The organism is Pseudaeromonas sharmana, assembly GCF_042649925.1.
Lineage (GTDB): Bacteria > Pseudomonadota > Gammaproteobacteria > Enterobacterales > Aeromonadaceae > Pseudaeromonas > Pseudaeromonas sharmana.
Genome location: NZ_JBHSAF010000012.1, coordinates 1 through 52,665 on the forward strand (window position 1 = coordinate 1; position 52,665 = coordinate 52,665).

The following is a 52,665-nucleotide window of genomic DNA, read 5'->3' on the forward strand; positions in this document are numbered from 1 at the left end:
GTGGTCAACGTGGCCGATGGTACCTACGTTAACGTGGGGTTTTGTACGTTCAAATTTTTCTTTAGACATGCTCGTCCCTCTAACTATCACTAAGGTAAGTGGTGGCTAGTCAACCACAGCACAAAATGCAAGTGCAGTATACAATAAAACAGGCGAGAAGAAGATTGGATCCATGCCGCGAGGGACGGAGCGGGACAGATCTGTCTGATCTGTTCGGGTTACACCCTGCGTGCTGGAGCGGGCAGCGGGAATCGAACCCGCATCATCAGCTTGGAAGGCTGAGGTAATAGCCATTATACGATGCCCGCTTTGTACTCTTAAGAACCAACGACCTCAAACCCATAAATGGTGGAGGGAGAAGGATTCGAACCTTCGAAGGCAGAGCCGTCAGATTTACAGTCTGATCCCTTTGGCCGCTCGGGAATCCCTCCGGATTGCTGGTACCGCGGTCGTATTGCGACCTGGCACGTGAGCGGTGCGCATTTTATGGGATCAATTCCTCGCCATGCAACACTCGAAGTGCTGTTTTTTTGACTCGTCGCGTTGAAAATACAAAAAACTCTGCGCAGCGCGTCTGTCAGCCGCTTGTGACCCACCCCCCCTTGGTGTAATGTCGCCGTGCTTGAATACGGAGTATTTCATGACATTAGAGACGGGCCACTTATCTCCTTATATTTCTTTCACGCGCCACCAGTGGTCTGAACTCCGCGCCGCCGTCCCTATGACGTTGACGGAGCATGATCTGGTGCAATTGCGCGGTATCCATGATGAATTGTCTCTGGATGAGGTGCGAGATATTTACCTGCCGTTATCCCGTCTGCTGAATTTGTATGTCAAAGCACGTCAACGCCGTAGCAAGGTGATTGAACAGTTCCTGGGGACAGAACCTGCTCACGTACCCTACGTCATCAGCATTGCCGGCAGTGTCGCCGTAGGCAAAAGCACCACAGCGCGGATCCTGCAGGCGTTACTGGATCGCTGGCCAGAGCATCCCAAAGTCGAGCTCGTCACGACCGATGGTTTTCTTTATCCCAACGCAGAATTGGATGCTCGTGGAATGATGAAGAAAAAGGGATTTCCACAGTCTTATGACATGCGACGACTAGTTAACTTCGTCGCAGACATCAAGGCTGGAGCTAAATCAGTCAGTGCTCCCGTATACTCCCATCACATCTATGACATTGTTCCTGATGCCGAAAAACGGGTCGAACAACCGGATATCCTGATTCTGGAAGGCTTGAATGTTCTGCAAAGCGGGATGGACTACCCTCACGACCCTCATCACGTGTTTGTATCCGACTTTGTCGATTTCGCTATCTATGTCGATGCCGACGAGCACCTGCTTAAGCAGTGGTATGTCGAGCGCTTTCTGCGGTTTCGCAAAGGGGCTTTTGCCGACCCCACTTGTTACTTTCATCACTACGCGGCATTGAGTGAAGAGGAATCCGTGAACATTGCCGGTCAAATCTGGGATGAGATCAACTATCCGAATTTGAAGACAAATATCCTCCCCACGCGCGAACGAGCCAGTTTGATACTGACCAAAGGCGGCGCTCATGCTGTCGAGCAGGTTAAATTACGCAAATAGAGCCGGTTATCCGTAAACAGGCCGGCATAGTGTCAGCCTGTTTTATACGGTTCACACCAGTGGTCGCAGCGAGATCTCTCCACCAATGAATGGCATTACCTCGCCGTCACACTCCAACAACAAAGCACCTTGCAGATCGATACCCCGGGCTACACCCGTCACCTCTCGATCCCCCAGCAACAACCGAACTGGTTGATCACGATAGATATCAAACTGATTCCAGCGCGCAACAAATGAAGTCAGTCCAGTCCGTTCAAACTGCTGTAATGCGGCGCGCAATTGCAAAATAATGTCCGCCGTTAGCTGGTTGCGAGCAACCGGTGTCGCTCGTAACGTTTGCAAGGCCGTCCAGGGCTGGCTGATTTGTTCGGCTAATTGAATTGGCATCGCCAAGTTCAGCCCAGCACCGATAACCAGTTGGCATGCCCCACCCGCCGTGGCTGCCATTTCAACCAGAATACCAGCCAGTTTCTGCCCTTGACCGTATACATCATTCGGCCACTTCAAGCCGATCCCGTCGTAGCCATGCTCACGCAGCACCTCAGCAATCACGATTCCGACGACCAGGCTCAGTCCCATGGCTGCAGCCATTCCCTGATCCAACTGCCAGTAAAGACTCATGATCAGCTGCCCGGCAAAAGGCGAGACCCATTCGCGACCACGCCGACCACGCCCCGCAGTCTGGCACTCGGCGAGCAGACACTCACCCTGCTGCCACTCGTTCAAGCGACTCATCATGTACTGGTTAGTGGAATCGATAACGGCAATACAATGAAACAGATCGACACCAGATGCCGTTAAGCGTTTCGGATCCAGAAGCTCCAGCGGATGGGCGAGCCTATAGCCTCTGCCGGTCACGCTGTAAACATCCAGTCCCAATGGCTTGAGCTGTTTAATCTGCTGACTGATGGCCGCACGGCTGATCGCCAATTGCTGCCCAATCTGTTCTCCCGAATGAAATTCACCATCCGACAACAGCTGCAATAGTTGCTGTTGCCGTGCGGTAAGGTGTCTCATCGGCTTATCTCCCGTAGACTGGTATCCCCTGTCCGGCCAATGAAACGCACTTCCGGCTCAAGCTCGATAGCAAATTGAGTCAACACCCGTTCACGAACAGTTGTCGCCAGTTGAATGACATCCTGTGCGCTCGCCCCGCCCAGATTAATTAAGACTAGAGCTTGTTGCTGATGCACCGAGGCCCTTCCGACCGTGTAGCCCTTGAGGCCTGCCTGATCGATTAGCCAACCGGCCGCAAGCTTAACCCGACCATCCGACTGAGGAAATTGTGGCATCGAAGGATAATGCCGAGCTAATCTTGCGGCGATATCCGGAGTGACAGTCGGGTTTTTGAAGAAACTGCCAGCGTTCCCAAACTCCTCAGGTTGTGGCAGTTTTTCTCGACGAACGCGACAAACTGTTTGATAAATCTGCACAGCACTGGGGTTGTCCCCCAGTTCGCGAAGCGGGCCATAACCAATCTGGGGTTGCCATGCTTTGGGAAGAAACAGTCCTACACCAATAATGATGTGGCTATGCCGCCACTGATGCTTGAAATGACTTTCGCGGTATCCAAAACCACATTCTGCAGCAGGGATACGCACTACGGTCCCCGAAGCCAGCTCCAGTGCATCGACATGACAGCAGTATTGACATAACTCCACACCATAAGCGCCGATATTTTGTACCGGAGCTGCACCTACTGTGCCTGGAATCAACGCCAAATTTTCCAAGCCAGGGATCTGACGTCGAAGCGTTTCTTCGACCAGTCCAGGCCAGCTTTCACCCGCAGCCACTTGCAAACACCAGCCGGTGTCGCACTCTTCAATTGCAATGCCCTGCAGCCGATTGAGCAGCACCAGTCCGGCATAATCTGCTGTGAAAAGCACATTGCTGCCTCCACCCAGGACCAGTCGAGGCATATTGGCCCAGCGTTGATCTTGGATAATGGCTTGCAACTGCTCCAACGAGTTAAACGCCATTCCCCAATCGGCTGTCGCCATCAGCCCAAAAGTATTGTACGAATGCAGATCAAAACGGGCTTGCGGTGTCATGGCCACTCCTGAATAAACGCGAGCTGCCAGTTTAACCGATCACGCTCTGTTCCTGAACCGGGCGCCGCATTCGCTGACGGGAGCGTGTATTACCCGCAGAGGCTGCACGCTTTCGACCTGCGACATGCCCCTTCCTGGTCGTGCGCCGACGCGAGTTATGTACGGGTTCGCGCTCGACATTAGCCAACAGACCCGCGAGCTGCTCACGGCCAAGACGAGCTTCCCGAATCAATTCTGTAAGTTGTTGCTCTAATGGCACCATAAAATCACTATATACACGCTCACGATGTTCAATTAAGGCCAGCGAACGCTCCCAATATGCCGTCATGTCCGGAAGCGTCACCTCTTGCGGCAACGCCGCAATCAACGCTCGCCCAGTCTCACTACTGCGCAGCACTTTGCCCTCGCGCTGCAAAAATCGTCGAGCGATCAATAGCTCCAGAATGCCTGCTCGTGTTGCCTCGGTCCCCAAACCATCCGTGTCACGCAAGATGGTTTTTAGATCCGGGTCCGTCACATAGCGTGCGATCCCCGTCATGGCCGCCAATAAACTGGCTTCAGTAAATGGCTTGGGAGGTTCCGTCTGTTTATCCAGGCGATGGCCTTGCTGACAGAATAACCGAGTGCCTTTGGCCAATAGCGGCAGCGAGGCGATCGCATCCGTCGATATCGGTGTCCGTGCCGGGTATAGCACGCGCCAACCACTATCGAGTATCTCTCGCCCGCGTGCGATAAACAGCCCGCCGGCGATCTGCAGTTTCAACTCCGTATCGCGATAACGTTGGGGCGGATAAAACTGCATCAAGTATTGCCGGGCAATCATGCGATAGAGTGCGATCGCCTCTGCAGACAACGACAGCACTCGCTTGGCATTCACGGTGGGGATGATGGCATGGTGTGCAGTCACTTTATGATCATTCCATGCAGCCGACTTTAGTTCGTGATTTGCCATCGCCACCGCAGGCGCCAGATCCGGAAGCAGACGGGATAGCGTTGCCAAGAGCTCATGTCGATCGTCAAATTGCCCCTGAGGTAGATGACGGCAATCCGAACGCGGATATGTAATCAACTTATGTCGTTCATAAAGCTGCTGGCAAATATCCAGCGTTTGCTGTGCCGAGAGGTTCAATTGTTTTGAGGCATCAATCTGCAGTGACGATAGATTGTAAGGAAGAGGTGGTAACTGATTACCTAACTTTTGTTGAGCTGCCACCACCTCCGCCGGTTGACCCGTTATGCGCGAGACCACATTGTCAGCCAGTGCTCTTGATAAGATCCGCCCCTCCTCATCTTGCCACGGTGAACAAGCATCAGAGGGAGACCACTTGGCCTTAAAGGCAATCGCATCAACGGTGATCTCGGCTTCGACTTCGTAATAGTCACGGCTAATAAAATTCGCAATGGCATGATCGCGACGGACGACCAGTCCAAGCACAGGCGTTTGAACACGGCCAACCGAGAGCAATCGCTCCGACCCCGTCTGCCGTGCCAACAGGGTATAAGCGCGAGTCATGTTGATGCCGTAAAGCCAGTCTGCACGTGAACGCGCTAATGCCGACTGGCTAAGCGCCGAAAACTCTTGATTCGCTCGCAACTGAGTAAGGGCACGACGAACAGCGGGCGGATTAAGATCGCTAATCAGACAACGCCAGACAGGAGGAGGACGTCGACCAGCGGGCCACAGCGCTTCGATCACTTCATCCACGAGCAACTGCCCTTCGCGGTCTGGATCTCCTGCATGCACCAATTCATCAGCCTCACGCATCAATTTGCGTAATACAGCCAATTGCCGTTGACTCGAAGGGCGAGGCTTAAGTTGCCAGCGCTGGGGAATAATCGGCAAAGTTTGCCATTGCCAGCGTTTAAACTGCGGATCGTAACACTCTGGGGAGGCCTGCTCGAATAGATGGCCAATACACCAACTGACCACATCACCGTTACCCAGGTGAATAAAGCCCTCACCCGATTGCTGCGGACCAGGCAGGGCGTCGGCAATGGCTCGACCAAGACTTGGTTTTTCTGCGATATAGAGGCGCATGGCAGGCCCAGAAGTGTGTATATAAATACAGTATTGCTTGTTTCGTCACAGCTGCCAAGAGTGAGATGGTTCAGTATTCGCCATCAATCAAAAATTCATCCAGCACATCGACCAGTTCCGCCCAACGGTCCGCAGGGATAATCGCCTCGAGATCATCGTCCTCCCCGGTCTGTTGCCAGAAATAACGCCGCAGCGCCAAGGCAAAATCGGAGTAATCGGTGGCGAGGGAAGAGAGCGGCCCCATCCAGACAATCCGACGTAGCTCGATACTCAGTTCATTGAGCTCGCGTACCAATTCATCATCACTGGCACAATCGTCAATCAGCCCCGCGAAGCGTTCTCGTGCCGAGTCAAGCTGCTCTTCATCCAGTTCGCCAGTATCTGCCAGCAGCTCGGCATAATCGCCCAGCAAGTAATCGAGTACCTCATCTCGATCATGAAACCAGAGCCATTGCGTTCCCTTGCTAGCCAATACCGAACCGCCAAATGAATCATCACAGTGACCCAGGGCCCATACGTCTTCCACTCTACCCTCCTTATAAAAAAATATGGCCACAGCAATGCCGTAGCCATCTTTAGATTAGTGATAGCAACACGCCTATCTGGCCGTCTGAACCTAGACACTATGCAACAGATTACTGACCAAAAACAGGAATACCAATGCCAGTAGCGGCGGAAGCAACAAGTCTCGATACATAACAGCCCCCAAGCATGCGAACGCCTTTTGACTATTGTCGACCGCGTTGCCGGTTGCCAGCCATGGCTGATGAAATTGTCACTCTGTGAGGCAAACGACACTCCTAACAGCAAACTGTCTCATCTACCAACAGTTTGCATTAAGTTATCTTCGATAACCTACTTAACGGAGGCGTTATGTCTGATGATCTGCGCTATGCCGCCACAGCCGTGATACTTATCGTGCTGATGCTGGTTGTATTCTGCGGCATGTTATTGCTGTAACTGTATCAGGGCACCACTTGCCGCTGAATGGGGTTGTGCAGTGAGATCAGCGTTTCTGTCGACTGGATCTCGTCGATGGTCTGTATCTTGCTGGTCAATAAAGTGTGGAGTTCATCGATCGAGCGCGTCATCACCTTGATGAAAATATTGTAATGGCCAGTGGTATAGAATGCTTCAACCACTTCATCCAGCTCATTGAGATGCTCTAGTGCCGCGTTGTAATCACGCGCACTTTTCAAATTGATACCGATAAAACAGCAGACATCGTAACCAAGCGCCCTCGGATTCACTATGGCTCGCGTGGCTGAAATGATGCCCGCCTGACGCAATTTTTCGACCCGGACATGAACCGTCGCCGCACTCACGCCGACGCGTTTGGCCAACTCTGCATAGGGTGTCCGGGCATCTTGCTGTAATGTCGCAATGATTTGCCGATCCAAATTATCAATTCTGTGATTATCGTTCACACCCAATCCTGATAAATAAATAAACCACAACGAATATAACAAAAAAATGAATGCAGTTCAGCATCAATGCGATTTGTTTGGTTAAACATTGAAAGAAAACCGTAAAAACATGAACATGGCGCATCTGGTTGATTTGGCCGTTTAGCCAATAACATCGGGCTGGTTATTTGGTTTCAGGAGCATACGGATAACCTGCGTCAATCAACCGCGAACACCCGCTCCTACCACGTTGGGTGTTGATCATTCCTCATCTGAGTCAGGACCGCTCGCGGTCCTTCTTTTTTTTCTGACATAACAGTTCCGAAAAAAAGATCGCGCACCACAGTCAGGCTGCCGCCCCCTCATCAGAGATGCTACGGCCGAGCGCTCATGGATGGGGAAGGATGTCGGCGTGTGCGACCTTGTCGATATCGCGTCATTCGGGATGGGTTACTTTGGAGCATGGCCCAGAGGCTCTCTCTGCCATAAAAAAACCCCGCCGAAGCGGGGCTGGGCAATCCGGTACTGTTATTCACCGCGAATACGTTCGATTTTCCCACCCAAGGCCAACAGCTTGCCTTCGATGTCCTCATAGCCACGATCGATGTGATAAATACGATCGACTATCGTCACCCCATGCGCGACGAAGCCAGCCAGAACCAGGCTAGCTGACGCACGCAGATCCGTCGCCATCACCTGAGCTCCGCACAGATGCTCGGTATCGCGACAAACGGCAGTATTGCCCTGCAATTCAATATCCGCGCCCATACGCACCAACTCTGGAACGTGCATGAAACGGTTCTCGAAGATGGTCTCGGTGACGACACCGGTCCCCTTGGCGACGGCATTCAGTACAGTGAATTGCGCTTGCATGTCCGTTGGGAAAGCCGGATAGGGTGCAGTGGTAATGTTCACCGGTTTCAATACGCGGTTGCGCATGTCTAGGCGAATCCAGTCCGCGCCTTTTTCGATCAGGGCGCCCGCCTCTTCCAACTTGACCAGAACGGCTTCAAGTAACGTCGGATCCGTGTTACGACAGAGAATTTCGCCACCTGAAATGGCCGCACCCACCAGGAAGGTTCCTGTCTCGATACGGTCAGGTTGCACGCGATATGCGCCACCGTGCAAGCGTTCAACACCATCAATTGTCAGTGTGTTAGTGCCAATCCCCTGAATCTTCGCTCCCAGCGCATTCAGGAAGTTCGCCAAGTCAACGACCTCCGGCTCCCGGGCTGCGTTCTCGATAACAGTCCGTCCGTCAGCCAGCACCGCAGCCATCATCAGGTTCTCTGTTCCCGTCACGGAAACCATATCCATCAGGATATGTGCTCCTTTCAAGCGGCCATCGACCCGCGCCTTGATGTAGCCCTCTTCAACAACGATCTTGGCTCCCATCAGTTCGAGGCCATGAATATGCAAGTTGACCGGGCGCGCACCAATGGCACACCCACCAGGCAACGACACATCAGCCATACCAAACCTGGCCGTCAAAGGACCGAGGGCCAGGATGGACGCGCGCATGGTCTTCACCAGTTCATACGGCGCGACATGGTGATTCACCGCCCCCGCCAGCACGGTCAGATCACCGTTGCGTTTCACGCTGGCACCGAGGATTTCCAGCAATTTTAGTGTCGTGGCAACGTCCTTCAGATCTGGAACATTGCTCAGATGAATTTCGTCGTCACACAGCAAGGTGGCAAACAATATTGGCAGCGCCGCATTCTTGGCACCAGAAATGGTGACCTCACCCTGCAGGGTGCAGCCACCTTGAATTTTGAATTTGTCCATCGAATCCGTTCCCTCAGGAGGGCATGATAAATTTCTTTTCGCGCTTCCACTCGTCAGGAGTGAAAGCCTTGATGCTCAAGGCATGGATGGCATTGGAGGCAATATGCTCCGCCAGTGGGCCATACACCGCCTGTTGCTTCTTGACTCGGCTCATGCCGGCAAACAGGTCAGACACCACTATTACCTGGTAATGGCCACCGTCACCACTGGCGTGAATTTCATCCAGCGATAATGCGGCCCGCAGGATACTCTCAATCTCGCTCGGTTGCATTAGTTGTTGCTCTCGTTCAAGGGGGGGATGGGAGCCAGCTCAAACAGCGGCTCGACAGCATAAAGCATCAGCATGCCAATCAATTGTTGAGACGCACCTTGTAACTGCAAGGTGCGTCCATTGGCTCGGCAATGCTTGGCCCAATGCACCAAAAACGCCACACCAGAGGAATCCACCGTCGTCACTGACTGTAAGTCCAGTTTATGCTGTGCAAACAGTGAGTCACGGCTGTACCACCAGACGGCGACACGATGGGCATCAATACTCCCTTCCAGTTTCATGATGTCTTGGCCGGCAGTGTCATGGGCTTGCGATTGTGCTCTTCCAGCATCTGGCTGACGGCATCAATCCCCTTGTCGCGGATCATGCCCCCCAATTCGGACTGTTTGGAGGAGAGCAAGCTGATACCTTCGGCAACCATGTCGAACGCCTTCCACTCGCCGGTCTTGGTATTCTGACGCAACTTGAAGATGACACTGATATTCGGCTTGCCCGGATCAAGTATCGAGACATTGATCGAAACCAGCTTGTCGTCGCCCAGATTGCGCGGCTTTTCTACCTGAATCTTCTGTTGATCATATTTGGCCAATGCATCGGCGTAGGTCGCCACTATGTAATCGGTGAACGCCAACGTAAAACGGTCTCGTTGGGCTGGCGTTGTGTTCTTTAACTCATTTCCAATCACTTTATATGCGGCAAACTTGTTATCAACATATGGCATCAGTTCATCGCGAATGATTTGACGCAGCAGCTCTGGATTCTTTTGAATGCCGCTCTGTTCCTGGTTGAGTCTGGCAAACGTCTTGCTGGCCGCTTCATTAATAAGCGCATAGGGATCCGCCGGGTAGGCGACGGCTTGGCTGAACACGCTCCAAAACAGAACGATGCCGGATAACAGATACTTCAGCATGTGAACCTCACTTATTACTCTGGCTATAGAGGAACTTACCAATCAGATCCTCCAGCACGATAGCGGATTTAGTGTCCTCAATCCGATCCCCGGACTTGAGTACCGTGGTTCCCATCTCTTCATCCATGAAACCCGGGGTCAAACCGATGTACTGCTCACCAAGCAAACCAGAAGTCAAAATGGACGCCGTCGTCGTGCTGGCCAGTTGGTTATAACTATCCTGAATCTGCAAGCTGACAACCGGTGCCAGTGTCTTGGTATCAATACTGATATCTGACACACGCCCGACCACGACGCCACCGATCTTGACCGGAGAGCGCACCTTCAAACCGCCAATATTGTCAAAACGGGCATACAGGGTGTAACTAGAACCCGCCTCGCCAAACGTCATGCCTGCGACCTGCAGAGCCAGCAAAACAGCGGTTACCAACCCGGCCAGCATGAAGCAGCCGACCGTGAACTCTATCTTGTTTATCTTCATCACATTCACCCAAACATGACCGCAGTCAGAATAAAATCCAGCCCGAGAACGGCCAGTGAGGAGTGGACCACTGTCCGCGTTGTCGCCTGGCTAATGCCGGCCGCTGTCGGCTTGGCATCATAACCATTGAATAACGCAATCCAGGTGACCACCAGCGCAAAAAACAGACTCTTAACGAATCCTTGCCCCACATCTTCGCCAAGATCGACGGCGGCCTGCATCCCGGACCAGAAGGTGCCTTCATCCACCCCCATCCAATCGACACCAACCAATTTACCGCCATACACCCCAACTAGGCTGAACATCAACGCCAGCAGAGGCAAGCTGATCACCCCCGCCCAAAAACGGGGGGAGACGATACGACGAAGCGGATCTACCGCCATCATCTCGAGACTGGAGAGTTGCTCGGTTGCCTTCATCAGACCAATCTCCGCTGTCAAGGCGGAGCCGGCGCGGCCGGCGAACAGCAGAGCGGCGACAACCGGCCCTAACTCCCGCAGCAAAGACAACGAGACCAGCGGCCCCAGGCTGCCCTCCGCCTTGAATTCCACCAGCACGTTATAACCTTGTAAACCGAGCACCATCCCGATAAACAATCCGGAGACCATGACAATCAACACGGACTGCACACCGACGACATACAACTGGCGAATCAGCAGTGGGAAATGACGTCGAATGGCCGGCTTGCCGATCAAGGCGTGAAACAACATGATGCCGGCGCGGCCTACTGCCTGGATACTGCGGACACCGTGCCGTCCCAAGCGACTAATTGCTTCAAATACCATTACAGCTCCTGCAGATAGTCTGCGGCGGGATAGTGAAATGGCACGGGACCATCCGGCAAGCCATGAACAAATTGCACCACTTCGGGATTTGCCTCGTCACGCAACTGCGCCGGGGTGCCATGAGCCACCACTTTGCGATTGGCGATCAGATAGACGTAATCAGCAATGCTCATCACCTCTGGCACATCGTGGGAAACAATGACCGAAGTAATATTCAACGTCTTGTTCAACTGACTGATCAGCTTCACCAGTACCGCCATGGTAATCGGATCTTGTCCGACAAACGGCTCATCATACATGATGAGCTCTGGATCAAGCGCAATGGCTCTTGCTAACGCAGCCCGGCGTGCCATGCCTCCGGATAACTCGGAAGGCATGAGGTTTGCGGCCCCTCGCAGCCCGACAGTCTCCAGCTTCATCAGTACCAGAGTACGCAGCAGCTCATCAGGGAGCTGGGTATGCTCACGTAGTGGATAAGCCACATTGTCAAACACATTCATGCCGGTAAACAGTGCTCCGCTCTGGAACAACATGCTCATGCGTTTGCGCAAGGCATACAACTGATGTCGAGACAGCGCCGGAACGTTATGCCCATCGAAAAGAATCTGCCCTTGGTCCGGCTTGATCTGTCCACCGATCAGACGCAACAAGGTCGTCTTACCAATGCCGCTCGGCCCCATAAACGCGGTTATTTTGCCTCTGGGAATCGTCAGACTGATATCATCGTAAATCAGCCGCTCACCATGGCTGAAGCTCAAGCCTTCGATGCGTACAAGTTCGTCACTCAAATGAGGCTCTCCGGCTATGTAATAGAATGCCGCATTGTATGGGGACGTGATCTAACTCGCAACCTGAAGCCTGAGCGAATTTCATGCTAATTGACGCTAACTACCTGCTTCTGCGGTGCAATTCGCTTCTGGAGGCCGACTTTCATATAATCAGCCAGTCAATAATCAGGAGTCTGTAACAATGACCAAGCTGTTCGATTATCGCCGCGCCGGCCAACGTGTTCTGGCTATCGAGATCGCCGCCCTGCAAGGACTGCAAGCATTCATCGATGAATCCTTTGTCAGAGCCTGTGAGATGATGCTGCATTGTCAGGGCAAGATCGTGGTCATGGGCATGGGCAAATCTGGGCACATAGCGCGCAAGATGGCCGCGACGTTCGCCAGCACAGGCACACCGTCGTTTTTTGTGCATCCCGGTGAAGCCAGCCACGGTGACTTAGGAATGGTCTCTTCGCAGGATGTGGTGATCGCTATCTCCAACTCAGGCGAAAGCGACGAGATCATTGCCCTGTTACCCGTGCTCAAGCGTTGGGGCAATGCCTTGATTTGTATCACTGGCAACCCAGACTCCACCATGGGGCGTGAAGCATCCGTCCACCTGTGTATCCGCGTCCCCAGCGAAGCCTGCCCGCTCGGTCTGGCCCCGACCTCCAGTACGACCGCGACACTGGTGATGGGCGATGCGTTAGCTGTCGCCTTGCTCGAGGCTCGCGGTTTTACCGCTGATGACTTTGCGCTGTCCCATCCGGGCGGGGCATTGGGACGTAAATTATTATTGCGCACCAGTGATCTGATGCACAGCGGCGACGAACTCCCTGTCGTGCCATGCCATGCCACAGTGCGCGATGCACTGCTTGAAGTCAGCCAGAAGGGGTTGGGCATGACAACCATCGTCAATCAAGATGGCACGCTGGCCGGTCTCTTTACGGATGGTGACCTTCGCCGCATCCTGGATCAACGGATTGATATCCATCAAACACGCATCGATGCCGTTATGAAGCGTGGCTGTGTTACCGTTTATGCAGAGATGCTGGCAGCCGAAGCCGTACAATTGATGCAACAACGCAAGATCAATGGCTTGGTGGTGATCGATAAGCAACAAAAGCCTGTCGGCGCCTTCAATATGCATGACGTTCTCAAGGCCGGGGTCGTCTAATGTCCATGGTTGAAACCCTGTACGGAGATGTGGAACACGCGCTAGTAGCCTGTGCCAGACGCATCAGGCTACTGGTCTGTGACGTAGATGGCGTGCTTTCCGATGGCCGTATCTACATGGGCAATCAAGGCGAAGAGCTCAAGGCGTTTCATACCAAAGATGGTTTTGGTTTGAAGGCGGTACGAGAGCTCGGCATCGAGGTTGCCATCATCACCGGGCGCAACTCACGTATCGTCAGTGATCGCATGGCCGCCCTAGGTATCGAACACTTATACCAGGGGCAAGGTGACAAACTTCCCGCTTTTGAAGACTTGCTAGACAAACTGGGGCTGGACGCGACGCAAGCGGCATATATCGGTGATGATGTGATCGATATCCCTGTCATGCAGTCATGCGCACTCGGGATTGCCGTAGCAGATGCCCATCCGCTGGTCCTCCGTGCTGCCGATTACATTACCCGCATGCGCGGTGGTGAAGGCGCCGTTCGCGAAGTCTGCGACCTGTTGCTGCAGGCCCATGACAAGCTTGAACACATCAAGGGCGCCTCGATATGAGCCGTTATAACGTTGCAATTTTTTTGTTGTTCTTGACTGCCATCGGTCTGTGGCGCTGGTTTGACAATAGTGATGCCCAAACGGCGGACGTCAACAGCCTCTATCAGCCGGCCTTCATTGCCACCGATCTGATCACGCGCCACTATGCGGCCAATGGCGCCCTGATGCAGACACTGCTCACCGATAAGGCCGAACATTATAATCAGTTGAACAGCACAGAACTTACCCGCCCCAGAATCATCACCAAAAATAGGCAGGGGGGTGATCAATGGCAACTCACGGGTGATAAAGGGGTGTTGAATGACAATGACAGCGCCCTGTTGCGCAATCATGTTGAGCTCAGGTACCTCGGCGAAAATCCGATAGTGCAACAGATGACAACCGATTATCTGGAGATGGACTTTGCCAAACAGCAAGTCCGAACCAACCTCAGCGTCGAGATTACCGGCCCCGGATTCACAAACAGGGGCACAGGACTGCTTGCTGAGCTACAAGCCGAAAAATATCAATTACTGAGTAACAGCCATGCGCGCTATTTCAATCCATCACGTTAATCTGCTGTTAGCCCTGAGCCTGCTCACCACGTCCATCGAGGCCAAGCAATCGGACTATCAACAACCCATTCAGGTTGACTCACAACGTCAGCTGGCAGAGCTGGGGAGTGACAAGGTTTCCTTCCTCGACGATGTCGTCATCACTCAAGGCAGCATCCGCATCACCGCCAGTAAAGTCGAAGTCATTCGTCACGGTCAAAAAGGTGCCGAAGAGATGATCGCCTATGGCTCACCCGCCACCTTCTACCAGATCCTCGACAATGGCAAACCTGTCGAAGCTCAGGCCAAGCAACTTAGCTACAAACTGAAAGAAAAACTGGTCATTCTCAGTGGTAAGGCGCACCTGAAGCAGGAAGATAGCCAAGTCTCTGGTGACACCATCCGTTATGACATCCAGAAGCAGCAGATGGCAGCGGAGAGTAGTGGCAAGGGGTCGCGCGTCAAGACCATCTTCCTGCCTGACCAGATTCAGGAACAGGTCAACGATCAAAAGAAGGGGCAACAGTAATGTCATGCCTGAAGGCCGTCAGCCTGAAAAAAAGCTATAAGAGCAGAACCGTTGTCACCAATGTCAGCCTGCAGGTTGAAACGGGCCAAATTGTCGGCCTGCTCGGACCAAATGGTGCGGGTAAAACAACCTCGTTTTATATGATCGTCGGCCTGGTTCCGCAGGACGGTGGCGTGGTGACAATAGATGACCTGGATCTGACGCCGCTGCCGATGCATGAGCGCGCGCGCAGCGGTATCGGTTACCTTCCGCAAGAAGCCTCCATATTCCGGCGCCTCAGCGTCGAGCAGAATCTGATGGGCGTGCTCGAACTGCGACCCGATCTGTCCAAGGAAGAGCGCCGAGACAAAATGGAGTCCTTGCTCGAAGAATTTCATATTACCCATATCCGACAGAGCCTTGGCATGAGTCTCTCCGGTGGGGAGCGGCGCCGAGTGGAAATCGCTAGAGCTTTAGCTGCAGACCCTAGATTTATCCTGCTAGATGAACCTTTTGCTGGTGTTGATCCCATCTCGGTTATTGATATCAAACGTATCATCGAACATTTACGTGATCGTGGCCTTGGGGTATTAATTACCGATCATAACGTCCGAGAAACCTTGGATGTCTGCGAAAAAGCCTATATCGTCAGCCATGGTCAACTGATTGCCGAGGGCTCTCCGAAGGAGATACTGCGTAACGAACAGGTCAAGCAGGTTTATCTGGGTGAAGGCTTCACCCTGTGACAATAACGGACGCCAAACGATTAGCCGCAAGGAATAAACAACTCAGATGAAACCGACTCTTCAATTACGCTTGGGACAATCACTGGCCATGACGCCCCAGTTGCAGCAAGCCATTCGCTTGTTGCAACTTTCGACCCTGGAGCTCCAGCAGGAGATCCAGCAGGCGTTGGATGCCAATCCCCTGCTGGAAATGGAAGAGGGTGATGGTCTCGATGCGCTGCCATCAGAGCGCGAGAGTGACGCGTCAGAACAGCACGATGAATCTATTGATCACGATGAAAGTCAGCTCAGTACCAGCGAGGCGCTGAATCAGGAAAACATGCCTGAAGAGCTACCGATGGATACGACCTGGGATGAGGTCTATACCGCCGGGACACATCAATCCAGCGGCCTACCCGTTAACGACGATGAACCCGTTTATCAGGGCGAAACGACAGAGAGCCTACAAGATTATTTGCTGTGGCAAATGCATTTGACCCCATTCAGTGAACTGGATGCGGCTATCGCGCTGGCGATCATTGATGCAATCGATGAGTCTGGCTACCTGACAGTCAGCCTCGATGACATCCGCGAATCCGTGCATAACGATGACGTTGAAGTCGAGCTGGATGAGGTCGAAGCTGTCCTTAAACGCGTCCAGCATTTTGACCCTATCGGCGTCGCGGCGCGTTCGGTCCAGGAGTGCCTGCTCATCCAGTTAGGACAGTACCCGCATAGCACCCCATGGCTGAAGGAAGCCAAGCAGATACTACAGGAACACATGGACCTGCTGGGCAACCGAGATTACCGCAATTTGGCGCGCAAAATGCAGCTCAAAGAAGCCGATCTGAAAGAGGCACTGGATCTGATTCAGCAACTGGATCCCCGCCCCGGAAATAGCGTGCTGCAGGCAGAATCATCCTATGTGATCCCCGATGTCGCCGTTAGCAAAAAGCAGGGCCGCTGGATAGTGGAGCTTAATCCAGATGCCATGCCGAAAATTCGCATCAACGAAACCTATGCCGCCATGGCCCGCCATGCCCGGAACAGCAGCGATAGCCAATTTATTCGTTCTCACCTCCAAGAAGCAAAGTGGTTCATCAAGAGCCTGGAGAGTCGGAACGAGACCTTATTGAAAGTCGCCAACTGCATCGTCCAGCACCAGCAAGATTTTTTCGAATATGGTGAAGAAGCCATGAAACCCATGGTTCTTAACGATGTAGCCGAAGCAGTAGAGATGCATGAATCGACGATTTCACGGGTGACCACACAAAAATTCATGCATACCCCTCGCGGAATCTTCGAATTGAAGTACTTTTTCTCCAGTCACGTCAATACTGATAATGGAGGGGAGTGTTCTTCGACGGCGATTCGAGCGCTCATCAAGAAGCTAGTCGCAGCGGAGAACCCGGCAAAGCCGTTAAGCGATAGCAAGATCGCGGATTTGCTGACCGAGCAAGGTATCATGGTTGCCAGAAGAACCATTGCCAAATACCGTGAGTCTTTATCCATTCCCCCGTCAAGCCAACGTAAACGCCTGCTGTAGGGCAAACAATAAGGAAGACGTTATGCAAATCAATCTGTCCGGTCATCACATCGAAATTACTGAGCCGCTGCGTGATTTCGTGAACAGCAAGTTTTCAAAACTGGAGCGCCATTTCGAACAGATTAACAATGTCCAGGTCATCCTCACGGTTGAAAAGCTCAACCAGATTGCCGAAGCCAAATTGAATGTCAACGGCGGTGAAATTTTTGCCAACTCTCAGCACGAAGACATGTATGCCGCGATTGATACGCTGATTGACAAGCTGGATCGGCAGATCATTAAGCACAAAGAAAAACTAAACAGTAAGTAACCCTAATAATGTTAATTCAGGATTTCCTCAGCAGGGACTGCACCAAAAGTGCAGTCCCTTGTTCCAGCAAAAAACGCGCCATCGAGATGATCAGCGAACTGGCAGCTCAAAGGCTTGGCCTTGACGCGCAAGACCTCTTCGAGCGACTGCTTGCCCGCGAAAGAATGGGTAGTACCGGCATTGGCGGCGCAATCGCAATTCCCCATGGCCGCATTCCGGATGGCCACCCACTGACAGGGGTTTTTTTGACATTGGAAGAACCGATTGCGTTTGATGCCATAGACAACCAGCCAATCGACATCCTGTTTGCCCTCTTGGTGCCAGAGAGCGAATGCAAAACTCATCTCAAGACCCTGTCACTGATCGCAACCCGTTTGCATGATCGCGCTTTTTGTCGTCAGCTCCGTCAGGCTGAAAACGACGAGGCGCTCTATCAACTGATAACAGCTCCATGAGGCGAGCATGAAACTGATAGTGGTCAGTGGCCGTTCTGGCTCGGGAAAAACGGTCGCGCTGCGCGTGCTTGAGGATCTTGGCTATTACTGTGTCGATAACCTTCCGGTTTCTCTATTGCCTCAGTTGGTCGATGTTGCACGTCATCAGCACAGTGAACTCGCAGTCAGCATCGATGTGCGTAATCTGCCTGCTGAGAGTTCGGAGCTGGAAGAGTTGCTCACCCGTATCCGCGAGAGCAGCGACCTCGAATTTTCCAGTATTTTCACCGATGCAGATAACGCCACGCTGATCCGTCGCTATGGTGAAAGCCGGCGACTGCACCCGCTGTCACGCCAACACCTTTCACTCGATCAAGCCATACAGCAAGAAACGCACATGCTGGCGCCGTTGTCATCAACAGCGGATTTACGCATCGATACCACGTCATTGAGCATTCATGAGCTCAGTGAACAAATTTGTGAACGGGTATTGGGCCGCAAAGAGAAAGAGCTGGTGCTGGTTTTCGAGTCATTTGGGTACAAGCACGGGACCCCTAAGGATGCAGACTTCGTTTTTGACGCCCGCTTTCTGCCAAATCCGCACTGGATCGCGGCACTTCGCCCACTGACAGGCCTGGACAGTCCAGTCCAGCACTACCTGCGCAATCAGCCAGATGTCATGCTCTATTGCCAGCATATTGAAACCCTGCTCAACCACTGGCTTCCCAATCTGGAGCGCAATAACCGTAGCTATTTGACGGTGGCCATTGGCTGTACCGGGGGCCAACACAGATCCGTTTTTATCACCGAACAGCTAGCTGCCAGTTTTCGCAATCGCAACAAGACAGTACAAGTCCGCCATAAAACGCTGGAGAAACAACATGCCGCGCATTGAAAAGCAGTTGTTGATCGTAAATAAGCTGGGCCTGCATGCTCGCGCGGCTATCAAGCTAGTGCAACTGACGGCTAGCTATCAGGCCACCGTCATGGTTAGTAACGGCGAGAAAGAGGCCAGTGCTGATAGTGTCATGGGACTATTGATGCTTGAGGCGGCACAAGGACAAGCGATTACAGTCATTTGCGAAGGCAGTGACGCCAATGCGTTAATGAGCGCAGTTGAACAACTGGTAGCAGACCGTTTTGATGAGTCTGAATAGTCGTTATCCAGTAATAAAAAAACCGCCGTTGGCGGTTTTTTTATCAGGCTTCGAGCGCATCTTTCAGTCGTTTCAGTGCATTCTTTTCCAGCTGCCGAATCCGTTCCGCTGACACGGCATAGTGATCGGCAAGCTCTTGCAGCGTCGCCTTCTCATCATCCAACCAACGCCGACGCACTATATGCTGGCTACGCTCATCCAGCGTCTTTAACGCATGGGCGAGCTTATGCTCGGCATAGTGTTCCCAATCATCACTCTCCAGCGCAGCGGCGACATCAGATGACTTATCCTCAAGATAATGCACGGGAGCAAAAGCGGTCTCCTGATCATCGTCGTCATAGCCATCAAACGCGACATCCTGACCACTCATGCGGGCTTCCATCTCCAGTACTTCTTGTGGAGAGACACCTAAATCAGCAGCGACAGTCTGCACTTCATCATGGCTAAACCAGCCAAGACGACTCTTCGCCTTACGCAGGTTGAAAAACAATTTACGTTGGGCTTTGGTGGTGGCCACTTTGACCATACGCCAGTTACGCAACACATACTCATGGATTTCGGATTTGATCCAGTGCACCGCAAACGAGACCAGTCGAACCCCAACACTCGGGTCGAAACGTTTCACGGCTTTCATCAAACCGATCGTGCCTTCCTGAATAAGATCGGCTTGCGGCAAGCCATACCCGGCATAGCTGCGTGCGATATGCACCACAAACCGCAAATGAGACATGACTAGCATGCGCGCAGCTTCAAGATCTCCCTCTTGCTGCAGTCGCTCCGCTAGCGCGCGCTCTTCCTCGGCAGTCAGCATCGGGATGCTGTTTACGGCCTGGATATAACCCTCCAGGCTGCCTTGGGGAACGAGAACCATGGATTGCTGAATAGCCGTTGTCATCATAACCCTCTTCGTCTGTTTCAGCGGCACACGTCATAGCTAAAACCAGGATCCGCCGTCTGGATCCACTTATATACATAAAAAAGGGGGAACCTTGCAAGTACCCCCGTCAAAAGACATGTCACTGTTGTTCAGTCAGTCCGACATGCGACCGGAGGCAAGCAATCTGCTCCTAGTCTAACCCTCACCCATGAGACTGACACAACTCGAAAAAAGTTCCGCATTCATCTGAAAAAAGTGTGCGGCGCATCATTTATGTCGATTATGCCGACCACATTATCCGGGCTCGATCTCGCTGATATGACGGTATACCGAAAACCACGCGGCCAGTATCCCTAACCCCATGCTGGCGAGCAGCAGAGCTCCACCCTCGACGGCAGACAGACCCATCAGCCGGAAATGGCTATCATAGAGTGCGGCCAGGATGGTTACCTGGTGCTCGCTCCACAGAATCAGCACTTCACAGAGCCACCAGGCCAGCATGCCGCCCATCAACCCGTACCAAAGCCCGAGGTACAGATAGGGTCTATAAATAAAACGATTGGTCGCCCCGACCAGCTTCATGACCTCAATTTCTGCCCGTCGGCTGAAAATATTCAAACGCAATGTGTTCGCAATCGTGAGCACCAGCCCAAAGATCAACAACACCGCCATCCCCTGAACTGAATGACGAATCAGATTGATAATACCCTGCAACCGTTCCAGCCATTGCAAATCCAGCTTGGCCTGTTCGATGACAGCATCAGTCGCGTACCTTGTTGACAGGGCTCGCGTCGCCTGTGGCGTCCGAAAATGGCTATCTGGCGTGATTTCAATTACCGCCGGTAACGGATTTTCACTCAGAGAGCGCATAGCGTCCGAAAAACCTGACAGCGAAGCAAATTCCTGCAACGCCTCGTCTGGTGAAATATAACGAACCCGCTCCACCTCTGGATCCTGCTTGATGTTGTCCACCAAGGCTAGCGCTTGAGCCTCCGCCGTCCCTTTTTTCAAATACAGGGTAATTTGAGTTCCAGACTGCCACTGCTGGCTGACCGACTCTGCGTTTTTAAGAATGACATAGAATACGGATGGCACAGCCAGGCTGATGGCGATTACGGCAATCGTCATCAATGAAGTCAGCGGTGCAAACCAAATTCCGGCAATAGCCGTTTTGGCCTCTTGTAGATGATGATACAAAAACAACGACAGTTGACGGGACATCCCGCCGGAATGACGTTTACGCCTCATGCTCCCCTCCGGCAGGCATATCAGCCAACAAGCGCCCACCCTTGAGCGTCAGAACACGGCAGCCACTGTCACGAATTAACGATTGATCGTGGGAAGCGATCAACACAGTGACACCGACATCATTGAACTCAGCGAAAAGACGCATAATGTCAGCGGCCAGCTCGGCATCCAGATTGCCCGTCGGTTCATCCGCCAGTAACAATGGCGGCGTGTTTACGATGGCCCGCGCGATCCCTACCCGCTGCTGCTCACCACCGGACAGCATCATAGGCAGATACCCCACCTTGTCATGCAAACCGACTTTATCCAGCGCGGCTGACACTCGCTTTTGTATTTCAGCAGGTGTAAAACCGTCAATGATCAATGGCAAGGCCACGTTGTCATACACCGTCTTATCCATCAACAAGCGATGATCCTGGAAAATCATGCCAATCTGACGCCTGATATAAGGGATATCTCGGCGAGCAATCCTGGTCACATCGTGGCCGTGGAAGGCAATCCGACCATCGCTTGGACGCTCCATGACACCAATCAGTTTGAGCAGTGTACTCTTGCCGGCCCCCGAGTGCCCGCTGAGGAAGGCCATTTCGCCCTTAGCCAAATGGAAACTGACCTTCTGCAAGGCTTGATGGCCGCCCGGATAGTGCTTGCTGACCTGCTCAAATCGAATCATGGTTTATGCGAGATCCTTACTGAACAACGCTTCGACAAAATCGTCGGAATCAAATGGGCGCAGATCGTCAATCCCTTCACCCACCCCTATGTAGCGAATTGGAATACCAAACCGGTCGGCAATTGCAAAAATCACTCCGCCCTTGGCTGTCCCATCCAATTTCGTCAACGCCAAACCAGAGACGCCAACCGCATCACCAAACAACTTGGCCTGACTCAGCGCATTCTGCCCGGTACCGGCATCCAGAGTCAGCATCACCTCATGCGGAGCAGAAGGATCCAGCTTTTGCATGACACGCACTATTTTCTTCAACTCTTCCATCAGGTGATTCTTGTTCTGCAAGCGGCCCGCGGTATCGGCGATCAAAACATCGATCTGGCGAGCCTTGGCAGCCTGCAAGGCATCAAAGATAACAGAGGCAGAATCGGCGCCAGTATGCTGGGCAATCACTGGAATTTGATTGCGTTGTCCCCATACTTGCAACTGCTCTACCGCCGCCGCCCGGAAAGTATCACCCGCCGCCAGCATGACGCTTTTGCCTTCAGCCTGGAAACGTTTAGCCAACTTGCCAATGGTCGTCGTCTTGCCTACGCCATTGACCCCCACCATCAGGATCACAAAAGGTGTAGGGGAGGTGATTTCCAGCGGTTTGCTTACTGGTTTCAGAATGGTCGCCATTTCCTGACGCAGTAACTCGTACAAAGCCTCTGCATCTTTGAGTTGGCGTAACGACGCTTGCTTGGTCAGGTTATTGATGATGCGTGTTGTCGTTTCAACACCCAAGTCCGCCGTAAGCAACTGGGTCTCTAACTCATCGAACAGCTCATCATCCAGCTTTTTTCCACGAAACAGGGCGACAAAGCCGGCACCTAACGACTCTCTCGTCCGCATCAGTCCCTGAACCAAGCGCCCAAAGAGACTGGCTTTCGGCGTCTTAGTGACAACGTGTGGATTTGCTTCTGCTTCTGCTTCTGCTTCTGCTTCTGCTTCTGCTTCTGCTTCTGCTTCTGCTTCTGCTTCTGCTTCTGCTTCTGCTTCTGCTTCTGCTTCTGCTTCTGCTTCTGCTTCTGCTTCTGCTTCTGCTTCTGCTTCCAGGACAGCATCACCGTCTAGCGGCATCGCAGGCAAGTCTAACTTTGCCTCGGCTGTCTCTTCTGGCGCATGAGTGAGAGCCCCCGTTGCGGGCGACGTCTCTTCGATGACGTCCGCCTCGGGTTCGGCACGCTTACCTAAACCAAGCCACGATAAAAAACCTTTCTTTGCCATTAGAACTTACTCACTTCCTGCACCGCTGATAAAATGCCGACCTGTCGATAAAGGTCGAAAATTGGGCCTTATACTACCACTATCTTGCAGTGAATAAACGCCATGCCCAGACGCGCCCCCGCTCGAACCTCAATGTCAGTCCCATCCAGTCGCAAAAGCGGTAACATTCGCTTGATCAGTGGTCAATGGAAAGGCCGCAAGCTGCCCGTATTAGAGGTGGAAGGGCTGCGTCCGACGACAGATCGAGTCAAGGAGACCCTGTTCAACTGGTTAGCCGCCGAGGTTCGTGACGCAGTTTGTCTGGATTTGTTCGCAGGCAGCGGCAGTCTGGGATTTGAAGCACTGTCGCGCTATGCCGGCCATGTCACCATGGTGGAGATGAATCGTGCTGTCAGTCAGCAACTGACGCGAAACCTGACGTCACTTGGCAGTGATAAGGCCCGTGTTGTCAATCAGGATGCGCGGTCATTCCTGGCACAACCAGCCTCTGGATATGATGTGGTGTTCCTTGATCCCCCGTTTCATCAGGGATTGCTGGAAGAGGTTTGCTCCAGGCTTGAAACGGGCGGCTGGCTCCAGGAGTCGGCGTGGATCTATCTGGAGCGCGAATTAAATGGTCCTGCTCCCGCGTTGCCAGCCAATTGGACGCTTATCAAGGATAAAAAAGCAGGGCAGGTGTGTTATCAGCTGTATCAACGAGAGGGGGCAAGTACATGACCAGGGTTTTCTTGTGGCTAGCCAAGGCCATCGTACTCGGCTTTTGGATCGGTGCCATCTATTTCACGTTCTTGCATCCACTGCCAGGTAAAATCAGTACGCTAATACCCGCATTTGCGGTACTGATGCTGCTCGTTCACGGCATACAAGCCGCAATGCTGACTCTGATCGCCAATGGCATCATGCCGCTAAAGTGGCAGCATTATGTCTCCGTATTGCTGTTTGGTTTCTTCACGATGCTGGATTTGCGCAAAGCATTGTTTCAGGCGGCCGAGCGCAAGGTTGCTGAAAAGCGAAACCCGCCCTCCACCCCAGAGTAACCGCTAGAAATGATACAGCCGGCTGCAGCCGGCTGTATCATTGCAACACCATCAACTCAACCGGCTTGGCCCTGCCATTGTTCAAAGAACAGTGTGGCTTCGCGCTGCGCCTCCATTAACTGTGCCGCATTCAATTGTTTGGCCATGTTGTCTCGCAACGCTTGAGCCTCGGGCAAACGACAGCCACTGGCTACGGCTAACGAACTCCACACATACGCCTGCTGGTTGTCTTGCGGGACGCCAACCCCTTGCTGATAAAGACTGGCCAGACAATATTGCGCCTGAGTATGGCCTTGTTCGGCAGCACGCGAGAAAAGTGCTGCGGCCTGGTGATAGTTCTGCGGAGCCCCGCGCCCTTCCTGGAACATCAAGCCCAGTTGATATTGGGCCTTGGCATGCCCCTGATCAACCGCCAGACGGTACCAGGTCGCCGCTTGCTGATAATCCAGATCGACAACCTTGCCGGTTTCATAAAGCTGCGCCAGATGGAATTGCGCATCCGCGTAGCCCTGTTCTGCGGACTGCCGAAACAACTCCAGCGCGCGCGCTTCATTGACCTCGCATCCCTGACCGGAAAGCGACATCTCGGCTAATTGGCAACAGCCTTGAGCATCGGACTGGGCCGCAGACTTACTAAACCAGCCGAAGGCTTCCTTATGATCCTGCTGAACGCCGAGTCCCTCCCGATAGAGAGTCCCAAGACGGTTCTGCGCTTCGGCATAGCCTTCTGCCGCCACACGACGGTAGAAGGAAAGCGCCTGCATATAATCCTGCTGGACACCTTGCCCCAGCTCATACAGGCGGCCTAATGCCAAGTAGGCCGGTTGATGTCCTTGTTCCGATGATTTACGCAACCACTGAACAGCTTGACGATAATCCTGCTGTACCCCACGCCCCATACGATAAAAGGAACCGAGCTGGTACTGCCCCTCGGCCGACTCTTGCTCCGCGGCCTTTTGATACCATGCCGCGGCCTCACGGAAGCTGCGTGTGACCCCTCGCCCGCGCTCATACAAGCGCCCAAGCGCCAATTGGGCCTTGATGTCATTTTGGTCCGCGGACTTGCGATACAACTCCGCGGCCTTCAACAGATCCTGTTCCACACCAGATCCCTGCTCGTACAGCTCTGCCAGTTCACACTGGGCTCGTGCGTCACCCGACTCAACAACTTTGCCCAACCAAAATGCAGCCTTGGTGCCATCGATGGCGCCACCCTTACCTTGGATATAGAGACTTGCCAGCTGGAACTGCGACTCAACATGCCCAGACTGGGCAGCTCGTTCGAGGTACTCAACGGCCTTCGCGACGTCAGCGGTAACACCGCGCCCTTCAGCATACGCAGAACCCAACTTGAACAGCGATTTTATGTGGCCTTGAGCCGCCGCCTGGGTGTAACAGGTCAACGCTTGTTGCTCATCCTGCTTGACGCCTCGGCCCCGCTCGTATTGCAGGCCCAGCGCATAGAGTGCAGCTGGATCGCCCTGCTCGGCCGCCTTGCGATACCAATGGAAAGCCAGTCCCTCGTCCTGCTCGACACCTGCACCGGCTTCGTAACGGCATGCCAATCGCAGTTGCGCTCCCGGGTGACCCTGCTCTGCGGCCTTGCGAACCCAGAACAGTGCATGGCCTGGATTGGAGTCGATACCTTTGCCCTGCTCATACATTACAGACATCGCATACTGAGCATCCAAATGCCCCTGCTCTGCGGCTCGACGATACCACTCGAACGCTTCACGGCTGGCCTGAGGTGAAGGAGCGCCACTGCGACCAGTCTGTGTCCAGGATACACTGCGCGTCATGCGGCGATCTTCGTTGCTATCTTCACCTTCATAGTCCACCAGATTCATATCCAGCAGACGACCCATCTGATATTGCGCATCGGCATAACCCGCATCAGCGGATTTACGGAACCATAACAGCGCCTGTTGAGTGTCTTCATTCACCCCTGTGCCATTCATGCACATGCAGGCTAGGCGATATTGTGCCTCAACCAAACCCTGTTCTGCGGCTTTAAGGTAGAGCGCTGTGGCTTGCTGATGAAACTGCGGAACGCCCAAACCATGCTCGTACATCTTTGCCAATTCGACCTGCGCCAGGGCATGGCCATGGTCAGCGCTCCGACGCAACCAGTAAAGCGCCTGTGGGTAATCAGGCTTCTCGTTATCCAACCACAACATGCCTAGACGATATTGCGCTTCGGCACTCTCTTTTTCTGCCGCATGCTGGAAGTGGCTACGCGCCTTATCAAGATCTTTGGTAACGCCGTCGCCGTCTTGATAAAGCCTTCCCAGCAGACAAAGCGCTTCGGCATGATCCTGCTGGGCGGCCCGTTCCAGCCACTGCATGGCCTGTTTGTGATCGTAAAACGGTGACTGAGTATCACGGCTGATCACCGCCATGCGAAATTGCGCCTCGATAGAGCCCGCTTCTGCTGCTCGCCGGAACCAGACAATCCCTTGCAACTCATCATGGGGCACCCCCTTGCCCTGCATATAAAGCTGGGCAAGGTTAATTTGGGCCAGGATATGGCCCTGCTCGGCCGCGCGATTTAACCAGAAAGCGCCTTGTGTCGGATCTTCCGGCACGCCACGCCCATACGCGTATGTCATGCCATAGGTATATTGGGAGTCAGCCTCACCTCGCTCGGCCGCCTGCCGTAACTGAACCAGGCCAGACTGAGTACCGCTGCCAGTACTCATGCGCCACGTGACTTCACGCTCTGCTGGTGCTCGAGCTTCTGCAGCCGCAACCGGCCGGATTTCCTGTTCCTGCGGCAACTCGGTCGAACCTCCCACATTCCAGCGTATACGGCGCGCCTTCGCTTCACCGTCAGTTTCAAGACTGCGATCTAGTTTTGTGATGCCAACAGCAGCAGAAACCTGGCGTCCGCTCTCGGTTGCACCACTCATCTGCCAAGCTACTCGAGCAGGCGGATTCTGCAGCTGATCCAAGCGACGCCTGGCTGGCGCAAAACCCTGATCGGCTGCACGGCGGAGCCAGTCCTTAGCCATGCCAAGATCTTTGTTCTGCCCCAAACCATCCGCAGCCATCACCCCCATCTGGTATTGGGCCTGTTTATCTCCTGACTGGGCCATTGGGCGCAGCAATGCCGCCGCCTCCTGATAATCGCCACGCTGAATTGCACTCAGGCCTGCTTCCAGACTGGTCTCGACAGATGTAGACGCACTCTTAGTCATAGTAATAGCCACCAAACAGGGAATGTATTCATTCCATTTTCAGGAGACGCGCCATCGGCTTGTAACAGTCATCCTGCTTCCACGTGTTCTGCCTTTGTGCCAGCGCAAAACACACAATAGTGTTACCCGGAATGCAACCAGCATGGCATTCCGGAAAACCTGCCAATGCAGACCAACATGATGAGAGGCAAATCAAGTGCATCCATGCACCATGTCTAGGCATCAGACCGGTTTAAGACCCCAAAGCACGGTCGAAAAATGGTCTATTTGAAACCTATAGTCAGATTAACGTCATATTACTATGCGTAGTTGCCTATTCCTGCAGCAATGCATCCTTTTTTTGATCTTCTCCACACTAGAACCCCCCATGCTGCGGGCAGCGTCAAAGAAAACCACCAGCATCTCCCTTCGAGACCACAAAAAAGAACCGCCGGTATTAACCGACGGTCGCTAGAACTCGATAGTTGAACAGGATTATGCCCGAGTCTGAAATAGATCAGTCAATTGCAGTGCCAGGGAAGCCAGTTGATTCTGTTGCTGCTGTAAAAGCACCCAGCGCGCCGCACATCCCTGATCAGGCTTGATCAGCTGGGTCAACGCTTCGGCACCTGCCTTGACCTGAGCATGCTCGCGTAGCGTCGCCACTTCTAGTGCTAACACACGAGCGTTGTCCTGCACAGTGGCCGCCATACCCTGCATCCGCACCAGCGCGTGTTGCATCTCTGCGACATTCTGGGCGGCAAATAGCCCTTTGCTGACCAAGCCCAGCGTTTCGCTATAGCGTTTGTATTGATCATATACCCCACTCAAATAGGGATCCGTGCCGGCCATCGGCGCAACCAGCATCTCCATCGCCATATCGCCCTGATGCATCGCCGCGATCAATTTGTCTCGCTCCTGAACCAGAGACTGGTGCTGACTCACCCAGGTCAAACGACCCAGTTCCAGCTGGGAGAGCAAGGCCTGTCGCTGGGCCGCATCCGCCTTATTGAGAACCGGAGCCTTGAGCAGCGACTTCAGCAAGGCTGCTGCCTTGCGGATCTGGTCAGGCTGTTCGCTGTTCATCATCTCATCCAGCGCACTGCGCGCTTGCCGATTCACCTCTACGGCGGTAAGGCGTCCAACATCCAGCGACACGCCGTCAGCGTGCGGAGTGGGAGAGCGAGTCTCACGCAAGCTCCAGAAAATCACGCCGACGACGAAAATAAGCAGTAACGGAATCAGTTTTGAACGCACGAAGAACCTCCACCAAAGGCAGGAAATAACGGAGAAGGGACTTACTATAGTGAGCAAAACTGTGATTGCAACGCCAAACGGCAACTAGTCGAGTCGCGCTTGATTGTAAACGCTATCGGCCGCCATGCTAGAGACGACCAACCAGCAAACGCGAAAGCTGACCGCTTATACCAATGGCGGCACCCGGCGGCTATGCCCCCAGAACAGATGTGCAAGCATGGCCAGCACGATACCCGCCAGCATCATCGCCGCCATCGGCAACGGGGATGTCGCCGGCATCAGATTGACCCCCACGCCGGCCAGGGCTCCGGCACCAAAGCGCAGCGTACCGGCAAGCGCCGAGGCGGTCCCGGCATTGGCCGGGAAGAAACTCAGTGCATGGCTAGTCGCATTGGCACCTATCAGCCCCATTTGACCGACGTAGACCACCACCGGAATGACAATCCCCCACAAACCACCCCAACCGGTCAGGGCATTGCTGACCATGAACAGGGCGGCTAACGTGGCCAGCATCAGACCAAGGCGCAACATGCGTAACAAACCCACACGCTTTACCAGGCGGCCATTGATCCAGGTCATCAGCATCAACAGCAGAACATTGAGACCAAATAGCCAGCCATAGTGATGAGCCGGCACCCCGAAATAATCAATGTAAACATAGGGAGAACCGCTAATGAAAGCGAACATGCCGGCAGAAGCAAACGTACCGGCCATCAGGCTGCCCATGGCGCGCGGATGCGCCAGCACCCGGCCATAGTTACGGAAGATACTGTGTAGATCTAGCGGTTGCCGCAGTGCCGGTTGCAAGGTTTCAGGTATCCGCAGTGCCAGTGTGATCCACAGTACCGTGCCCAACACCAGCAACACCCAGAAGATCACTCGCCAGCCCGACTGCAGCAACAGCCCGCCAATCAGGGGCGCCACCAGCGGCGCCAGCGTCATCGTCAGAATAACCAGCGTCAGTGCCCGGACAAACTCATCATCCTTGAATAGATCGCGCAACAGCGCGTTGACAACCACGGCTCCCGCCGCCCCTCCAGCCGCCTGTAGCAGGCGGAATGTCAGCAATGCGGGCAGTGTCGAGGCGAATGCACAGCCTAGCGATGCAAAGACAAACACACCGATCCCAAACAAGATAACCGGTTTGCGTCCCAGGCTGTCCGCCAACGGCCCGTAAAACAGCTGACCCAGGGCAAAACCGGCCAGGAAGGTGCTCACCGTTAATTGCACCGCCTCGGTGGTGGAACCTAAATCTTGCGCAATGGATGGAATGGCCGGCAGATACATATCGACGGCCAATGGGGTTAACCCAGAGATGGCACCGAGCAGGACAAACAATAACCATGAAGCTTGGCGCATACGACGGGCGCTCCAGATGCAAAAACCTGAGTGTAGCCAGAGTTGACCCTGATCACAAAACCTGATGACTTATGGCATGGAATAATCGGAGAATTCCATCGCGTTTATTCATCCTGCCTTCCTGATTGAAGAATATGCGGCATGGCAACCATGTGTCGGGAAATAGATGGCATTGGCACGATTTAATTAATTTGACTTTATTATTCAAACAACTATTTGAAGTCAAACCATGAAATACGCCTTATATTCCGCGACCCGATGCGAAGAGAAAATAAAGGCGTCCCGCATCATTAAGTCCATTTTCTGCCCCCTGTCATCGATGACAGGTAATTACTGAGATAGCGCCAGGCGCCAATACCGCAAGGTATGCAGATCTTTTGCACACACTCTCTTGCCGTGGGACAATAACGCGCCTTTTATATCAAGCCCCAGAGGAATTCCATGCGCGCCCCGATGATCCTGCTCCTTGGCCTGCTGACCGGCTGCACCACCCTTGTCAGCAAGGAGCAATGCCAACATCTCAACTGGTATGGCCGTGGCTATGTCGACGCCGAACGGCAACGGCCGTTGAGTTTTGGTCAGGAGTATGTGGCCGCATGCCGCAATCACGGCGTCTATCTGGATATCGCCCCCTGGCAACGCGGCTATCAGAAGAGTCTGCGTCAGAGTTGCCCGGCCTATAAGGCTCAGTCACTGGCCAAGCAGGAGCAACCCTATCAGGGGAACTGTCTGCTGAATCCGGAATTTGCCAACCACTATCGCACGGCATACCGACTGGCGCGCGAACAGGCGGCACAGCAAAAGGAACAGCAACAGCTAGAACAGTTGCGCCGCCAGATACAACAGCTGGAAGGGGCGCGTGATAGTGCTTCGCAACAGAAGCTGCAGCAATTGCGCTGGCAGGAATATCAGCTCCAAGAAGCCATGCTCGAATCCCGACCACCACTGGCGGTCGAAGCCGCTGTTCTCAACCCTGAATTGCACAGATGAGTGTCCGCTTTCTGGCGCTGCTGTTAATGCTGCTCAGCGGTTGCAGTAGCATCAGTGAATCCGAATGTCACCTCGGTGACTGGCATGGCCTCGGCTATCAAGACGGTCAGTCCGGGCAGATCCGCGAGCGCTTCCGCACCTATCAGCGCGAATGCGCCGAATATGGGATTGCAGCAGATCCGGAACGCTGGCAGCAGGGCTACGTGAAGGGGCTGGCACTCTATTGCCAGCCCGAACTGGCATACGCCAAAGGTCGCGCCGGAGCGCCTTACTATGGGGTGTGCCGCAACGACCAGCTATTTCGCGCCGACTATGACCGCGGCTATGCCGAATACCGCCAAGAGCAGCAGGTCGAGGAGAACCGACAACGTCTGATGGCGCTGTATGACGAGCAACAGCGGCTATGGGAGCAGCTGGTCAACAGCCAAAATCCTGGCCAGCGACGCAAGCTGCGTGACCATCTCGCGCAACTGGAATGGCAGCGCTGGCGGCTAGAACAGCAACAGCTGCAACTACTACAGCAAAGAACCCCTCCGCCCACGCATTGAGCTGTCACACAACTGTCATCGCTGCTTCATAGACTGCGGGCACTAACATGAGGTGCCGGAACCATGAAGATTGCCCGCTTTTCCCTGTTCAGCTCCCTGCTGTTGTTACTCCTGGCCAGCCTGTTGTGTGCGGCGCTCTGGCTCGCCACACAACAACGTCAACAGCAACAGCTTGAGCGCCAGCAGTATTCAGCTCTCAGCCAATCGATCAGCCAACAAGTCCAGCGCGAGATAAGCGACTATCTGCTAAGCGGCGACAGTAGTCGACTGAGCAGTGCTCAAGCCCAGTTACAACAGGCCCGTTCGCAATTAGAACAGCTACCGCCCGGCGATAGCGCTGCGCTGCTACAAGCCTTGCAACAGCTGCACACCAAACTCGGTGGTGAATACCTGGCTGCCGGCAAACTCTCCGGGAACGTACAACAATTGCTACAGCACGCCGAAAGCGAGCTGATGAGCCAGTTAGGCAGTCTGAACCGCTATGCGCTGCAGGCGAAGAATGAGCAGGGCGCGGCCTATCTGCGGCTGGTTGCCGGCATGGCGCAGGATGTCGCCAAACTGGCACAGTTACGAGAAAACCTGATGCAGCGTCAAGACAGCCGCCTGTTGAGCTCCATCCAGTTTCAGCTCAGTACGTTGCAACAGCAGCAGCAAGCACTGGCAGCCTTGCCCTTACTGGGCATTACTGCCGCCAGTGAAGATGAGATTCCAGCACTTGGCGAACCGGAGGTCGCCAGTGATCTCGGCGAAGAGCCCAAAGCCGAACTGGCGAGTCTCATTGCCCGTTACCCCAAGGAGCTGGAAAACACTCGCACCCTGCTGGAGCGGCAACAACAGATGAAACAACATCTCAAAGCCGATTTTGCCTCCGTCGAGACGGCGTTGGCCGCGCTTGGCCAGTTGCTGGAACAGCGCCATCAGCAACGCTTGCAGGAAATTGGCTATGGGCTGATAGCCCTGGCCGCAGTACTGGTGCTATTTGCTCTGCTCTCCTTCTGGTTTCAACAACGCCTCGTCGTCTCGCGCCTGAGCACTTTGCGTGATGCGTTCGCCCGCTTGGTTGCCACAGGACGCCCAGAGCCATTACCCGTGCAGCACCGGCAGAGTGAACTGGGCGAGATTGCCAGTAATTTTAATCAGCTCATGGCACTGCTCGAGCAACAGCAACTGCACAAGTCGCAGCAACTGGAACAGATATCCGGCACGCTGGATGGCATGGTGTCGCAGGTCAGTGATATTCGCGACCATGCCTCGGCGGCAGATCGCGAAGTGACTGCCGCAGAACAGATGATGACGCTCCTGCAACAGCTGGCGAACGAAGTACATCAAGTTGCCAGTGACATGGCGGAGCATGCCACACATAACGAACAGTCAATGTTGCACAGTCAGTCGCTGGTGCATGCATTACAGGGCGCCACACGTCAGACCGGGCAAGCCATCGAAAGCAGCCAGGTCTCGTTGCAGCAATTGGATGCCTCCATGGGCCGCGCCACGGCCATCATCGACGTGATCAGCCATATCGCCGAACAGACCAACCTGCTGGCGCTGAATGCCGCCATTGAGGCAGCGCGCGCCGGCGAGGCCGGCCGCGGCTTTGCCGTCGTAGCCGATGAGGTGCGGCATTTGTCGGCCAGTACCCAGCAATCCCTGGGCCAGATCCTGACGATATTCGAGCAGCTCAAACAGGCATCACTGCAATTAAGCCAGACCATTCATGCCATCGCAGGCGCAGCCCAGGCGCAACAACAACATGCGGATGGTTTGCTGGCCACCTCACTGGTCGTCAGGGATAACGCGCAGAGTAGTGCTGTCGTCGCGGCACAAGGTGCTGGCAATGCGCATAGTCAGCTGGAGCAACTGATGCACTTCGGGGAGATGATGCACCGCCTGCGTCAACAATCGGCACGCATGTCACAACAATCTGAGGCGGTCGCTCAAAACATTCGCGAGCAAGCACAACGCATTACCGCGACGCTGGATAGCGATATCGGCTCAGTGGCCTAATGCCGCCAGGCTATAGAGATCGAAGCGGTTGTTTTTAGTTTCAATACTGCTGCTGGGCTGGCGGTCAGCCAGCCAGCCAGCATAGTCAGGACGTTTGACGACTACACGTCGGGTCGCAACGGCCAAGGCCGCCGGCAACAGGGCATCGGCATCAAGATCCGCCCCAACCAGCGACTGAAACACCCGCATCTCTTTCTTGACCAGAGCGGACTTTTTCTTGTGAGGAAACATGGGGTCGAGATAGACCACCTCCGGCGCGAATGGCAAATTGCTCAACCCTTCGAGTGCCGGCCCGGGTAACAGCTGCAGCCGTTGTTGTAACCAGCCTCCGATTTCCTCATCGGCATAACCGCGCACCAGCCCATCTTGCAACAAGGCGGCCACGACCGGGCTGCGCTCCAGCATCAGGACCCGGCAACCAAGCGAGGCCAGTACAAACGCATCCCGCCCTAAACCGGCCGTCGCATCCACCACACTGGGGTTGGCCCCCGCCTTGAGACCAACCGCCTTGGCAATCGACTGTCCCCGCCCGCCGCCAAACTTACGCCGGTGGGCAACGGCTCCGCCCACAAAGTCAACATAGACAGCCCCCAGCGCCGGCTCATTCAGCTTGCGCAGTTCGAGACGTTCCGCGGTGTATACCAGTGCAAATGGCTCTGCTGCCGTCACGCCATTCAGCGTCACAGCCAGACGAGCCGCGGCCTCCTGATAGCGCGAATCCTCGACGCTGACTTCAATGGCATACATGGTTTCTCTCCTGAAAAAACGGCGCCCACACCGGAGCGCCGTGATTGTATCAGAGAAGCCACACAAACTCAGATGGTGGCACGTTCGCTGACCTGGAAGCGTCCGGCCATGGTCGCCAGGCGGGCGATGGTATGCTGGGTCTGGCCGACAGACTGATTCAGATCATCCAGCGCCCCTTTCATTGCCAATGCCACATCAGCAACCCCCGACGCCTCTTCGGCATGCTCGCGACCCCGCGCCGTCAACTCATGAATCGTCTCGAACAGCTTCTCGACTATGCGGCTCTGGCCCGCATTGTCACCTGCGGCTTGCTCGGCAATGCGCAACCCCTCCTCCATATTGACCATGCCTTGCTCCATCACGCTGACAGCGTCGCTGGCCTGTTGCTGCACACGGCCAATCATGCCTTCTATCTCGGCGGTGGACTGCCGCGTCCGCTCAGCCAGATGCCGTACCTCGTCGGCGACCACGGCGAAGCCGCGACCGGCCTCCCCGGCACGTGCCGCCTCGATCGCCGCATTCAACGCCAACAGATTGGTTTGTGCGGCGATGGCCTGAATGACGCCAATGATGTTACCAATCTCGCGCGTGCTGGCACCCAGGTCACTGATGGTCTGGGCGGAGGCCCCCACCGTCTCGCGGATACTGCGCGTCCGGCTGGAAACCAGGGCAAATTGCTGACGCGCTTGCTCCGCTTGCTGCGTCATCGCCTGATGCATGTCTGCTGCCGTCATGGAGGCCGAATTCAGGCGCCCCATTTGTTCCTCCAGTGAACTGAGCGTCCGTCGCATCGCGGACATAACCTGTTCGACGGCACTGGCCGAACTCTCATTGTGCTGCTGCATGCGACGATTATCCTGTTCCAGCGTCTGACTGGTGACCATGACATTGCCCAGCGTGGCATCGAGGTTATCGACCAGGCTATTCACCCACTGTGTCATGATGCCCGTCTCATCACTCACCAGCGCCCCTCTGTCCAGCCGCAGTTGCAGGTTTCCCTCGCCCTCGGCAATGCGGCGCAACATCGCGATGACTTGCCGCAGGCGGCCGGCCAGCGGGCGTGCAAACCCCTGCTTGAAGAACCAGCCGCCCACCAGCAAACCGCTCAACTGCAGTGTCAGCGCCCAGAGGGGAGCAAGCTGCAACCCGTGCGCCAGCGCCGTTGCCCCAACCCAGGCCGGCATCACACTCAGCATCACGCCTTTCACCAGGCGGAAGCTGACAGAGCGGTAGCGGTAAACCTCCTCCAGATCGGCCTCGCACATCATGCCCCATACATCGGGCGAACCCGGCAGCTGGAATGTGATCCCCTTGCCGATGACCGGTATGTGGCGGTAGTCGGAATAACCAGGATAAGTCACAAACAGATTGTGCCCATGACGCATGGTTTCGCGCACGCCGGGGTGCAACTCGCCGGTCGCCGGATCGTTGAACTTCAACTCCAGTTCGGTATGTTCGCGCACCCGCACGGTACCAAACGCGGTATGCACACCATCCTTGAGATTGTCGCCCAGGCTGAAGGTGCGATCCTCAAAGCGGGAACGGGACAGTGCCGTACCCGGAACCACAGCAGGATCCAGCACGGAGCGCACCATGAACAGATAGTTGTCGCCGGACTCATGAAAGATATGACCCGCTTCGCGCTGAATGATATCGCCAATCACATCATTCGGGACGCGGGCACACAAGGTCGCCACCCGCTTCCCCTGCTGGAATACCGGCTGATGAAACATCAGCGTCACGGCGTCATGGAAACTTGAGGTGGTGGCTCCGAGCAGGCGGGTACGCTCATCACGATATGGCCCCTGCAGCAGACGCCCCTGGGCCTGATGACGCAAGATATCCACCGAGAGCGTCTGCCAGCCGCCACCTTCGTGACGCGAACTCAGTAGCAGTTGCCCATTCAGGTCTGTCACAAACAGCTCGCTGGCATCCGCCAGCAGCCGCTGTCGTTCCCGCAGCCAAGCGGCATCCACGCTATCCAGCGCTGGAAGGGTCAACGCCATGCTTTCCAGCAGGCTCCATTGCTCCTCGGTCCACTGTTGCAACAGCGCCAGTCGGGTGGCAGCAAAACTGTTGAACGCCTGCTCCATGGCCTCAACCCGATCTCGATTCCGACGATAGGCCCAACGCATCGCCAATTTGCCGGTTTTGCCCCACACGGGCAGCCAATGCCGTTCCTGGAGGCTCAGCGCCATCAGGTCACTCTGTAATCCCATACACCATCCTTATTATCTGATTACCGACAGACGCGCTCCTGCGTCTATTGATAAAACAGCTAGCAAGGACTGTACCTAGTCTGGTGCAACATCGCGCACCGCCTTTTGTCAGCGTAGCACCAAAAAAAGGCGCAATATCAGTGCATTGCACCAATATGCCACACATGTGTGCCTGTCATATGGCCAGCATGGGGGTAGGCTCACAGGCTTGGCCGGTCTCGACGACCGGATGATGATGTCGCAAATACGACATCAGGTCGGCCCAGGCCAGGGGTTTGCTGAACAAGAAGCCCTGCGTGTATGCACAACCCTGGCTGCAGATGAAGGCCTGTTGCTCCTCGCGCTCAATCCCTTCGACCACCAATTGCATCCCCAGGTTATGCACTATGTCGATCAAGCCTTTCAGCAACAATCGGTCCTGAGTATGCCCCGGGATCTGCTGGACAAAGCTACGATCGATTTTCACCAGATCCATCGGATAGAGTCGCAGATAGTTCAACGCCGAAAAGCCCGTCCCAAAATCATCGATCGCGATCAGACACCCAGCACTGCGTAGCGCGCGAATTCGCTGCAGGTGATCCTCATGTCCCTCCATGAAAATCGACTCGGTGATTTCGAAAATGAAGGAGGAGGGAGCCAGTTCATGCTGATGCAAGACATCCAGCCAATCCCGGCCATCGGGGTTTAAGGTATTAAATTCCAGTGTCGAGCGATTGATTGAAATCTGGAGCCAGTCATACCCCATTGCCTGTAACTGTTTCAGATCCTGACAGGCGCGCGCCAACAACTTCTCGCCCATCGCCTGAATCAAGCCGCTCTGCTCTGCCAAAGGAATGAACTCTACCGGGGAGATCACCCCCCATTCTCTGTGGGTCCAGCGCGCCAGCGCCTCCAGCTTGGCGACCCGACCCAGCCGATTATCCCAGATGGGCTGATAGGCCAACTCTATTTCGTTCTTGCTAATGGCATCCATCAACTCTTTTTGCATGCGCTCTCGATGCGCAATACGATCCAGCATCTGGGCGGAGAAGCAGAAGTAATCACGCTGTTGCCGTCTGGCTTCAAACAGCGCGACATCAGCATGGCGCAGCAGTTGGTGGTGATCATCACCATCCCGCGGCCACAGCGCCCCCGCCAGCGTGCCCGACAGTCGCAGCTTCCGGGGCCCGACGTCAAAGGCACGATGCAACTCGCGCAACACCTGTTCTGACCACTCCTGCAACTGGCTTTCGCTGCTCAGGCCAGGTAGCAATAATGCAAAACCATCCCCGCCGACACGCCCGATCAGTTCACGACTCCCCACCAGCAAGCGTAAGCGTTCAGCCAGTTGCTGCAGCAGCACATCGCCCGTGTGATGATCAAACTGTGTATTGATTTGGCAGAAATTTTTTAAATCGAGGGACAGCAGCCCAAACGGCATACCATGACTGCAACACTGCTCCAGTTCAGCATAAAAACCGGGACGGTCGAGCAAACCGGTCAAGGGATCCAGCATGCGTACCCCTTGCTGTTCCAACTGGGCCGGCATTTGTTCCTGCTGGCTCAGGCCAACCAGACACAACAGCAAGGACTCTGCGGCCTGATAGCGGCAAATCGTCAGTTGCTCCGCCAATAGACGCCCGGATTTATGCCGACTATAGAGCCGCCCCTGCCACAGACCATGCTGTTCAATGCCCGCCAACACAGAATCGAGCAGCGTGGAAGTATAGATGCCTGAGCGCAGTGCAGGAGCAGGTCGCCCCACCAGCTCGCTCCGGTTAAAGCCGCATAACGCCTCAAAATGGTGGTTTACCGCCCGAATCGTTCCCTGCTCATCACACAGCACAGCGCCAATACCATACTTTGCCAGTCCACCCTCGAGCGTCTGGTCGATGTGCACTGACGGCATGGCGCCCCCTTGCCAGCGACGTATCATCTTCATCACCTGCTGTTGCAGACGCATCGTTACTCCCACATCCTTGATTCATGCTTCAGGCGGCCCCCCTGCTCGGGACGCTCACTAAAGCAAAGAGCGTGCCTCTTGCCTGACTGGAGCACCATAATCAGGCAAAAACAGGGAAATGATGCTGACAATGCCTGCGCTGAATCACGGCTGTCAACATTACTGACATCAGACTCAGCACGATGCCGTGTTTTTAACCAAATCCGTATGCCAAAACGGAAGAATAAAAGCCGCTGTCTGACTGCCGTATTTCCGCTTGCCTGTCATCGCTGACAGGCACTGAGTGTCATTCACTTTAAATGCATGTTTTATAAGCAATAATTAACATGAATCAACATTCCCCTTCCCGGAGACTATCTGTTTATGAATAACGCCACCTCTTCCAGGGCGTTATTTTGCCGACACCGACATCGTTGACAGGTGACATGACCTGGCAGCGGGACTGCCAATTGTGGCAGCAAGAGCGCCCACCCTCTGACCGCTAGTATCAGCCGACGCACAATACAGACAAGCGAGGCGGCCATGCCGGATCATGAGAACAGTGTCGCGCCACAGGAACGCATCTCCATTCGCTACCGTTCCAATCAGGGCGCAGAAGAAGCCGATGTAGAACTCCCGTTGCACCTGTTGGTGCTAGCCAATCTGACTGGCCAACCCGACCCGCAACCGCTGAGCCAACGACAACCCATGTCGATTGACAAGAACAGCTTCACGGCGGTAATGCAGCAAACCGGATTACAACTGACACTCGAGGTCCCTGACTGCATCAGCGCGCTCGACGACGCCACCCTCTCCTGTCAACTGACTTTCAGCAGCCTTGAGGACTTCACGCCAGACCGCATCGTCACCCAAATTCCAGCCTTGCAACGTCTGCTACAACTGCGCCGCGCGCTCGCGGCGATGAAAGGGCCGCTACGCAATCAGCCCGCGTTTCGACAACAGCTTTTCCGACTGCTGTCCGATCCTGGATTGCGTCAACAACTGCTGACTGAACTCACCCAGACTGATAGCGACTGAGGATAATCGTATGACAACGCAGACGACTCCACGAGCCCTGGTACCCCAGCTGCTGGCGCTGGCCTGTCCACATACAAACGAGGACCATGAGCATCAGCTCACACGTGACGGAGTGCAGGCCTTGGCCAACTGGTATGAGCACCCTCAACCCGCCGCCTCAGAGCCTGCTGCACGCCCCAACCTCGACCGAATGATAGCCGAGCTCGACAACCTGTTGAGCCGGCAGATGGATGCCATCCTGCACCACCCAGATTTCCAGGCACTGGAGGCAAGCTGGCGCGGCCTCAAGAGTCTGGTCGAACGCACCGACTTTGGAGAAAACATCCGCCTGCGCGTATTGAATGTCACGACTCAGGAGTTGAGTGAGGACTTTGACGAAGCGGCCGAGATCAGTCAAAGCTGCTATTACCGTCATGTATATGCCAGCGGGTTTGGTCAGTATGGCGGAGAGCCTGTCGCTGCGGTCATTGGCGATTTTGCCTTTACGCAGCAGGCTCCTGACATCCGCTTACTGCATCAGCTGGCGACCGTGGGGGCCATGGCGCATGCCCCCTTCATCTCCTCAGTATCCGCTCGCTTTTTCGGGCTGCAACACTTTGGCGAACTGGGCCAGATTCAGGATCTCAATGCCTTGCTGGCCGGCAACGGCTACCTGCGCTGGCATGGGCTAAGAACCACCGAGGATGCGCGTTATCTAGGGCTAACGTGCCCACGCTTCTTGCTACGCCTGCCTTATGACCCGCTGGATAACCCGACTCACAGCTTCTGTTATCAGGAGCAAACCCAAGCTAATCATCAACACTATCTGTGGGGCAATAGCGCCTATCTGCTGGCCAGCACCCTGACGCGAAGCTTTGCCCGTTACCGTTGGTGCCCCAACATCATAGGCCCACGCCATGGTGGTGAAATCAACGGCTTGCCGATTCCGCTGTTCGAATCCATGGGCCAATGGCAATCCAGGATCCCGACTGAGGTTCTGATCACCGATCGCAGAGAGTTGGAGCTGGCGGAGGCGGGATTCATTCCGCTGACACAACGCAAGGACAGTGGAAGTGCCGCCTTTTTTTCTGCCAACTCGGTACAGAAGCCGCAAGTCTATGCGCAAACCGAGAGCGGCCAGCAACAGGCGCTGAACTATCGGCTCGCCACCCAATTGCCCTATCTGATGATCATCTGCCGCCTCGCACATTACCTCAAAGTGCTGCAACGCGAACAGATCGGCGCCTGGAAAGAGCGCCAGGATCTGCAGCGGGAGTTGAATCGCTGGATCCGACAGTACATTGCCGATCAGGAGAATCCTCCCGCCGATGTGCGTAGCCGGCGTCCGTTGCGCGCCGCAGCGGTCGAAGTGCTGGAAACCCCTGGTGAGGCCGGATGGTACCAGGTCAGATTGATGGTCCGCCCCCATTTCAAATACATGGGAGCCAGCTTTGAACTCTCGCTGGTCGGTCGACTGGATCGGGAGCCCGTCGCATCATGAGTCGTTTTCTAGAGCGCCTGGAGCGACATCACATCGACGAACGCCCCTCCATTTGTCGACATCTGGTGCAACTGCTCGCCAGCCGGCCTGGTCACTGTCGCTGTAGCCCGGCATTAGGGCTGGAGCCTGCAATGTTGCTGATGCCGGCTTGTGAGGAGCGACAACAGCAATTGGCAGAGCGTATTCACCAGTGCATCGTACAGTACGAACCCCGTCTGACACGCCTCTGCGTGCAACCGTTGCCGGCGAGCGGACCCGCCATGCTGACCTTTCGTATCACGGCCGAGCTCGCTATGCCCGCGCGTCATGGCTCCTGCCAGGCATCCCCGCAGCCCCTGGTCTTCTGGCTGGACAATCTGCATCCGCTGAGCATTCGCCTATGAGCAGCCTTGATGACTACTTTCATGAAGAGTTGCTGCGCTTGCGCTATGAGGGGGCAGAGTTGGCACAGCAACGTCCTGATTTGGCACCCTTTCTCGGACTGCCGGCTCAGGATCCCGACATTGAGCGCCTGCTGGAAGGCGTCGCATTCCTGTGTGCACAGATCCGTGGACGACTCGATGATGAGTTTCCCGAATTGAGTCAGGCACTGCTTGAGCTGACCGCCCCCCAACTGCTCGCTCCGCTACCAGCAATGGGGTTGCTGCATTGTCAGCCACCCCGCGGGGCTATCATGACACCTCAACCTCTCAGTGCTGGCAGTGAATTCTTGACTGTTCCGCATCCGGATGGGGTGCAGACAACGATGCGTACTCTGCGCGATGGCTGGATCTTTCCTGCCGAACTCATCAGCAGCAATTTCACCTCCACCTCGATAACGATCATGCTTGAGCTGTTCCAATCCGCCAGTCTGAGTCTGCTGCCCTGGTCTAAGCTGACCTTCTGGCTGAGTGGAGATCCCGCTCACGGTGCCGAACTGTTTGCTCTGCTGCATAACCACCTGGCAGCCTTGACCCTGCAGACCGACAGCGGAGAAGTCGTGTGGCCAACGACAGCACTCGCGTTAGCCGACCTGTCAACACTGACGCCGCTGTGCGGTTGCGGCTTCGATGGCGGCAGCCTTGAGCTGCTGGATGACTGGCTACACTTTCCTGCCAGCCTATTGTTCTTCCATTTGAATCCCCCTGTCGACAGCAGGTCAATTCAGCTGCAGCGTTTGCAAATCCGCCTGATCTTTGACACCCAGATACCCGAAACGCTGAAACTCTACAAAAAACCTTTTCAAATCAATCTATTTCCATGTGCCAATCTGCATCGAGCTCACGCTGAGCCGATCGTTGTCGATGGCAGTAAAAGCCGCTATCCACTACTTTTGGCCTCGCTCACCCACATCCCGGAATGGATTGTTCATCTGCGTCAGGTTGTCTCGGAGGTCAATGGTCACCACCAGGTGTTATCCCCTCTCGGCACTGCAGCCACCACAGGCCACACCGGCAATTATCTGTTACGCCAGGAGCAACACTGTGGGCAGCAGATCCGCTATAGCCTGCAGCTCTCCTCGGAGCCGGAGCACGTTGCAGGCCACACCCCTGATATTCTCAGTGTCGAGATGGATGTATGCAGCACCACATGGGCCGAGCGGGTGACCGCAGACAGCGAGTTCATTCCCGGCCAGGGCAGTTTGTCCTGTCTCCGCGCTCGATTAGCCACACCATTGACCAGGACGCTGCCTCCGAGCCTTGCCCCCCATAGCTATTGGCAATGGCTTGGGCAGATGTCATCCCACCTCCATCAACCCTTGAATCACGAGGGGTTATGCCAGCTGCTTAGCTCCAGACACCGTCTTGCCAGGGTCGATGAGGCTGCACAGCGAAAACTCACTCAGCAATTGACCGCCCTGCTCGCGGTCGAACAGCACCGCGAGTACCACTGGCATACCGGGCAACCCTATCCCCGTATTCACACACGGGTAACGCTGGATCGCGCCGCATTTGGCGGCGCTGCGGAGTGCCTGCTGTTTGGTTACGTCTTGTCAGCCGTCCTCACACGGCGCAGCCCGGTTAATACACTGCACCGTCTGACCCTGACTGATCATCACACAGGAGGAGAGCTGTCATGGCCTGCCACCCTATCCACATGCTGAGCAAGGTTAGACCCTCGCTCCCCCCTGATAGATCCGAGCTGTTTGTTCAACTCGAGCACCATTATCGCCATCAGACGCAGCTGCATTGGCGGTCACCGAGTGACAATCGCTTCTGCACACATGAGGCCGTGCTGGATAACGATAACAGTATGATGCTGGCTGTTTTGGCGCTGAGTGGCAGCACATCGCCACTGCCAGGGTATTACCTGGAGGCTTGGCAAGGGGCAGGATTCAGCGACTCCGCCACGCGCATGCTGCTTGAGCTGATTCAGCGTCATCTGCTGGCACTGTTGCACCGAGGATGGCGCAAGTATCGCTACTGGCTTCCCACGCCTGAGGCCACTGAACACGCCTGGCTGCGTGTGTGGCGAGGCTGGTTGGGTATCGGCAATACAACCCTCACCGACGCTACACCATTGTGGCCTCTCGTCCGCGTCTTACTATCCGGCGCCAGTCGAGAAGCCATCCAATACTATTTGCAGCAACTTCCCGGCATGGCTCCACTGCGGCTGGAAAACGGGGCTCGCCGCCGAGTACCGCTTCCAGATGACGTTCGACTTCGATTAGGAGTAAGCCAACTGGGCCATCACGGCGTGCTGGGCGGTTATCAGTACACATCGTGTGATCACATTCGCTGTCGGCTAGTCAATCGACATGACGGTGACTGGCCCCACTGGCAAGCCCAAGGCGCCGCAGCCGAGATGATGCTGCAACAGCTGCGCCGGTTTACGCTCGGAGCACTGAGCATCGAGTGGTATCTATCACTGGCTGAGCACCATCGTCGCCAGGGGCGTTTGGGGGCACGCTGGAAGACTCGCCTGGGTTGGAATTGCCATCTGGGGCGCCCCCATAGCTTGGCTATCGTTGGCTTCAGGGACGAGGGAGCCAACCGATGAAAAACCGAATGCAGGCTCTGCGCTGCTTGCCGGTACTGTTATTGGCGTTGCTTGCAGGCTGTAGCACGCTAGACAAAATGGGACGGCTGCTGCTTAACCCCGATTTACCGCTGGGAGGCCCGGACCAGCAACCGAGTCAGCTTTTCTTATTGTTACTGGCAGAGGATGCTTCTGCAGACAACAAGACCAGCGAAGACCCTGTGCGAATGCTCGTCTTCCAACTGGCCGATGATTCCCGCCTGCTGGCGGCAACCCGTGAGGAGTTGCAATCTGATCCCAAGCAAGCCCTCGGCGTGAATTATCTGTGGCATCAGGAATACACGCTGGTGCCCGGTCAGTTCAAAGCGCTCGCCATCGGCGCTGTGAATCCAGAAAGTCACTATCTCGCCGCCGTCGTCCTCAATGACCTGGCAGATGCTCATCACTGGCGTGCATCTGTGCGCATACACCCCATAGGACATCGCTACCAAATACTGCTGACCAGACAACACAAGCAACTGATTGTGAAAAAAGACGAGGAGTAAAGATGGAGCATTCCGTGGTTTGGCGTGAAGGGTTGTTTCTGCGCCCTCAGCATCTGCAGCAACAGGATCGTTACTGGCATAGCCTGTTACAACGGTATATGCAAGCCTTGTTTCCGCATGCCATCGGTGTGTTACGACTGGAGTTTAGCCCAGTCCATCTCCTTGCCGGGCATATCCAACTGACACAACTCGACGTTTGTCTACCGCAAGGCCACTGGTGTCTGGCACCGCAACGAGACGCCTTACCTGAGGCGCTCGCCCTCACCGAAGAGTGTATTGAGGGCGAGCTCCTCTATTTAAGCGTCGCCGATGAGCATGGTCACCCGATGCCCATCAACTGTATCACCCGCTCAATACCGGATGTTATGTCCCAGCATGCCATGGCCGCAGACATTGAGCTTGCGCAGCTACGTCCTCGGTTGTACTGGCAGCACCAGGTTAAAGATATCGCCGACGCGCTTCCAGTTGCCCGGATTAAACGGCTGCATGCAAACGGCCACATTGAACTAGACACCGAGTATCTCCCCTGCACCATGACACTTAGCGGTTCAAAAGGGCTGGAGGTTCTGTTACATGGTGTCTTGCAGTTACTCCGGCAGAAACAGCGACAACTGACAACACCAGAACCAAGGCTACTCACCGCTCACCACTGTGCTCATCGCACCCTGCAGTTGATATGGCTAAGCCGCAATATCACGCGTCTAAACCATCTGTTAACCCTGGGTCATAGCCAGCCTGAGGCGATCTTCGATTATTTACTGGAGCAGGAAGCCGAGCTCTGTGCCTTGGCGCCCTCTCCCTCTCCCGCCCCCTGCCTCGATCCTGTGCGTTATTGCCATACCGAGCAGGACCGGTGCTTTAAAGCCGTGATCGCCCGGATGGTCGAACGGTTAACTCCATTCGGCCTGGACGGGTTACACCCAATCACAGTTCAGTCCTCAGGGCCCGGCCAGTATCGCGCCACTTTACAGCCTGCGGACATCGCCACGCCTTACCGTCTCTGGCTTGGCCTCAAGGCGAATTCGGGTGACCCCCTCGCTTCGCAGTTGATTCAACAACAACTCAAGATTGCGTTTCCCGGCACCATGCCAGATTTGTTGACGCTGCAGTTACCTGGGTTGGCACTGCGCATGGTTTCAGCTCCGCCAGCTGGGTGGCCAACCGACTACCTCTGCATCGAAATTGTGCTGAATGAGGATCAACTTCGACAGCTAGAACAAGAGCAGGTTTTGCTCATCCAACTGACGGGGGAGCTCCCGGCCCTGACACTACAACTGTGGATACAGATACTATGAGCGGCACATCACACCCTACGAGCCCATTGCAGAGCGCCCTGCTGGACAATCGACTGCTATGGCATGCCCACTCTTTTTTGCGATTGTTATGCCAGCAACAGCACCTGACCGTCCCAGAGGATCTTTTCAGCTTTCAGCAGACGCTGATTCAACAACTTCAGCAACTTGGCGCTCGCCTCATCGCGGATGGGTATTCCGAATCTGACTGTGATGGCTGGCGTTACATGCTTTGTTGCGCACTGGATGAAGCCATCATGAGTCGCAGCTGGGAGCTGCCCTCGCCGTGGCCGCAGATGACGTTGATGCTCTATTTTTATCAGGAAGGCAAAGCGGGCAGCCGACTCTATGAGCGTTTGGACGGGTGGCTTCGCCAACCAGCGCCTCCGCGGGAGCTACTGCAAGGCATCCATCTGTGTCTGAGCCTGGGCTATGAAGGACGATATCGCATTGAAGCCGGTGGTGCAAAAATCCATCGCCAATGGCGCGAACAGTTATTTCATTTTTTATATGGCCATCCGCAGCCCAAAGTCTTGTCATTTCCCGCATTGATTCACCTGATGCCACAACCACAACCCGGAACCTCCTTCGCGCCGCGCCGAGGGCTGTACTGGCTCTGGCTGCTGTTGTTCACCATCGCACTCTACTTGTTCTACCAATCTCAGCTCAACGACCTGGCGCATCAGTGGATACGCTGAATCTGTACTTTCACTCTTTGCATGAGGTGCCATAGCGATGCAGATGGCCACGACGAATCCGATCAACCCGCATTTGGCCGGTGAAAGCTCCCCTCGCACCGGGCTATTAGTTCAACTATCCCAGTGTTATCCGGATGGCGATCTTTTGCTCTTGCACTTCTCGGCGCTAACTCGTCAGCTGACCGCCATCGGGACTCGCGGCATCTCATTTACGCTCAGCGCAGAGGATACGCTAACGACAAACCCGTTTTCATTGCTGTTGCCTTCCGGAAATACCCGTAGTCATGCCTCCTTGCTACGTAGCGGCTTGATGCAGATAGACTGGCTGAAGGCTTGGTGGCATGCGCTGGATCCCCTGTTGGCCATTCACATCGGCATCCTAGACGAGGAGCATCTGCTACTGATGGCTGGCCGCCCCAAAGCTCTCCGTCTGTGGCAACAGGATCCCCGCATTCAGAGTCTGGCGCGACACTATCTCAGGGCCGCCACCTTCAGACCCATGATAACCGATGCAGATGAGTGCCAAGTCCACTTGCAACGCTTAACCGGCCAGTCATCCGCCGTCACTCAGTTACGCCATGAGTTGCAGTTGGCCAGTCGCCATCGACTGACGGTATTACTACAAGGTGAAACAGGCACGGGAAAAGAGATAGCAGCACGCCTGATCCATGATCTCTCGTCACGTCACGCCGCCCCATTCCTCGCCATCAACTGTGCGGCCATCCCGGAGAATCTGGTAGAGAGCGAACTCTTTGGTCATGTAAAGGGGGCATTTTCCGGCGCGATCCGCGACCAAACCGGACTGCTGGAACAGGCCAACGGCGGTACGCTATTCCTTGATGAAATCGGTGATATGCCGCTGGGGATGCAGATAAAACTGCTCAGAGTCCTTGAAACTCGTCAACTACGGGCCCTCGGGGCGAGGCATGAAATTACAATTGATCTCCGTTTGGTTGCCGCAAGCCACAAATCACTGCCGGAGATGGTGAACAATGGCTCCTTCAGAGCGGACCTGTTTCATCGATTGAGTCAGTGTCAAATACAGTTGCCCGCATTGCGATATCGGCGCGAAGATCTGCCGGCGCTCTGCCGGCAATTCACACAAGAACATAGCTCTGGGCGACAGCAACGCACGCTGGATGCCGGACTGCAACAAGCCTTAGGCCGCTATCCTTTCCCTGGCAACATTCGCGAGCTCCGTAACTTGATCGCCATCGCCTGCGCGATGACTCCCGATAGCACTCCCTTGTCGCTACAGTATTTACCCGAAACGTGGCGCCAAAAGCTCGAGTGTCATGCTCAATCAGACCCGTATGGTCACATAAAAGACATCCGTCTCGCCGTGCAACAATTCGAGGCCGCGGTCATTGACGCCCGTTTGCACCGTTTTACCGGTAATCGGCAGTTGGTGGCCGCCAGTCTTGGGCTGCCCAAACGCACACTGGATAACAAGTGCCGCAAGTTGGGGCTCAAATAATGTTGGCCTGGTTTTTACCTATTTGGCTCTCTTCCGGGCTCAGCATTAATCAGTGTGCCAACGTTCCGGACCCCCAGCAGCGTCTTGACTGCTATGACCAGCAATCGAAACCACTAGAGTCTCCACCTGCGAATACACGTGAGGAAACAATCCCTTACGGCTTCCGCTTGCACAACGGGGACGGTTTTAGCCTGCATGTACAATGCCGTGGCCTGTTAACCTACCTCTGGCTGGAGCTTCCGGAACCGGTCACCGACACACCACAACTGCTGCTAGATGGTATCCCGACAAAAGCGCACTGGTTTATTCAACATAGCGGACAACGCCTGGAATCAGGACGCGGGTTACCTGCCATCAACCGACTGAAACAGTGGCAGCAGCATCACACCTTGACGCTGATTGGGCAGCCTCCCTTGTCGCTGCATCCGTTGGCGACGGCACTGATTCCCATCCGTCGGAGGTGTCATTGGTAATGTCATTACGTCATCAAAGTTGGCTCGAGCAACTGGATCAGCTGATGCCGACATCTCCCCACAATCGGGCATTTGATTCCGATGATCCCCGTTGGCAAGCCATCGAAGGGGCGCTTTTGCAACTGGAGTCACCTTACTGGTGTTCAGCGCACGCAGACAAGCTACTACCCACACTCAAACAGCTAGTGATAGAAAGCCCCCACCAGATACCGCGTTCAGCACTATTACGCGTGCTAACCCTCTCCTCTGAACCGGAGGACTGGCAACTGGCAGTGCAATTACTCATTCGCTGGTTACAAGGGACGGAGGCATCACAACACTGGCTGCAACCAGGAAAAAAAGCGTTCCTGATAGCCTTGCTAAAGCGACTCGAGCTAAGCCGGACTCAATTACCGGCAGAGATGAAATGGCAGGCACAGTGGCAAGCATTACGACAACTTCTGCCCGAAGATTGCCGCGGAGGCGATGATTGCCTGCCCCAAACGGCTATTGATGCTGCTGAGCAGCCTGCTCCGACGCATCGCGAGGCAACTGACAACACTATCATGTCACGATTAGTCGAATCGCAAGCCCAACAAAAAGATGTGCAGCTACAGCAGGCATTGCTACTGACACAACATCACCCGGGCCAACCGATTGGCTACCGCTTGAGGCGGCATGCGATCTGGAGTCACATACAGAACCTCCCAGAACATGATGCCAGAGGCAGGACGGCTCTCTGGGCGCCGACTCCAGATCAGTGCCGAGACTATCAAACAGAACCTGCCTCGATCGACAGATTGTTAACGTTGGAACTCAGCCTAGAGCAAGCGCCTTTTTGGCTGCATGGTCATTACCTGGCGGCCCAACTCGCTTCGGAGATTGGGTTTAACGCGGTGGCTGATGCCATCCGTGATGAGCTTATGCAATTTTTGACACGACTAGCTGGGGTCCGATGCCTGACCTTTCAGGACGGTCGACCACTTCTGCAGCGGGAGAGTGAACAGTGGTTAACGCCTTCTGCGCCATTAGCCGCATCGGAATGCTGGCACCAACTGAATGAACAGGAGTTGTTGCCCTGCCTAGAGAGGCAACTAGCGCAGGGGCTACAGCGCCGGGAACAGGATCTTATCCTATTGCAGTTTCTGGAACACAGTCGAGGGGCGTTTCCCAACGTCACCCAACACCTTTCCCGCTTATTGCACACACAACTGCAGCAGCAGCCACTCGAGTCATGGGAACCGCATATTTTCGAACGCCTTAATCGATTGGTTTATCGATCAGAATCAGACAAGGAAGCCCGATGACACCCAATCTAAAACGCTTATGCTTGACACGATTCGTTCCTGTCTCGGGACGGCTCTGGATTGCAATCACGTCTATTTGCTTACTGACGTTAATCGCACTTTGGCAGTTGAACCCTCCAGCATGGTGCATTTGGCTCTGGTGGTCAGCACTCGCTTTACTATGGTTCATCGGTTGCCGAATAGTGCTACGGCGAGGTAGTGACTCGATAACTACGGCCAGAACAGTGCCTAGCTGGGTATTATTACACCAAGGATCTTCTGATGCCTTCAGTTGGTTGCAGGCTCACGGCTTCACCACGTCAGCCTCATCGGTAATCTCCGCAACCAGCGTATGGCAGCATGAGAAATACCGCAACGTATGCATCAAGGTCTGTCTGCTGGAAGGTCTATTCTCGAACACTGCCGGCACAGAAGAGTCGGCAGCCTTGACCGCCGCCATAGAGTCGGGGCAGATCGGTCTGATACTGATGGTTCACTGGCCTGAATCAATTTCGTCCTTGCCGCATGAGCAAGACTTCATTGGAGTACCGCTTGCGAGACTGATGCCCTATATCAAGAATGAAACACCGCTTTACCTGATCTGGCATGGCGGTACGACGATACCGGGTATGGACTCATGGAACCGCCGACTCTCGACTGCACCAGAGCAGCAGCCTCTCGGCATTCACTTTGGTCTGCGGCGATCGCCCGAAGAGCAACTCGCTGAGTTTTGGGCCGAATGGCGCACAGCTGAAGCTGAGGTGCTATCGCAACAGCTGTCTCAACATAATTGCCTGTCGACTCGACAGCAACTTGACTGGCATATCACACTGGAACAGCTGAGCCAACACACGCAGCAGTACGTGTCCATCCTCAGAGCGCGAGTATCCGGCGCCCGCCTGACAGGCTGCTATTTCAGCACTCTGGTTGACCCGCCCATATCAGGCATACCCCTTTCGCCTTGCTGGCTAGCCAGCATGCTGCAACAGACACAACAAGGTTTCATGCTAAACCCGAGACAAAACGCCCCACGGCGCCTGGTTGGACTGACCACTGCGACGCTTGTCGTCGCTTTGTGTTGGCACCACTGGCATCAGGTATGGACAGAGGATGAGGAATTACTCAAACACTGGATGATAAAACAACACGAGAAAGAAGATGGCACTTCACAAGCGCTCGATCAGATGTTGTCTCGACTCGAAATGTTAATGCCAGCACTTGGCGACGCAGATCACGTCTGGCAATGGGGTCTATACAGAGGTCATCTGGTTAATCGTCAAACACTTTATTTTCAAAGTCTTATCCGCGAAATGCAACCATGGTTGATGCAATTTCTGACTGCGCAGCTCGAGCAACAGGCTATGGGCAGTTTGGAGCATTACGATACCCTTCGCGCCATTCGTGCTCTTGATTCACCCCAACCCTCACAGCACTCTTTTCTTTTTCACTTCTTAGACCAAAAACTAGGCTCGACTGCGGCTCGTTTAAGGCCTCATCTCATCACACTTTTGCATAACTATAATTGGCAAAATGCCCGGCAAGAGGGCGAAACAAACGCGGTCGAACGCTACGCTGTCTTTGCATCCGAGATCCGTAACGCCCAACGCTATTGGCAAACATGCACCACAGCTGAGTGCTACTACACATTGTTGCGCCAGCAGTTGAACTGGCAACTCAACCAACTCATACCTTTGTGGAAGTTGCTGGGGCCACATGCGCAACAGCTATTCATCCCGCCACAAACATCGCCCGTTATCCCCCGGCTGTTCATGCCTGATGGTGCCAAGCAGTTTATGACTGCAACGTCACAATGGGCTGAATGGCAGTCACAACATGCTTGGCTCATCTCACCGTTACCCGCCATCGCAGCAAGCGACATAGCGTCAACGCAAGGCCTACAGCAAATACGAAATCTCTACCAACGGGAGTATATCGATACCTGGTTGATGGCATTAGGTGAACTGCATATTGCAGCAGAAAACATGCCACAGCTGGTCAATCGCTACCAACATGCAGCCGATGGAATACGCGAGATTCAGTCGCTTATAGACACTCACGTCAATGTAATCCCACCACTCTTAATGCCCATTAAAATAGACCCGGAGGGGAGCAACACTATGGTTCATCCGTCCCGATTGATCACAATCCAACCAGAGAATCAGTGGCAGGATCTCGAAAGATTATTCCATCGTATTGAACTCAATCTTGCCTTGTTATGGCAGCGTAAATTCAGCATAGAAAACGAGCACCAGCTAAGTGCTGAACTCGAACAACTGGAACAAACCCAACTTGGACTCACCAGCTGGCAACAAGAACTTGTGAATACAACGTATCGCGAAGTCAATCGACTTGCGGTTGATGAGTTGGAGCGAGATTGGCAAGAAGAGATCAAGGAACCCTTTACTCAACTTATCGAGCAAAAATATCCATTCAACCCTCGAGCCCGAGATGAAGCAGGACTTGGTGATGTGGAAGCATTCCTCGCCCCCGGGGGTAAAATTGATCGCTTTTTTAACGATAAAATTGAACAGTCACCACTAATGAAGCAGGCATTGTCTTCCCCGCATAACCAAGCTGACGGGTTGGTTGAATTCAAAGAGCGACTCTTACAATTGCAAAATGCGCTCTTCGATGACGAGGGACACCTAGATCTGCGAGCCAGCATAGAACCGCTACGCATATCACCCAGCACGAGGCGGGTAATCATCAATCTGGCAGGGCAAATCATCGATGTACGTCATGGGCTGTTCCCACGCATGGATGTGCACTGGCCAAATGATGTGAATCCGGATGGTACCAGTCAAATTACCTGGATTGGTCTGGATGGTACCGAGAGAAGACAGACCGTCACAGGCGTGTGGAGTTTTTGGCGGTTATTATCAAGCGCAAAAGGCCACCAACGGCTTGAGGATGAGCAGCTAGATTTTAGCCATGGACCTAACATCATGAGCATCAAGGCCAAATTCGGCAGAAACACTTCGTTGAACTCGCTGCTGCAGTCATTGGACTCGTTTCAATTACCAGCCCAGTTGGTAATCAGAGATAACGAGTAATCCCAGTCCCATGGGTCATAGAGATCCTGCGTACT

The 52,665-nt window shown here is 54.6% G+C and carries 50 protein-coding genes and 2 tRNA genes; 28 read left to right on the forward strand and 24 right to left on the reverse strand.

All coding sequences use genetic code 11. The features are described from left to right. Positions 1-233: 233 nt before the first annotated feature. Both ACFOSS_RS09585 and ACFOSS_RS09590 read right to left on the reverse strand, forming a co-directional pair. Positions 234-308, reverse strand: a tRNA-Gly gene (locus ACFOSS_RS09585). Positions 309-346: 38 nt separating this feature from the next. Further along, positions 347-431, reverse strand: a tRNA-Tyr gene (locus ACFOSS_RS09590). Between the two features lie 209 nt (positions 432-640). Here ACFOSS_RS09590 and coaA point away from each other — a divergent pair. Beyond that, a complete protein-coding gene (coaA, locus tag ACFOSS_RS09595) occupies positions 641-1,588 on the forward strand; it encodes a type I pantothenate kinase (RefSeq protein WP_377152114.1) in 948 nt (315 codons plus the stop codon). A gap of 51 nt (positions 1,589-1,639) precedes the next feature. On the opposite strand, the gene birA is transcribed toward coaA, so the two are convergent. From birA to mlaF, 12 genes are all read right to left on the reverse strand, one after another. Continuing rightward, positions 1,640-2,605 carry a bifunctional biotin--[acetyl-CoA-carboxylase] ligase/biotin operon repressor BirA gene (birA, locus tag ACFOSS_RS09600; protein ID WP_377152115.1) on the reverse strand — a complete coding sequence of 322 codons (966 nt, stop codon included), beginning with the start codon at positions 2,603-2,605 and terminating at the stop codon, positions 1,640-1,642. Continuing rightward, entirely contained in the window at positions 2,602-3,645 is a 1,044-nt protein-coding gene (gene murB / locus ACFOSS_RS09605; protein WP_377152117.1) for a UDP-N-acetylmuramate dehydrogenase, read from the reverse strand. The genes birA and murB overlap by 4 nt, the downstream gene beginning before the upstream one ends. A gap of 25 nt (positions 3,646-3,670) precedes the next feature. Further along, positions 3,671-5,677, reverse strand: coding sequence for a DNA topoisomerase III (locus ACFOSS_RS09610; protein ID WP_377152119.1), 2,007 nt, complete (start codon positions 5,675-5,677; stop codon positions 3,671-3,673). A 70-nt stretch (positions 5,678-5,747) separates the two neighbouring features. Beyond that, complete coding sequence (locus tag ACFOSS_RS09615) at positions 5,748-6,203, reverse strand: hypothetical protein (protein ID WP_377152121.1); 456 nt, start codon at positions 6,201-6,203, stop codon at positions 5,748-5,750. Positions 6,204-6,642: 439 nt separating this feature from the next. Continuing rightward, a complete protein-coding gene (gene asnC / locus ACFOSS_RS09620) occupies positions 6,643-7,104 on the reverse strand; it encodes a transcriptional regulator AsnC (RefSeq protein WP_377152122.1) in 462 nt (153 codons plus the stop codon). Between the two features lie 507 nt (positions 7,105-7,611). Beyond that, on the reverse strand, positions 7,612-8,871 hold the full coding sequence (gene murA, locus ACFOSS_RS09625) for a UDP-N-acetylglucosamine 1-carboxyvinyltransferase (RefSeq protein WP_377152123.1): 1,260 nt from the start codon (positions 8,869-8,871) through the stop codon (positions 7,612-7,614). Positions 8,872-8,884: 13 nt separating this feature from the next. Next, positions 8,885-9,142 (reverse strand): BolA family iron metabolism protein IbaG, encoded by a 258-nt coding sequence (ibaG, locus tag ACFOSS_RS09630; RefSeq protein WP_377152124.1) that lies wholly within the window; start codon positions 9,140-9,142, stop codon positions 8,885-8,887. Continuing rightward, the gene (locus tag ACFOSS_RS09635) at positions 9,142-9,423 is read right to left on the reverse strand and encodes an STAS domain-containing protein (protein WP_377152125.1); all 282 of its coding nucleotides are present in this window, start codon (positions 9,421-9,423) and stop codon (positions 9,142-9,144) included. Before ACFOSS_RS09635 ends, ibaG begins: the two co-directional genes overlap by 1 nt. Beyond that, positions 9,420-10,052, reverse strand: a complete 633-nt coding sequence (mlaC, locus tag ACFOSS_RS09640) for a phospholipid-binding protein MlaC (RefSeq protein WP_377152126.1) — start codon at positions 10,050-10,052, stop codon at positions 9,420-9,422. The genes ACFOSS_RS09635 and mlaC overlap by 4 nt, the downstream gene beginning before the upstream one ends. A 7-nt stretch (positions 10,053-10,059) precedes the next feature. Further along, entirely contained in the window at positions 10,060-10,533 is a 474-nt protein-coding gene (mlaD, locus tag ACFOSS_RS09645; RefSeq protein WP_377152127.1) for an outer membrane lipid asymmetry maintenance protein MlaD, read from the reverse strand. A gap of 5 nt (positions 10,534-10,538) precedes the next feature. Continuing rightward, positions 10,539-11,318 carry a lipid asymmetry maintenance ABC transporter permease subunit MlaE gene (gene mlaE, locus ACFOSS_RS09650; protein ID WP_377152128.1) on the reverse strand — a complete coding sequence of 260 codons (780 nt, stop codon included), beginning with the start codon at positions 11,316-11,318 and terminating at the stop codon, positions 10,539-10,541. Further along, on the reverse strand, positions 11,318-12,106 hold the full coding sequence (gene mlaF, locus ACFOSS_RS09655) for a phospholipid ABC transporter ATP-binding protein MlaF (protein ID WP_377152129.1): 789 nt from the start codon (positions 12,104-12,106) through the stop codon (positions 11,318-11,320). The genes mlaE and mlaF overlap by 1 nt, the downstream gene beginning before the upstream one ends. A gap of 181 nt (positions 12,107-12,287) precedes the next feature. Here mlaF and kdsD point away from each other — a divergent pair, with 181 nt between their 5' ends. Genes kdsD through ACFOSS_RS09705 form a run of 10 tightly spaced genes read left to right on the forward strand, consistent with a single transcriptional unit; the run spans position 12,288 to position 19,029 of the window. Further along, positions 12,288-13,262 (forward strand): arabinose-5-phosphate isomerase KdsD, encoded by a 975-nt coding sequence (kdsD, locus tag ACFOSS_RS09660; RefSeq protein ID WP_377152130.1) that lies wholly within the window; start codon positions 12,288-12,290, stop codon positions 13,260-13,262. Further along, the gene (kdsC, locus tag ACFOSS_RS09665; protein WP_377152131.1) at positions 13,262-13,816 is read left to right on the forward strand and encodes a 3-deoxy-manno-octulosonate-8-phosphatase KdsC; all 555 of its coding nucleotides are present in this window, start codon (positions 13,262-13,264) and stop codon (positions 13,814-13,816) included. The genes kdsD and kdsC overlap by 1 nt, the downstream gene beginning before the upstream one ends. Then, entirely contained in the window at positions 13,813-14,370 is a 558-nt protein-coding gene (lptC, locus tag ACFOSS_RS09670; protein ID WP_377152133.1) for an LPS export ABC transporter periplasmic protein LptC, read from the forward strand. The genes kdsC and lptC overlap by 4 nt, the downstream gene beginning before the upstream one ends. After that, positions 14,342-14,878, forward strand: coding sequence for a lipopolysaccharide transport periplasmic protein LptA (lptA, locus tag ACFOSS_RS09675; protein WP_377152134.1), 537 nt, complete (start codon positions 14,342-14,344; stop codon positions 14,876-14,878). Before lptC ends, lptA begins: the two co-directional genes overlap by 29 nt. Continuing rightward, positions 14,878-15,603 (forward strand): LPS export ABC transporter ATP-binding protein, encoded by a 726-nt coding sequence (lptB, locus tag ACFOSS_RS09680; RefSeq protein ID WP_377152135.1) that lies wholly within the window; start codon positions 14,878-14,880, stop codon positions 15,601-15,603. Before lptA ends, lptB begins: the two co-directional genes overlap by 1 nt. Positions 15,604-15,649: 46 nt before the next feature. Beyond that, positions 15,650-17,128 (forward strand): RNA polymerase factor sigma-54, encoded by a 1,479-nt coding sequence (locus tag ACFOSS_RS09685; protein WP_377152136.1) that lies wholly within the window; start codon positions 15,650-15,652, stop codon positions 17,126-17,128. Between the two features lie 22 nt (positions 17,129-17,150). Next, positions 17,151-17,438 carry a ribosome hibernation promoting factor gene (gene hpf / locus ACFOSS_RS09690; protein ID WP_377152137.1) on the forward strand — a complete coding sequence of 96 codons (288 nt, stop codon included), beginning with the start codon at positions 17,151-17,153 and terminating at the stop codon, positions 17,436-17,438. Between the two features lie 8 nt (positions 17,439-17,446). After that, positions 17,447-17,893 carry a PTS IIA-like nitrogen regulatory protein PtsN gene (ptsN, locus tag ACFOSS_RS09695; protein ID WP_377152138.1) on the forward strand — a complete coding sequence of 149 codons (447 nt, stop codon included), beginning with the start codon at positions 17,447-17,449 and terminating at the stop codon, positions 17,891-17,893. 7 nt (positions 17,894-17,900) lie between these two features. Next, on the forward strand, positions 17,901-18,767 hold the full coding sequence (rapZ, locus tag ACFOSS_RS09700) for an RNase adapter RapZ (protein ID WP_377152139.1): 867 nt from the start codon (positions 17,901-17,903) through the stop codon (positions 18,765-18,767). After that, positions 18,754-19,029, forward strand: coding sequence for an HPr family phosphocarrier protein (locus ACFOSS_RS09705; RefSeq protein ID WP_377152140.1), 276 nt, complete (start codon positions 18,754-18,756; stop codon positions 19,027-19,029). The genes rapZ and ACFOSS_RS09705 overlap by 14 nt, the downstream gene beginning before the upstream one ends. Before the next feature lie 43 nt (positions 19,030-19,072). Here ACFOSS_RS09705 and rpoH read toward each other — a convergent pair whose 3' ends face one another. The 4 genes from rpoH to ftsY all read right to left on the reverse strand — a co-directional run bounded on the left by rpoH (position 19,073) and on the right by ftsY (position 23,093). Beyond that, positions 19,073-19,924 (reverse strand): RNA polymerase sigma factor RpoH, encoded by an 852-nt coding sequence (gene rpoH, locus ACFOSS_RS09710; RefSeq protein WP_377152141.1) that lies wholly within the window; start codon positions 19,922-19,924, stop codon positions 19,073-19,075. A 276-nt stretch (positions 19,925-20,200) separates the two neighbouring features. Further along, positions 20,201-21,154, reverse strand: a complete 954-nt coding sequence (gene ftsX / locus ACFOSS_RS09715; protein WP_377152142.1) for a permease-like cell division protein FtsX — start codon at positions 21,152-21,154, stop codon at positions 20,201-20,203. Continuing rightward, on the reverse strand, positions 21,144-21,827 hold the full coding sequence (gene ftsE / locus ACFOSS_RS09720; RefSeq protein WP_377152143.1) for a cell division ATP-binding protein FtsE: 684 nt from the start codon (positions 21,825-21,827) through the stop codon (positions 21,144-21,146). The genes ftsX and ftsE overlap by 11 nt, the downstream gene beginning before the upstream one ends. Positions 21,828-21,830: 3 nt before the next feature. Beyond that, positions 21,831-23,093 carry a signal recognition particle-docking protein FtsY gene (ftsY, locus tag ACFOSS_RS09725; protein ID WP_377152144.1) on the reverse strand — a complete coding sequence of 421 codons (1,263 nt, stop codon included), beginning with the start codon at positions 23,091-23,093 and terminating at the stop codon, positions 21,831-21,833. A gap of 102 nt (positions 23,094-23,195) precedes the next feature. Between ftsY and rsmD the strand changes: the two genes are divergently transcribed. After that, complete coding sequence (gene rsmD, locus ACFOSS_RS09730) at positions 23,196-23,810, forward strand: 16S rRNA (guanine(966)-N(2))-methyltransferase RsmD (protein ID WP_377152145.1); 615 nt, start codon at positions 23,196-23,198, stop codon at positions 23,808-23,810. Continuing rightward, a complete protein-coding gene (locus ACFOSS_RS09735; protein WP_377152146.1) occupies positions 23,807-24,130 on the forward strand; it encodes a DUF1145 domain-containing protein in 324 nt (107 codons plus the stop codon). Before rsmD ends, ACFOSS_RS09735 begins: the two co-directional genes overlap by 4 nt. Positions 24,131-24,186: 56 nt before the next feature. On the opposite strand, the gene ACFOSS_RS09740 is transcribed toward ACFOSS_RS09735, so the two are convergent. From ACFOSS_RS09740 to ACFOSS_RS09750, 3 genes are all read right to left on the reverse strand, one after another. Beyond that, on the reverse strand, positions 24,187-27,327 hold the full coding sequence (locus ACFOSS_RS09740; RefSeq protein WP_377152147.1) for an SEL1-like repeat protein: 3,141 nt from the start codon (positions 27,325-27,327) through the stop codon (positions 24,187-24,189). 474 nt (positions 27,328-27,801) lie between these two features. Continuing rightward, positions 27,802-28,563 (reverse strand): hypothetical protein, encoded by a 762-nt coding sequence (locus ACFOSS_RS09745; protein WP_377152149.1) that lies wholly within the window; start codon positions 28,561-28,563, stop codon positions 27,802-27,804. A 165-nt stretch (positions 28,564-28,728) separates the two neighbouring features. Beyond that, on the reverse strand, positions 28,729-29,922 hold the full coding sequence (locus ACFOSS_RS09750) for a Bcr/CflA family multidrug efflux MFS transporter (protein WP_377152150.1): 1,194 nt from the start codon (positions 29,920-29,922) through the stop codon (positions 28,729-28,731). Between the two features lie 441 nt (positions 29,923-30,363). Here ACFOSS_RS09750 and ACFOSS_RS09755 point away from each other — a divergent pair, with 441 nt between their 5' ends. The 3 genes from ACFOSS_RS09755 (at position 30,364) to ACFOSS_RS09765 (ending at position 33,464) form a co-directional block, all read left to right on the forward strand. Continuing rightward, positions 30,364-30,912, forward strand: a complete 549-nt coding sequence (locus ACFOSS_RS09755; RefSeq protein WP_377152151.1) for a DUF2799 domain-containing protein — start codon at positions 30,364-30,366, stop codon at positions 30,910-30,912. Then, positions 30,909-31,460 carry a DUF2799 domain-containing protein gene (locus ACFOSS_RS09760; protein WP_377152152.1) on the forward strand — a complete coding sequence of 184 codons (552 nt, stop codon included), beginning with the start codon at positions 30,909-30,911 and terminating at the stop codon, positions 31,458-31,460. Before ACFOSS_RS09755 ends, ACFOSS_RS09760 begins: the two co-directional genes overlap by 4 nt. Before the next feature lie 63 nt (positions 31,461-31,523). Beyond that, positions 31,524-33,464: a methyl-accepting chemotaxis protein gene (locus ACFOSS_RS09765; protein WP_377152153.1), complete on the forward strand. Its 1,941-nt coding sequence runs from the start codon at positions 31,524-31,526 to the stop codon at positions 33,462-33,464. Here ACFOSS_RS09765 and ACFOSS_RS09770 read toward each other — a convergent pair. From ACFOSS_RS09770 to ACFOSS_RS09780, 3 genes are all read right to left on the reverse strand, one after another. After that, on the reverse strand, positions 33,453-34,211 hold the full coding sequence (locus ACFOSS_RS09770) for a class I SAM-dependent methyltransferase (protein ID WP_377152154.1): 759 nt from the start codon (positions 34,209-34,211) through the stop codon (positions 33,453-33,455). The two genes, ACFOSS_RS09765 and ACFOSS_RS09770, sit on opposite strands and share 12 nt — an antisense overlap. 68 nt (positions 34,212-34,279) lie before the next feature. Next, on the reverse strand, positions 34,280-36,430 hold the full coding sequence (locus tag ACFOSS_RS09775; protein WP_377152155.1) for a methyl-accepting chemotaxis protein: 2,151 nt from the start codon (positions 36,428-36,430) through the stop codon (positions 34,280-34,282). Positions 36,431-36,605: 175 nt separating this feature from the next. Continuing rightward, positions 36,606-38,372, reverse strand: a complete 1,767-nt coding sequence (locus ACFOSS_RS09780) for a putative bifunctional diguanylate cyclase/phosphodiesterase (protein ID WP_377152156.1) — start codon at positions 38,370-38,372, stop codon at positions 36,606-36,608. A 522-nt stretch (positions 38,373-38,894) separates the two neighbouring features. Between ACFOSS_RS09780 and tssB the strand changes: the two genes are divergently transcribed. From tssB to ACFOSS_RS09840, 12 genes are all read left to right on the forward strand, one after another. Next, on the forward strand, positions 38,895-39,389 hold the full coding sequence (gene tssB, locus ACFOSS_RS09785) for a type VI secretion system contractile sheath small subunit (RefSeq protein WP_377152157.1): 495 nt from the start codon (positions 38,895-38,897) through the stop codon (positions 39,387-39,389). A 10-nt stretch (positions 39,390-39,399) separates the two neighbouring features. After that, entirely contained in the window at positions 39,400-40,869 is a 1,470-nt protein-coding gene (gene tssC / locus ACFOSS_RS09790; protein ID WP_377152158.1) for a type VI secretion system contractile sheath large subunit, read from the forward strand. Further along, on the forward strand, positions 40,866-41,252 hold the full coding sequence (gene tssE / locus ACFOSS_RS09795) for a type VI secretion system baseplate subunit TssE (RefSeq protein ID WP_377152159.1): 387 nt from the start codon (positions 40,866-40,868) through the stop codon (positions 41,250-41,252). The genes tssC and tssE overlap by 4 nt, the downstream gene beginning before the upstream one ends. Beyond that, on the forward strand, positions 41,249-42,952 hold the full coding sequence (locus ACFOSS_RS09800; protein ID WP_377152160.1) for a type VI secretion system baseplate subunit TssF: 1,704 nt from the start codon (positions 41,249-41,251) through the stop codon (positions 42,950-42,952). The genes tssE and ACFOSS_RS09800 overlap by 4 nt, the downstream gene beginning before the upstream one ends. Positions 42,953-43,101: 149 nt before the next feature. After that, positions 43,102-43,848, forward strand: a complete 747-nt coding sequence (locus ACFOSS_RS09805) for a type VI secretion system baseplate subunit TssG (protein WP_377152161.1) — start codon at positions 43,102-43,104, stop codon at positions 43,846-43,848. Then, a complete protein-coding gene (gene tssJ / locus ACFOSS_RS09810) occupies positions 43,845-44,372 on the forward strand; it encodes a type VI secretion system lipoprotein TssJ (protein ID WP_377152162.1) in 528 nt (175 codons plus the stop codon). The genes ACFOSS_RS09805 and tssJ overlap by 4 nt, the downstream gene beginning before the upstream one ends. Positions 44,373-44,374: 2 nt before the next feature. Beyond that, a complete protein-coding gene (gene tssK, locus ACFOSS_RS09815; protein ID WP_377152163.1) occupies positions 44,375-45,667 on the forward strand; it encodes a type VI secretion system baseplate subunit TssK in 1,293 nt (430 codons plus the stop codon). Further along, on the forward strand, positions 45,664-46,362 hold the full coding sequence (gene icmH, locus ACFOSS_RS09820; RefSeq protein WP_377152164.1) for a type IVB secretion system protein IcmH/DotU: 699 nt from the start codon (positions 45,664-45,666) through the stop codon (positions 46,360-46,362). The genes tssK and icmH overlap by 4 nt, the downstream gene beginning before the upstream one ends. A 37-nt stretch (positions 46,363-46,399) precedes the next feature. After that, positions 46,400-47,839 (forward strand): sigma-54 interaction domain-containing protein, encoded by a 1,440-nt coding sequence (locus ACFOSS_RS09825; RefSeq protein ID WP_377152165.1) that lies wholly within the window; start codon positions 46,400-46,402, stop codon positions 47,837-47,839. A 167-nt stretch (positions 47,840-48,006) separates the two neighbouring features. Further along, positions 48,007-48,312, forward strand: a complete 306-nt coding sequence (locus ACFOSS_RS09830; protein WP_377152166.1) for a type VI secretion system-associated protein TagO — start codon at positions 48,007-48,009, stop codon at positions 48,310-48,312. Next, positions 48,312-49,598 (forward strand): type VI secretion system domain-containing protein, encoded by a 1,287-nt coding sequence (locus ACFOSS_RS09835; protein WP_377152167.1) that lies wholly within the window; start codon positions 48,312-48,314, stop codon positions 49,596-49,598. The genes ACFOSS_RS09830 and ACFOSS_RS09835 overlap by 1 nt, the downstream gene beginning before the upstream one ends. 224 nt (positions 49,599-49,822) lie before the next feature. Next, positions 49,823-52,630 carry an ImcF-related family protein gene (locus tag ACFOSS_RS09840; RefSeq protein WP_377152169.1) on the forward strand — a complete coding sequence of 936 codons (2,808 nt, stop codon included), beginning with the start codon at positions 49,823-49,825 and terminating at the stop codon, positions 52,628-52,630. The last annotated feature ends 35 nt before the right edge of the window (positions 52,631-52,665 follow it).

What these genes read in the sequence shown, in the direction of transcription:
- coaA (WP_377152114.1), top strand. Translation starts at nt 641, where the DNA reads ATGACATTAGAGACGGGCCACTTATCTCCTTATATTTCTTTCACGCGC.
- birA (WP_377152115.1), bottom strand. Translation starts at nt 2,605, where the DNA reads ATGAGACACCTTACCGCACGGCAACAGCAACTATTGCAGCTGTTGTCG.
- ACFOSS_RS09610 (WP_377152119.1), bottom strand. Translation starts at nt 5,677, where the DNA reads ATGCGCCTCTATATCGCAGAAAAACCAAGTCTTGGTCGAGCCATTGCC.
- murA (WP_377152123.1), bottom strand. Translation starts at nt 8,871, where the DNA reads ATGGACAAATTCAAAATTCAAGGTGGCTGCACCCTGCAGGGTGAGGTC.
- ibaG (WP_377152124.1), bottom strand. Translation starts at nt 9,142, where the DNA reads ATGCAACCGAGCGAGATTGAGAGTATCCTGCGGGCCGCATTATCGCTG.
- ACFOSS_RS09635 (WP_377152125.1), bottom strand. Translation starts at nt 9,423, where the DNA reads ATGAAACTGGAAGGGAGTATTGATGCCCATCGTGTCGCCGTCTGGTGG.
- mlaC (WP_377152126.1), bottom strand. Translation starts at nt 10,052, where the DNA reads ATGCTGAAGTATCTGTTATCCGGCATCGTTCTGTTTTGGAGCGTGTTC.
- mlaD (WP_377152127.1), bottom strand. Translation starts at nt 10,533, where the DNA reads ATGAAGATAAACAAGATAGAGTTCACGGTCGGCTGCTTCATGCTGGCC.
- mlaE (WP_377152128.1), bottom strand. Translation starts at nt 11,318, where the DNA reads ATGGTATTTGAAGCAATTAGTCGCTTGGGACGGCACGGTGTCCGCAGT.
- kdsD (WP_377152130.1), top strand. Translation starts at nt 12,288, where the DNA reads ATGACCAAGCTGTTCGATTATCGCCGCGCCGGCCAACGTGTTCTGGCT.
- kdsC (WP_377152131.1), top strand. Translation starts at nt 13,262, where the DNA reads ATGTCCATGGTTGAAACCCTGTACGGAGATGTGGAACACGCGCTAGTA.
- lptC (WP_377152133.1), top strand. Translation starts at nt 13,813, where the DNA reads ATGAGCCGTTATAACGTTGCAATTTTTTTGTTGTTCTTGACTGCCATC.
- lptA (WP_377152134.1), top strand. Translation starts at nt 14,342, where the DNA reads ATGCGCGCTATTTCAATCCATCACGTTAATCTGCTGTTAGCCCTGAGC.
- lptB (WP_377152135.1), top strand. Translation starts at nt 14,878, where the DNA reads ATGTCATGCCTGAAGGCCGTCAGCCTGAAAAAAAGCTATAAGAGCAGA.
- ACFOSS_RS09685 (WP_377152136.1), top strand. Translation starts at nt 15,650, where the DNA reads ATGAAACCGACTCTTCAATTACGCTTGGGACAATCACTGGCCATGACG.
- hpf (WP_377152137.1), top strand. Translation starts at nt 17,151, where the DNA reads ATGCAAATCAATCTGTCCGGTCATCACATCGAAATTACTGAGCCGCTG.
- ptsN (WP_377152138.1), top strand. Translation starts at nt 17,447, where the DNA reads ATGTTAATTCAGGATTTCCTCAGCAGGGACTGCACCAAAAGTGCAGTC.
- rapZ (WP_377152139.1), top strand. Translation starts at nt 17,901, where the DNA reads ATGAAACTGATAGTGGTCAGTGGCCGTTCTGGCTCGGGAAAAACGGTC.
- ACFOSS_RS09705 (WP_377152140.1), top strand. Translation starts at nt 18,754, where the DNA reads ATGCCGCGCATTGAAAAGCAGTTGTTGATCGTAAATAAGCTGGGCCTG.
- rpoH (WP_377152141.1), bottom strand. Translation starts at nt 19,924, where the DNA reads ATGACAACGGCTATTCAGCAATCCATGGTTCTCGTTCCCCAAGGCAGC.
- ftsX (WP_377152142.1), bottom strand. Translation starts at nt 21,154, where the DNA reads ATGAGGCGTAAACGTCATTCCGGCGGGATGTCCCGTCAACTGTCGTTG.
- ftsE (WP_377152143.1), bottom strand. Translation starts at nt 21,827, where the DNA reads ATGATTCGATTTGAGCAGGTCAGCAAGCACTATCCGGGCGGCCATCAA.
- ftsY (WP_377152144.1), bottom strand. Translation starts at nt 23,093, where the DNA reads ATGGCAAAGAAAGGTTTTTTATCGTGGCTTGGTTTAGGTAAGCGTGCC.
- rsmD (WP_377152145.1), top strand. Translation starts at nt 23,196, where the DNA reads ATGCCCAGACGCGCCCCCGCTCGAACCTCAATGTCAGTCCCATCCAGT.
- ACFOSS_RS09735 (WP_377152146.1), top strand. Translation starts at nt 23,807, where the DNA reads ATGACCAGGGTTTTCTTGTGGCTAGCCAAGGCCATCGTACTCGGCTTT.
- ACFOSS_RS09740 (WP_377152147.1), bottom strand. Translation starts at nt 27,327, where the DNA reads ATGACTAAGAGTGCGTCTACATCTGTCGAGACCAGTCTGGAAGCAGGC.
- ACFOSS_RS09750 (WP_377152150.1), bottom strand. Translation starts at nt 29,922, where the DNA reads ATGCGCCAAGCTTCATGGTTATTGTTTGTCCTGCTCGGTGCCATCTCT.
- ACFOSS_RS09755 (WP_377152151.1), top strand. Translation starts at nt 30,364, where the DNA reads ATGCGCGCCCCGATGATCCTGCTCCTTGGCCTGCTGACCGGCTGCACC.
- ACFOSS_RS09760 (WP_377152152.1), top strand. Translation starts at nt 30,909, where the DNA reads ATGAGTGTCCGCTTTCTGGCGCTGCTGTTAATGCTGCTCAGCGGTTGC.
- ACFOSS_RS09765 (WP_377152153.1), top strand. Translation starts at nt 31,524, where the DNA reads ATGAAGATTGCCCGCTTTTCCCTGTTCAGCTCCCTGCTGTTGTTACTC.
- ACFOSS_RS09770 (WP_377152154.1), bottom strand. Translation starts at nt 34,211, where the DNA reads ATGTATGCCATTGAAGTCAGCGTCGAGGATTCGCGCTATCAGGAGGCC.
- ACFOSS_RS09775 (WP_377152155.1), bottom strand. Translation starts at nt 36,430, where the DNA reads ATGGGATTACAGAGTGACCTGATGGCGCTGAGCCTCCAGGAACGGCAT.
- ACFOSS_RS09780 (WP_377152156.1), bottom strand. Translation starts at nt 38,372, where the DNA reads ATGCGTCTGCAACAGCAGGTGATGAAGATGATACGTCGCTGGCAAGGG.
- tssB (WP_377152157.1), top strand. Translation starts at nt 38,895, where the DNA reads ATGCCGGATCATGAGAACAGTGTCGCGCCACAGGAACGCATCTCCATT.
- tssC (WP_377152158.1), top strand. Translation starts at nt 39,400, where the DNA reads ATGACAACGCAGACGACTCCACGAGCCCTGGTACCCCAGCTGCTGGCG.
- tssE (WP_377152159.1), top strand. Translation starts at nt 40,866, where the DNA reads ATGAGTCGTTTTCTAGAGCGCCTGGAGCGACATCACATCGACGAACGC.
- ACFOSS_RS09800 (WP_377152160.1), top strand. Translation starts at nt 41,249, where the DNA reads ATGAGCAGCCTTGATGACTACTTTCATGAAGAGTTGCTGCGCTTGCGC.
- ACFOSS_RS09805 (WP_377152161.1), top strand. Translation starts at nt 43,102, where the DNA reads ATGATGCTGGCTGTTTTGGCGCTGAGTGGCAGCACATCGCCACTGCCA.
- tssJ (WP_377152162.1), top strand. Translation starts at nt 43,845, where the DNA reads ATGAAAAACCGAATGCAGGCTCTGCGCTGCTTGCCGGTACTGTTATTG.
- tssK (WP_377152163.1), top strand. Translation starts at nt 44,375, where the DNA reads ATGGAGCATTCCGTGGTTTGGCGTGAAGGGTTGTTTCTGCGCCCTCAG.
- icmH (WP_377152164.1), top strand. Translation starts at nt 45,664, where the DNA reads ATGAGCGGCACATCACACCCTACGAGCCCATTGCAGAGCGCCCTGCTG.
- ACFOSS_RS09825 (WP_377152165.1), top strand. Translation starts at nt 46,400, where the DNA reads ATGCAGATGGCCACGACGAATCCGATCAACCCGCATTTGGCCGGTGAA.
- ACFOSS_RS09835 (WP_377152167.1), top strand. Translation starts at nt 48,312, where the DNA reads ATGTCATTACGTCATCAAAGTTGGCTCGAGCAACTGGATCAGCTGATG.